We start from the raw sequence: 56196 nt of genomic DNA, 5'->3' as shown, positions 1-56196 counted from the left end.
GCACCTGCTGCCACACCTGCTCCATCGCCACGCGCTGGCTGGCCGGACCGGTCAGCTTAATTTCGATAATCGGCATCGACGAGCGATAGCCCATCACCACGCCTTCCGGCAGTGCCAGCGGCTCCAGCTCGGCGGCGATATCGCTCTCGCCGCGACCAAAGGTGGTCAGGCGCAAGCAGAGCGGCGGCTCTGGCAGCTCGAACTGCTGCTTCAGGCGCGGCAGGATCTGCTGCTCTACCATCACCTTAAATTCCGACGGCACGCCAGGCGTGAAAAAGATCCAGCAGCGATTCAGCCGCAGCGCAAAGCCGCAGGCGGTGCCAACCGGGTTGTCGAGCATCTCGGCATTGGCGGGGATCTCCGCCTGCTTGCGGTTGCTCGCCGCCATCACGCGCCCGCGACTGGCGAACCACGCCTCGATGTTATCCAGCCACGCCTGATGCAGCACCAGCTCGACGCCGCTCGCCTGCGCCGCCGCCAGCGCGCTGAGATCGTCGCTGGTTGGGCCGAGCCCGCCGTTAACGATCAGCACGTCAGCCACCTGACTGCGCGCCTGTAGCGTCTCCACCAGCGACGTCAGCGAATCACCCACCGTGCTGCGGCTGCTCATCGGCAGACCATGCTGAAACAGCACATCCGCCAGCCAGGCGGCGTTGGTATCGACGATTTGGCCGTGCAGCACCTCATCTCCTGTAGACAACATCTCGACTCTTATCACGTGTTCATCTCCTTTTGTCCGTCGATCTACTGTAGGAAGCGCGCTGCGTAAACTCAACACAATCCTGCGCTTTTCGCATTAAGGGAGAGAAGGCCTTACGGGGGTGGGAAAAAAGAGGGAAAAAACAAACGGCGGGAGAGCCCCGCCGTTTTCAGCGACGCGCCTTAGCGGCGCGCCAGCAGCAGACCGAGCACCAGACCGGCAGCAGCGCCGATACCGATACCCTGCCAGGGTTTCTCATGCACGTAATCGTCGGCGCGATAGGCGACGTTTTTCGCGCGGTAGTAGTAGCTGTCAGAGGCCTGGCTAACGCGGGATTTCACGTCTTCCAGCGCCTGCTCCGCTTTGGTTTTCAGCTCGATGTACTTCTGATCGGTCGGATCGCCCGATGACTTCAACACCTCTTCCAGGGTCTCCGTCAGCAGCGCCAAATCATCATCCAGATTGGTGTCGAAAGCTTCTGTCTCTTTAACCATCATTTCCTCCGTGTCATTTACAAAGCAGTCTCTTAACTATAGCGGCTAAATCGCCGTTTGCAGGGCGGTTCCACCAGGATTGTGCTGAGTTTCCCCTGGCGCGACCCGATGCGAAAGTCGCGAGGCGTCTTGATTAATCTGATAAATTTAAGGCGGACTGAATTTTTCACTTACCGGACTGTCGTACCCTGCTGTTATCTGCGCTTTTGGGTCGCCTATGCGCAGAGCAGGACAGTCACAACACACTCGAACGCTAAGGACTAATTTCTGGCATGAATCGAAGAATGTTTATGAAAGCGTCAATGGCCTTCTCCGCCGTCAGCGGCATGACAGGCCTGTCCACGCTGTTTGCGCAATCCGCCTGGGCAGAAGATGGCATTGCAGACGGTGCCGCCGTGCGCTTCGATTTCGAGGTGCTGAAAAAGAAAGCCGCCGCGCTGGCGAAACAGCCGTGGGGCGGCGCGCCGGGTGCGCTGCCAGAGACGCTGGCAACGCTGACGCCACAGGCGTACAACGAAATTCAGTACGACGCCGGTCACTCGCTGTGGAACAACATCCCGGATCGCCAGCTTGACGTGCAGTTCTTCCACGTCGGCATGGGCTTTAAGCGCCGCATCCGCATGTTCTCCGTCGACGCCGACAGCCGCGAGGCGCGTGAGATCCACTTCCGTCCGGAGCTGTTCAACTATAACAACGCGAAGGTCGATACCCAGCAGCTGGTGGGCAAAACCGATCTCGGCTTCGCCGGCTTTCGCGCCTTTAAAAAACCGGAGCTGGCGCGCCGCGATATCGTCTCCTTTCTCGGCGCCAGCTACTTCCGCGCCGTGGATGACACCTATCAGTACGGTCTCTCCGCACGCGGCGTGGCGGTCAACACCTTCAGCAACGGCAGCGAAGAGTTTCCTGACTTCACCGCCTTCTGGTTTGAAACGCCGAAAGCGGACGACACCACCTTTATCGCCTACGCCCTGCTGGATGGCGCCAGCATCACCGGCGCCTACAAGTTCACCATTCACTGCGAGGCGAACCGCGTGGTGATGGAGGTGGAGAACCACCTCTATGCGCGCAAAGCGATTCGCCAGCTCGGCATCGCGCCAATGACCAGCATGTTCAGCTGCGGCACCAACGAGCGCCGCATGTGCAACACCTATCATCCGCAGATCCACGACTCCGATCGGCTGGCGATGTGGAGCGGCAGCGGCGAGTGGATCGCGCGCCCGCTCAACAACCCGCAGAAGCTGCAGTTCAACGCCTATCAGGATGAGAACCCACGCGGCTTCGGTCTGCTGCAGCTTAACCATGATTTCAAAGATTATCAGGACGTGATCGGCTGGTATGACAAACGTCCCAGCCTGTGGGTCGAGCCAGTGGGCAAATGGGGCAAAGGCGCCATTAACCTGATGGAGATCCCGACCACCGGCGAGACGCTGGATAATATCGTCTGCTTCTGGCAGCCGGCCGAGCCGATCAAGGCGGGCAGCGAGTTCAGCTTCGCCTATAAGCTCTACTGGAGCGGTCTGCCGCCGGTGCGCAGCGGTCTGGCGCGCGTCGACGCCACCCGCACCGGTATTGGCGGTTTCCCGGAGGGCTGGGCGCCGGGCGAGCATTTCCCGGATACATGGTGCCGTCGTTTCGCCATCGATTTCGTCGGTGGCGATCTGAAAGCGGCCGCGCCGAAGGGCATCGAACCAGTGATCACCCTCTCCTCTGGCACCTTTAAGCAGGTGGAGATCCTCTACGTCGAGCCGATGAACGGCTATCGCATCCTGTTCGACTGGTATCCAGACAGCGACGCCACCACGCCGGTGGAGATGCGTCTGTTCCTGCGCACCAAAGATGAAACCCTGAGCGAAACCTGGCTCTATCAGTATTTCCCGCCGCCGCCGGATCAGCGCAAATATGTTGATGACCGCCAGATGACGGTGGGCTAAAAGAGAAACGGCGAGTTTTTTAGCTCGCCGTTTTACTATTTGCGCATATCAATATGCGGAATATTGTCTTCCAGATAGATCTCGCCGACCGCCTGAAAACCGAGGCGGCCATAAAAATCCTGCAGGTGCGCCTGCGCCGACAGATAAATCCCGCGTCCCGGCCAGTGCTGCTCGCAGCTGCGCAGCGCCTGCTCCATTAGCCGGTTGCCAAGATTCGCGCCCCGCGCGCTGGCAGAGACGATCACGCGTCCAATCGCCACCGGCGCGCTCGCGTCCGCTGGCGTCAGAATACGCGCGTAGGCCACCAGCTCGTCGCCGCGCATCCCCAGAATATGGCGGTTATCCGCCACCAGATCCTGACCGTCCACGTCCAGATAGGGACAGTTCTGCTCAACGATAAACACGTCGCAGCGCAGCGCCAGCAGCGCATAAAGCTGCGGCACGCTCAGCTCGCTGTGATGTTTGTCCTGCCAACTGATATCCATAGGCTCTCCTGAAGGCAAAAAAAATCAGGCCCGTGGGCCTGATTTCACAAGGGTCAATCGAGTTTACATCAGCGGCTGCGCCATCTGCACCAGCGTAATCAGCGGCTGCGGATAGACGCCGAGCAGCAGCACCAGAATCGCGGAGATCAGCACCACCACGCCGCCAGCGGTAAACGCCCAGTTGGCAGGCGTGTCGCGCGTATGCAGCTCCGGCGGGCTGAGATAGAGGCTCACGGTCACGCGCAGATAGTAGTAAAGACCGATGGCACTGCCGACAACCACGGCGGCCGTCAGCCACCACAGCTGTGCGTTAACGCCTGACGCGATAACGTAGAACTTGCCGATAAAACCAAGCGTCATCGGAATGCCGGCCAGCGACAGCATCATCACCGTCATCACCGCCGACAGCACCGGACGGTGCCAGAACAGGCCGCGATAGGAGTAGAGCGAATCGGCGTCCGGGCCGCGATACGGGCTGGACATCAGGCTGACCACGCCAAACGCGCCGAGGCTGCTGAACAGGTAGCCCGCCAGGTAAACGCCTGCGGTCTCCAGCGACAGCTCATGGGTTTTCACCGCAATCAGCGCCACCAGCAGATAACCGAGATGGGCAATCGAGGAGTAGCCCAGCAGACGCTTGATGTTGCTCTGCGAAATTGCCATCAGGTTGCCGAACAGAATCGACACGAAGGCGATCAGCCCCAGCACGGTGCGCACCGCCTCGCTGTCGGTCAGTGGCGCGTACATAAACAGACGCATGATCACGCCGAAAATGGCGATCTTGCTGGCGGTGGCGAGGAAGGTCGACACCGGCGCAGGCGCGCCCTGATAGACGTCCGGCGTCCAGAGATGGAACGGCACCAGCGACAGCTTAAAGCCAAGACCGATAATCATCATGCCCAGACCCACCAGCAAAAGCGGCTGCTGGATCATGGTGTCGTTCAGGCTCTCGCCCAGCTTCACAAAGCTCAGGCTGCCGGAATCGGCATAGATCAGCGCGATGCCGAACAGCAGGAACGACGAGGCGGCCGCCGACAGAATGGTATATTTCAGCGCCGCTTCCAGCGAGCGTTTCTGGCGGAAGGCGTAGCCGATCATGCCGAACAGCGGCAGCGACAGCAGCTCGACGCCGATAAACAGCGACGCCAGATGATTGGCGCTCGCCAGCACGATGCCGCCCAGCGTGGCGATCAGCACCAGCAGGTAGAACTCATCCTTGTTGTCCGGAAAACCAGCCAGCCAGGGATAGGCAAAGGTACAGGTTGCCAGACTCGCGAGGATCACCAGCGCGGTATAGAACACCGCGTAAGGGTCGACCCGCAGCAGCGGCGTCACGTCCATCGCGCCCGCCTGCGCCACAAACCAGAGCGAAACCAGCGCCAGGTTCAAACCGATGACCGTCAGCGTGGCGTTAACAAAGTGGTTGCGTCGCCAGGCAATGGACAGCATCACAACCACCACCGTCAATCCGACGATCAACAGCGGCAGCAACGCGATCAATTGTTGAAAAGTTATTGTCATGGCGAATTACGGCCTTGTAGTTGAAATTGAAGCGGTAAACCACTGCTGAATATTGCTCATCGCGGCATGGGAGGTATCCAGAATCGGCTGCGGGTAAACCCCCAGCAGCACCAGCAGGACCACCAGCACCATGATCATCGTGAACTCACGCGGCGACATGCCCGGCAGCGGATCTTTCGATTTCGCTTCGCCGTAATAGGCGCGCTGCATCATGATCAGCGAGTAAACCGAGGCGAACACCAGCCCAAAGGTGGCGATGACGATAATCACCGGCACCACCTGGAAACTGCCCGTCAGGATCATAAACTCGCCCGCGAAGTTGCCGGTGCCCGGCATCCCGAGGTTGGCTACCGCGAAAAAGAGCGACAGGCCAGGGATCCACTTAATGCGCGACCAGAGGCCGCCCATCTGACGCATATCACGCGTGTGCAGACGCTCATAGAGCTGGCCGCACAGAATAAACAGCGCCGCGGCGGAGAGGCCGTGGGCGATCATCTGCACCACCGCACCCTGGAACGCGAGCTGGCTGCCGGTGTAGATGGCAATCAGCACGAAGCCCATGTGCGAAATCGAGGTGTAGGCAATCAGGCGCTTGATGTCGGTCTGCGAGAAGGCCATCCACGCGCCGTAGAAGATACCGATAATGCCCAGCCACATGGCGATCGGCGCAAACTCTGCTGAGGCATTCGGAAACAGCGGCAGGCTGAAGCGCAGCAGGCCGTAGGCCGCGGTTTTCAGCAGGATGCCCGCCAGATCCACCGAGCCAGCGGTTGGGGCCTGGCTGTGCGCGTCAGGCAGCCAGCCGTGCAGCGGCACCACCGGCATTTTGACCGCGAAGGCGATAAAGAAGCCGAGCATCAGCAGATATTCCACCGTATGCGACATCGGCGTTTTCAGCAGCTGTTCGTAGTTGAACGTCCAGACGCCGGTAGCGTTGTAGTGCACAAACACCAGCGCCAGAATCGCAATCAGCATCACCAGCCCCGAGGACTGGGTATAGATGAAGAACTTGGTGGCGGCGGTGATACGAGTTTTACCGTCAGACGCCTTATGACCCCAGAGCGCGATGAGGAAGTACATCGGCACCAGCATCATTTCCCAGAAGAAGAAGAACAGGAACATGTCGATGGCGAGGAAGACGCCGATCACGCCGCCGAGGATCCACATCAGGTTAAGGTGGAAAAAGCCCTGATACTTCTCGATCTCGTTCCAGGAGCAGAGCACCGCCATCAGGCCGAGCAGGCCGGTCAGCACCACCATCAGCAGCGACAGGCCGTCCAGCGCCAGATGGAAACTGATGCCGAAGCGCGGGATCCAGGCCGCAGAGAACTCCGACTGCCACTGCGGCATACCCGCCGCCTGCGTCAGGGTATAGCCGCCCTGCAGCCAGAGCTGCAGCGAAAGCGCCAGCGTCAGGCCCATAGTGATCAGGGCTATCCAGCGCGGCGTTTTTGCGCCGAGACGCTCAGCCAGCCAGCAAAGTAAGCCGCCGACGAATGGAATGATTATTAGCCAAGGTAATAGCACTGGGTTTTCCCTTTTTTCTGCCTTTGTTCGGGCTATCTTGCGTGCCGCCTTGCAGCGGACTGCGCCGATAACACCCTCATATCAGGCAATTTTTAACATTCTTGACCAGGGGCGACTGCCGAGCCGCCCCGCTCATCAACCTTAAACCACCAGCATCAGCGCCAGCACTACCACAGCGCCAATGCTCATCGAGGCGACATACCAGCGCAGATAGCCGTTTTCGCTGACCACCAGGCCTTTATTGGCGATACGCGACACCAGTGCAGGCAGGTTCATCACGCCATTCAGCGGATCGCGCTGCAGCAGCCAGGCAATGCCGAGATAGGGTTTGACGAATACCTTGTCATACAGCCAGTCGAAGCCCCAGGCGGCGAACCACCAGGTGCCGAAGAAACGGCCCGGCGCGCTGTTGGCGACGCGGCTGACCAGCTGACGTTTGCCCAGCCAGAGTGCGGCGGCGATCAGGATGCCGACCACGGCGACCACGCCAGAGGCGATCTCCAGTCCGACCTTGCCTGCTTCGCCCGTTTCGCTGTGCGGCAACACGCCCGCCAGCGGCGGCGTAATCAGCGCGCCGACGAAGGTCGACAGCACCAGCAGCACAATCAGCGGCAGATGATGAGTAATGCCTTTGCCCGCGTGGGCGTGGATCTTCTCTTCGCCGTGGAACACGATGAAGATCATGCGGAAGGTATAGATGGATGTCAGGAAGGCGCCCACCAGACCCGCCGCCATCAGATTGATGTGGCCGTTCGCCAGCGCGCCGAACAGGATCTCATCTTTACTGTAGAAGCCTGCGGTAATCAGCGGCAGCGCAGCCAGCGCGGCGCCGCCCACCAGGAAGCAGGCGTAGACCAGCGGAATGCTTTTCCGCAGGCCACCCATCTTAAAGATGTTCTGCTCATGGTGGCAGGCGAGGATCACCGAACCCGATGAGAGGAACAGCAGCGCTTTAAAGAAGGCGTGGGTCATCAGGTGGAAAATCGCCGCATCCCACGCCTGCACGCCGAGCGCCAGGAACATGTAGCCGATCTGGCTCATGGTCGAATAGGCCAGCACGCGCTTGATATCGGTCTGCACCAGCGCGGCGAAGCCCGCCAGCACCAGGGTAATAGCGCCGACGATGCCCACCAGATGCAGCACGTCCGGGGTCAGCAGGAACAGGCCGTGGCTGCGGGCGATCAGGTAGACGCCCGCCGTCACCATGGTTGCCGCGTGGATCAGCGCCGACACCGGGGTCGGGCCCGCCATCGCGTCCGCCAGCCAGGTCTGCAGCGGCAGCTGCGCCGATTTACCGACCGCGCCGCCCAGCAGCATCAGCGTCGCCCACTGCAGCATATGGTTGTCCGCCGCAAAGTGCTGCGGCGCCAGTTCCATCATCTCGCGGAAGTTAAGCGTGCCCAGCTCGTTGTAGAGGATAAACAGCGCAAAGGCGAGGAAGACGTCGCCGACGCGGGTGATGATAAAGGCCTTCATCGCCGCTTTGCCGTTTTCCGGATTGCTGTAGTAGAAGCCGATCAGCAGATAGGAGCAGAGCCCAACCCCTTCCCAGCCGAGATACATCAGCATCAGGTTGTCGGCCAGCACCAGCACCACCATGCTCGCGATGAACAGGTTGGTGTAGGCGAAGAAGCGCGAGTAGCCCTCTTCGCCGCGCATATACCAGGAGGCAAACATATGGATCAGGAAGCCGACGCCGGTCACCACCGACAGCATGGTCAGCGACAGGCCGTCCAGCGTCAGGTTGACTTTGATGTCGAAGTTGCCGACCTGCATCCAGGTCCAGAGCGCCTGGGTAAAGGGCTGCTGGCCGTTGGCGAAAAAGTCGATGCCGACATAGAGCGTCACCAGCGCCGCCAGGCCCACCGAGCCCATGCCGATCGCGGCCGACAGGTTCTCCGACCAGCGACCACGGGAAAACGCCAACAGCAGAAAGCCGATTAGCGGAAAAAGGATTGTTAAGTAGAGAAGATTCATCCGCGCATCTCGCTCACAGTATCAATGTTCAGCGTCTGACGACGACGATAGAGCTGGAGCAGCAGCGCCAGGCCGATGCTGGCTTCCGCCGCCGCCAGGCTGATCGCCAGGATATACATCACCTGTCCGTCCGCCTGGCCCCAGTAGCTGCCCGCGACGACCAGCGCCAGCGCGGCCGCGTTAATCATAATTTCCAGGCCGATCAGCATAAACAGCAGGTTGCGGCGCAGCACCAGTGATGTCAGTCCAAGGACAAACAGCACGGCGGCCAGAATTAAGCCGTGTTGTAACGGGATCATGCGTGCTCCTCCTTATTGGCGTCACGATTGCTCAGCACTTCGCCCTGACGCTCTTCGCGTCCGACGTGGAACGCCACCACCAGGCCCGCCAGCAGCAGCATCGAGGCGAGTTCTACTGCCAGCACGTACGGCCCGAACAGGCTAATGCCGACCGCTTTGGCGTCGATCACCGTGCCGTCGATGCCCTGATCGTTGGCGGTCATAATGGCGTAGACCATCACCACCAGCAGCAGCAGCGACACGATGCCCGGCCCAATCCACAGCGACGGCTGCAGCCAGTCGCGCTCCTGCTTCACGGTGGCGTTGCCCAGGTTAAGCATCATCACCACGAAGACGAACAGCACCATAATGGCGCCGGCGTAGACGATGATCTCCAGCGCGCCGGCGAAGTAGGCGCCGAGCGAGAAAAAGACGCCCGCGACAGAGAGCAGCGACACGATCAGATACAGCAGCGCATGCACCGGATTGGTGTGGGTGATCACGCGCAGCGTCGTCAGCACCGCCACCAGTCCGCAAAGATAAAACGCAATTTCCATGCCGGGCTCCTTAAGGCAACAAGCCTTTGACGTCGATAGGTTTGGCTTCGTTTTCCGCGTCGCCCTTCTCTTTCCCTTCGATCGCCATGCCTGCCATGCGGTAGAAGTTGTACTCGGGGTATTTGCCCGGGCCGGAGATCAGCAGATCCTCTTTCTCATACACCAGATCCTGGCGCTTAAATTCGCCCAGTTCGAAATCGGGCGTCAGCTGGATCGCCGTGGTCGGACACGCCTCTTCGCACATCCCGCAGAAAATGCAGCGCGAGAAGTTGATGCGGAAGAACTCCGGATACCAGCGGCCATCTTTGGTTTCCGCTTTCTGCAGCGAGATACAGCTGACCGGGCAGGCGACCGCGCAGAGGTTACAGGCGACGCAGCGCTCTTCGCCGTCCGGATCGCGCGTCAGCACGATACGGCCGCGATAGCGCGGCGGCAGATAGACTGGCTCTTCCGGATACATCTGGGTTTCGCGCTTGGCGAAGGCGTGCATGCCGATCATCCAGATACTGCGCACTGTCGTGCCGAAGCCAACGACAATATCTTTTAAAGTCATCTCAAAAACCCCTTACTGCGCGTTGTACAGAATCACTGCGGCGGTCGCCAGCAGGTTCAACAGCGTCAACGGCAGACAGACCTTCCAGCCGAACGACAGCACCTGGTCATAGCGTGGACGCGGGAGCGCAGCACGAATCAGGATAAACATCACCATAAAGAACGCCGTTTTCAGGGCGAACCAGATGAACGGCGGCAGGAACGGACCCTGCCAGCCGCCGAAGAACAGCGTCACGATCAGCGCCGACACGGTGGTGATCGCCACATATTCGCCGACGAAGAACAGGCCGAACTTCATGCCGGCGTATTCGATGTGGTAGCCGTCCGCCAGCTCCTGCTCCGCTTCCGGCTGGTCGAAGGGATGACGGTGACACACCGCCACGCCTGCGATGCAGAAGGTGAGGAAGCCGAAGAACTGCGGGATGATGTTCCACAGATGCGCCTGGCTCTCGACGATAGCGGTCATGTTAAATGACCCCGCCTGCGCCACCACGCCCATCAGCGACAGACCGAGAAACACCTCGTAGCTCAGCGTCTGCGCAGAGGCGCGCATCGCGCCCAGCAGCGAGTATTTGTTGTTGCTCGACCAGCCGGCGAACAGCACCGCATAGACCGCCAGGCCCGCCATCATCAGGAAGAATAACAGCCCGATATTCAGGTCGGTCACCATCCAGCTCGGCGACACCGGCACGATGGCGAACGCCAGCAGCAGAGAGACGAACGCGATCACCGGCGCCAGAGTAAAGATAAAGCGGTCGGTAAAGGGCGGTACCCAGTCCTCTTTAAAGAACATCTTGATCATATCTGCCGCCAGCTGCAGCGAACCGCCCCAGCCCACGCGGTTCGGGCCGTAGCGGTTCTGCCACAGGCCGAGCAGGCGACGTTCGGCGAAACTCATAAAGGCGCCGCACGCCACCACCACCAGCAGAATGACGATCGCCTTCACCACGGTCAGAATGATGTCGATAACGTCCGGTGTTAACCAGCTCATTGCGCCGCCTCCTGCAGTTTGTCAATGTGCGCGCCCGCCAGGAACGGCGGCACGCCCGGCATGCCCAGCGGCAGGCCGATCTGTCCCGGCTGCAGCGCGCTGGAGAAGCGCACTGGCAGACGCAGGGTCTCGCCTGAACAGCTGAACTCCACCGCCGCGCCTTCGTTGACGCCCAGCTTCGCCGCGTCCTGCTGGCTGATCACCAGCATCGGCTGCGGCATGCGCTTCTGGAACACTGGCGAACGCTGAGTCATCTCTTCACTGCCGAACAGCTGGTAGTACGGCGCGACGCGCCACTGCTCGCCGCCGACAAAGGCAGTCGGCACATGGGTAAACCACGGCAGCGAGGCGTCGCCCGCGTCAAACAGACGCACGCCCGGATCGCCGTTGCGCAGCTTGCCGCCCACTTCAGCCTGGAATTTGTTCCACGCCTGCGGTGAGTTCCAGCCCGGCGCCCAGGCGAACGGGATCTGCGAACGCGGCGCGCTCGGCTGGTTGTTGCCTTCCATCGAGAAGGCGAACATGGTGTCTTTATCCTGCGGCTGACGCGGCTCGTGCACGCTGATATTGGCGCGCGCGGCGGTACGGCCGCTGGAGCGGATGGGCGAACGCGCCAGTTTCTGGCCGCGAATGCGGAAGCTGGCGTCCGGCGCCGCCTCTTTGATGCCTCTCAGCTGCGGCAGCTTCGCCACCACGGCGTCGATAACGTGATCGAGCTGCGTCCAGTCGATATGACGGCTTTCCAGCGCGCTGTGCAGCGAGTGCAGCCAGCGCCAGCTCTCCAGCATCACGATGCTGTGGTCGTAGTAGGCGGGATCGTAAACCTGGAAGAAGCGCTGCGCGCGGCCTTCGTGGTTGATCGAGGTGCCGTCGCTTTCGGCGAAGCTGGCAGTGGAGAGCACCAGTCCCGCTTTCTCCAGCGTGGCGGTGCGCTGATGATCGACCACAATCACGTTGGCGGCGTTCGCCAGCGCGGCGTCAACCTGCGCTTTCGGCGCGTGGCGGTAGAGATCGTTCTCCAGCACCACCACCGTGTCTGCCTCGCCGTTGCGCAGCTGTTCCAGTGCGCTGTCGAGCGTGTTGCCGCCCATTAGCCCCAGACCCATGCTGTTCGCCGCGCCGGCCAGCAGCGTAATGCCGACGTCGGCGCCGCGCGCCTTCAGCGCTTTGGCGACGTTGGCCGCTGCTTCAATCATCGCCGTGCTGCCCGAATGGGTGCCGGAGATAATCAGCGGTTTTTTCGCGCCGGCCAGCGCCTGCACGACGACATCCAGCTTGCCGTTCAGGCTGCGGTCGAAGTCGCTGACCGCAGGTGCGCTTTCATCCAGCGCGCTGGCGATAGCGAAGCCGAGACGCGCCTGATCTTCTACCGGCGCGCGATAGCTCCACGCGGCGATATCATCGAGACGAGTTTCGTCGACGTTGGTGACGAACAGCGGATGTTTGGCGTGCTGACCGATATTCATAATGGCGGCGATCTGCCAGTCGGCGACTTTCTGCGCCGCAGCCATGTCGCGCGCCTTGCCTTTGACCGCCTGGCGCACAGAGAGCGCCACGCGTGCGCCGACCTGGGTCAGATCCTCGCCCAGCACCAGCACCGCGTCGTAGCTTTCCATTTCGCGCAGCGACGGCGTGTAGATACCGCTTTCGCGCAGCACTTTAAGCATCAGCTCCAGACGCGCCTGCTCGCCCGCTGGCATGCCGGTGGAGAAGTTGTCTGCGCCGACCAGCTCGCGCAGCGCGAAGTTGCTCTCGACGCTGGCGCGCGGCGAGCCGATGCCGATGACGCGCTTCGCCTGGCGCAGCGTGTCGGCGGCGGCGTTGACCGCCTGCTCCGCATTAAGCTGCACCCAGTCGTTGCCGCGCAGCTGCATCGGATGACGCGGGCGATCGGCGCGGTTGACGTAGCCGTAGCCGAAACGGCCGCGATCGCACAGGAAGTAGTGGTTCACCGTGCCGTTGTAGCGGTTTTCGATGCGGCGCAGCTCGCCGTAGCGCTCACCGGGGCTGGTGTTGCAGCCGACGCTGCACTGCTGGCAGATGCTCGGCGCGAACTGCATGTCCCATTTACGGTTGTAGCGCTCGGAGTGGGTTTTGTCGGTAAAGACGCCGGTGGGGCAGATCTCCACCAGGTTGCCGGAGAATTCGCTCTCCAGCGTGCCCTCTTCCGGACGGCCGAAGTAGACGTTGTCGTGGGCACCGTAGACGCCCAGATCTTTGCCATCGGCGTAATCTTTGTAGTAGCGCACGCAGCGATAGCAGGCGATGCAGCGGTTCATCTCATGGGAGATAAACGGGCCGAGGTCCTGATTCTGGTGGGTACGCTTGGTAAAGCGGTAGCGGCGGAAGCTGTGGCCGGTCATCACCGTCATATCCTGCAGGTGACAGTTGCCGCCCTCTTCGCACACCGGGCAGTCGTGCGGGTGGTTGGTCATCAGCCACTCCACCACGCTTTCGCGAAACTCTTTCGCTTCGCCGTCGTCGATAGAGATAAAGGTGCCGTCGGAGGCCGGCGTCATGCAGGACATGACGAGACGGCCGCGGGTATCTTCGGCATTCTGGAATTGCTTCACCGCGCACTGGCGGCAAGCCCCAACGCTTCCCAGCGCTGGATGCCAGCAAAAATAAGGAATATCAAGGCCCAGAGAGAGACACGCCTGCAGCAGGTTGTCCGCTCCGTTCACATCATATTCTTTACCGTCTACATGGATTGTAGCCATAGTGAACATGCTTCCGTAAGGCTCGTCGAGGACGAGCGTTAATCATATTCTTGCCCCGGGGATCCGGGGCAGCGGCGCAGGGCCGTTTCCGTATGCTGCGGCGAATTACCAGCGCGCTTTCAGCAGGTTGGGCTGAATACCGCTGATTGCGCGGGTATTGCCGAAGACCTGCGGCGCCATGCCGGCTTCAAACTCTTCACGGAAATATTTAATCGCGCTCTGCAGCGGCTCAACCGCGCCAGGCGCATGGGCGCAGAAGGTCTTGCCCGGACCGAGCTGGCGGCAAAGCTGCAGCAGGGTTTCGATATCGCCCGGCTGTCCTTTGCCCTGCTCCAGCGCGCGCAGGATCTTCACGCTCCACGGCAGGCCGTCACGGCATGGCGTACACCAGCCGCAGGATTCGCGCGCGAAGAACTCTTCCAGGTTGCGCACCAGCGACACCATGTTGATCTCATGGTCGACCGCCATCGCCAGCGCGGTGCCGAGACGGCTGCCCGCCTTGCCGATGCTGGCGAACTCCATCGGCAGATCGAGGTGCTGTTCGGTAAGGAAGTCGGTGCCCGCGCCACCCGGCTGCCAGGCTTTAAAGCGCAGACCGTCGCGCATGCCGCCGGCGTAATCTTCCAGAATCTCGCGCGCGGTAATGCCGAACGGCAGTTCCCACACGCCGGGATTTTTCACGCGGCCGGAGAAGCCCATCATCTTGGTGCCGGCGTCTTCGCTTTTCGACAGGCCTTTGTACCACTCGACGCCGTTGGCGAGGATCGCCGGGACGTTAGAGAGCGTTTCCACGTTGTTAACGCAGGTCGGCTTGCCCCAGGCGCCGGCGCTCGCCGGGAAAGGCGGCTTAGAGCGCGGGTTGGCGCGACGCCCTTCCAGCGAGTTAATCAGCGCCGTCTCTTCGCCGCAGATATAGCGGCCCGCGCCGGTGTGCACGATCAGCTCGAAGTCGAAGCCGGTGCCGAGAATATTTTTACCGAGGAAGCCCGCTTCGGTCGCTTCCGCGATGGCACGACGCAGGTTCACCGCCGCTTCGATATACTCGCCGCGCAGGAAGATGTAGCCGCGATAGGCCTTCAGGGCGAAGGCGCTGATCAGCATACCTTCCACCAGCTGATGCGGCATCTGCTCCATCAGCAGGCGGTCTTTATAGGTGCCCGGCTCCATCTCATCGGCGTTGCACAGCAGGTAGCGGATGTTCATGGATTCGTCTTTCGGCATCAGGCTCCACTTCAGACCTGTGGAGAAGCCCGCGCCGCCGCGCCCTTTCAGGCCGGAATCTTTTACCGCCGCGACGATTTCGTCCGGCGCCATGCCGTTGAGCGCCTTTTCCGCGCCGGCATAGCCGTTTTTACTGCGGTACTCTTCGAACCACACCGGCTGCTGGTCGTCGCGCATGCGCCAGGTCAGCGGATGCGTTTCCGCAGTACGAATGATCTGCTTGATGGTCATTGATACTGCTCCAGTAGCGAGGCGATGCCTTCCGGCGTCAGATGAACGTGGGTATCTTCATCCACCATCATGGTCGGCCCTTTGTCGCAGTTGCCCAGACAGCAGGTCGGCAGCAGCGTAAAGCGGCCGTCCGCCGTGGTCTGGCCCGGTTTGATGTTCAGGTTCTGCTCCAGCGCCGCCTGGATGCCCTGATAGCCGGTGATGTGACACACCACGCTGTCGCAGTAGCGAATAACGTGACGGCCGACCGGCTGACGGAAAATCTGGCTGTAGAACGTGGCGACGCCTTCGACGTCGCTGGCCGGAATGCCCAGCACCTCGGCAATGGCGTTGATGGCGCCGTCCGGCACCCAGCCGCGCTGCTTCTGCACGATCTTCAGCGCTTCAATCGACGCCGCGCGCGCATCTTCATAGTGGTGTTTTTCGTGCTCGATGGCGTGATGCTCTTCCGCGCTCAGCACGAAGACCTCGGTTGGGTCGATCGTATGAATGGCAATTTTTTGATCGTGCATAATTAGCGGTCCACGTCTGACATAACAAAATCGATACTACCGAGGTAAACGATCAGGTCGGATACCAGGCTGCCGCGGATCACCGACGGGATCTGCTGCAGGTGCGGGAAGCTCGGCGTGCGCACGCGGGTGCGGTAGCTCATGGTGCTGCCGTCGCTGGTCAGGTAGTAGCTGTTGATCCCTTTGGTCGCTTCAATCATCTGGAAGGATTCGTTGGCCGGCATCACCGGGCCCCAGGAAACCTGCAGGAAGTGGGTGATCAGCGTTTCGATGTGCTGCAGCGTCCGCTCTTTCGGCGGCGGCGTGGTCAGCGGGTGATCGGCTTTAAACGGACCCTCTGGCATATTGTTCAGGCACTGCTCAAGAATACGCAGCGACTGCCACATCTCTTCCATCTTCAGCTGAACGCGGGTGTAGGCGTCGCTGATGCCGGCGCCGACCGGGATCTCGAAGTCGAAGTTTTCATAGCCTGAGTAGGGACGCCATTTGCGCACGTCGAAATCCAGGCCGGTGGCGCGCAGCGCGGCGCCGGTGGTGCCCCAGGCCAGCGCTTCGTCCATGTTGTAGGCGGCGACGCCTTTGGAACGGCCAACCAGCACGCTGTTGCGCAGCGCGGCTTTGTCATACTCTTTCAGACGCTTCGGCATCCAGTCGAGGAAGTCGCGCAGCAGGCGCTCCCAGCCCTTCGGCAGATCGTGCGCCACGCCGCCGATGCGGAACCAGGCCGGGTGCATACGGAAGCCGGTGATGGCTTCAACCACGTCATAAATCTTCTGGCGATCGGTAAAGGCGAAGAACACCGGCGTCATCGCGCCGACATCCTGAATAAAGGTCGAGATATAGAGCAGATGGCTGTTGATGCGGAACAGCTCGGAGAGCATCACGCGGATCACGTTGACGCGGTCCGGCACCACGATGCCGGCCAGCTTTTCCACCGCCAGCACGTAAGGCATTTCGTTGACGCAGCCGCCAAGATACTCCACGCGGTCGGTATAGGGAATGTAGCTGTGCCAGGACTGGCGCTCGCCCATCTTTTCCGCGCCGCGATGGTGGTAGCCGATATCCGGCACACAGTCGACGATCTCTTCGCCGTCCAGCTGCAGGATAATGCGGAACGCACCGTGCGCCGACGGGTGGTTCGGCCCCAGGTTGAGGAACATAAAATCCTCGCTGGTGGTGCTGCGCTTCATGCCCCAGTCTTCCGGCTTGAAGGTCAGCGCTTCCATCTCCAGATCTTCTTTCTGTTTGGTCAGCGTAAAGGGATCGAACTCGGTGGCGCGCGCCGGGTAGTCTTTACGCAGCGGATGCCCTTCCCAGGTTTGCGGCATCATGATGCGCGTCAGGTGCGGGTGACCGTCGAACGTGACGCCGAACATCTCCCAGGTTTCGCGCTCGTACCAGTTGGCGTTGGGGAAGATTTTGGTCAGCGTCGGCAGATGCATGTCGTTCTCAGACAGCGCCACCTTGAGCATAATGTCGCGGTTACGCTCGATCGACAGGAAATGGTAGAACACCGAGAAATCCGCAGCGGGCAAACCGGCGCGATGGGTGCGCAAGCGCTCGTCCATGCCATGCAGGTCATAGAGCATAATGTACGGCTTCGGCAGCTTGCGCAGGAAGGTCACGATGTCCGGCAGCTGTTCGCGCTTGACCCATACCACGGGAATACCAGTGCGGGTCGGCTGAACGGTAAAGGCATCCGGCCCAAAACGGTTACGCAGCTCGCCGATCACCGGGTCATCCAGGTGATCCCGGGTTTGCCATGCAGGCTGAGCGAGATCGTGCGTGGTTAAATCTGTCATACGTTACTCACCATTCCGGCCTGTCGCCAGGCACTCAAAAGAAGGCGTCAGGATGGGGCCGCGCATTAAATTGTGATGTTTTGCTGCGGGCCTGGAATCCATCCATGTACGGTGTTCTTACACTTCGTCAGGGGTGCGAAGATTGGTGACGGCGATGCGCTCGCCGCGTTTTCTTTCGCGTTCCGACTGCATATTGGCGCGATAAACGCCCTGATCGCCCACCACCCACGACAGCGGGCGGCGCTCTTTGCCAATTGACTCGCGCAGCAGCAGCAGCGCCTGCATATAGGCTTCCGGGCGCGGCGGGCAGCCGGGAATATAGACATCGACCGGCAGGAACTTGTCAACGCCCTGCACCACGGAATAGATGTCGTACATGCCGCCGGAGTTGGCACAGGCACCCATGGAGATCACCCACTTCGGCTCCAGCATCTGGTCATACAGACGCTGGATCACCGGCGCCATTTTGGTAAAGGGCGTACCGGCGATCACCATAAAGTCCGCCTGACGCGGCGAGGCGCGCATAACTTCCGCACCGAAACGCGCCACGTCATGCACAGCGGTGAAAGAGGTGGTCATCTCTACGTAGCAGCAGGAGAGACCGAAGTTATAGGGCCACAGGGAGTTCTTGCGGCCCCAGTTCACCATGTCGTGCAGCGCATGCTCGAGCTTGCCCATGTAGACGCTGCGATGAACGTGCTGCTCCAGGGGATCGGCAACGATCTCCTGTTTTTGCAGCGGGTAACGGTCGTTATCGCCGCCGTTCGGGTCTATGCGGGTGAGCGTATAGTCCATCAGATTGCCTCGCTTTTACTGCTTATGAGGGTTGGTGTGACCGATCGGGTTGGATTTGACCACCACGCGACGGCGTGCAGGCGCCCAGTCCAGCGCGCCAATACGCACCAGATAGACCAGCCCCGCCAGGAGCACCAAAATGAAAATTGCGGCTTCCACAAAGCCGACCCAGCCGCTTTCGCGGATAGAGGTCGCCCATGCGTATAAAAAGAGCGCTTCTACGTCGAAGATGACGAAGAACATTGCGACGAGGTAGAACTTCGCCGACAGGCGGATATGGGTGTCGCCGACGGATTCGATGCCGGATTCGAACGGGGTCTCTTTATGACGCGCGCGAGCGCGGCCGCCTAAGAGCCATCCTCCGGTGAGCATAAAGGCGCAAAGGCCGAAAGCGATGATGACAAATATGATAAACGCCCAGTGATGAGCGACGACTTCGGTGGCTGTTGACATACTCTTTGCTTACTCATCAAAAGTGGCGATGGCATCCTGCGCGGGTCACTTGCAGCAAACGCACCACATCGATTCAAGGGAAGGACAAAAAAACCTGATAAATTATGCTGTCTTTATCAATTAGGCAGCAATTTTATGGGGTTTTTTACTCCTTTCTATAACCTTTTGTCAACTTTGACAAAAGTATCCAAACATTATTTTACACGCGCATCAAAATTTTAACATATGATGCGCGCGATACCAGCTAAATCGCTTCAGTCTGTAAGGTCTTTTAGAGTGTAGCGGGATTTCAAATGCATGGATCGTGCATTTATCCAACGTATTCTGGCAGGCTTTGCGGGGTTTTCCTTCCCCTTCACAGGGGTATTTTTTTGATCTGGAACACAAAACCGGCCTTTTTGTCCTTTTTTTCGGCAAATGTTACACCATTTCGGAACAGTGCTTTCATTCAGGAGGATCAAAAATTTCATTTACAGAAAAAATTGAAACGGCGTTTTATCAGGCAGGATGGCAGGCAGAAAAAGCAGAGAAAAAAGGCGGGCAGCGGCTGTTTAGCCACATAAAAAAAGCCCTTCGATGCAAATGCATAACAAAGGGCTTTTTTATTACAGTTTTAACAATCAGAGAACGGGTCGAAAAAGCGCCCTTATTGTTAACCCTGGTTTACTCTTCATCATCCAGCAGCAGCGTCCCATCCGGGTTGGCACTCAGATTGTAGGGATCGTTGGTGGACTGCATGGCGTTGAAAATCGCCAGCGCCAGCTCGTTGTCGCTGTCAGGATTGCGGCACAGCAGATACTGCGTGTCCGGCAGCACCGGCAACCCTTCCGCCGCGCCCATGACGCGCAGCTCCGGGCTCATCATCTCTACCGGACGCGCGGTCACGCCCAGCCCCGCTTTCACCGCGGCGCGAACTGCCGCCAGCGTTGAGGCGACGTAGGAGATACGCCACGGGATGCCCGCTTCGTTGAGGTGATCGATCGCCATATCGCGGTACGGGCTCGGTTCATCCAGCAGCACCAGCGGAATCGCTTCCCCGCGCTGAAAAATATAATCCGCCGCGCAGTACCATAGGGTCGGCGAGGTGCGCAGCACCTGATGGGTAAAGCTGCCTGGGCTGGAGGTGGTGACGACCAGATCGACTTCGCCCTGGTTGAGCATCTCCATCATAAATGGGTTACGCTTGACGCGGACGTCGATCGCCAGCTTCGGGTAAACCGAAGTAACGCGGTTAAGCAGGAACGGCAGAATGGTGTCGGAGGTGTCATCCGAGGCGCCGATGGTCAGCACGCCCTGGATATTGCTGTACATCAGCGATGTGCAGGCCTCGTCGTTGAAACGCAGGATTTTCCTGGCGTAACCTAACAGCTGGATACCGTGCTCGGTTAATAATTTATTACGTCCATGTCTGGCAAACAGCTCTTTACCTACCAATTGCTCCAGACGCTGCATCTGCTGGCTGACGGCAGACTGGGTACGGCACACGGCGGCAGCGGCGGCCGCAAAAGTGTTCAGGTCCGCAACAGCAACAAACGTTCTCAGCAGATCGAGGTCGAGATTCAGTATCGGACGATTTGCATTAGTCATGTTTTCTTCACTTATAAGATTTTTAAAAAACTACTACCCTGGTGTTATTACGCGACTTATCAAAGTGATAAGCGGTAATGATGCTCATTGCCGGTCCTGTGTGAGACCGTCAAAGAAATTCGTGTCAGACAGAGACCGACATACGTGCATCCCGGCACAGCGGGAAGGCAGCGTTGAGTAGACAGAAACAACTTCTGGGCCGACAGCGCGGGAGCGCAAATGCAGGAAGCTGCGTTGTTGTCTAGCGTTCCGTCCTATGCAGACGGAAAAAGCCAGCTAGCGAATTATGGATTGCGTAGCGGCTAAATGCGATAAATAATAAATTATACTTAATCATTTTTAACTTCAAAATGGAAATGATTTTGTGAAAACCATCGTAATTTTTGACCAGATCGCATTTCATGGTCATCATGGCACATCCCGGCATAATTTTTAACCGCCCGCTTTCTGAAAGTCGAGATATAGTGCGAAGATACGCCTGAAATACCTTTTATCTGGTCAGAAGTGGCCCTTCTGCGCAGGGAACTTTTCTGGCTTGCCGCAGCGCCGCGCGCCCCCCGGCTGGCCTTGCTGCTTCCGGCTTGGCTTATCCGCTGGTCAACCAGCGCGCTTTTTTGCCCATTCATGTAAAATAGCTTAACTATTTCACTATTCATCTACCCGCCGTTTCTCCTTTATCCCGAATAAAAATTTGTTGATTGCGGCGCGGGCAAACGGACAGCGCGCTTTACAGCGGAAACGGCCCATTGTAGCGGAAAATATCGCTCATTCATTACAAGTCAGTTTTTGTAACCAGCTAATGACAAAGAAATTATGCATTGCGCTATGCATCCGGCAAAAAGATAACAAACACGCCAAAACCTGCCGCTGCCCTTCTTTTGTCACGATGAGGAGAGTACATTGTGCTGGTTTGATTTCTGCGGCAGTAAAAGGATTCTGCCCATTAAGGCGGTTAAAAATGACTTTTCAAATTGATAAATCCGGCAAGCTGGAAAACGTCTGTTACGACATTCGCGGGCCGGTACTTAAAGAGGCTAAACGTCTCGAAGAAGAAGGCAACAAAGTTCTCAAGCTCAATATCGGCAATCCGGCGCCGTTCGGTTTCGAAGCGCCGGATGAGATCCTGGTGGATGTGATCCGCAACCTGCCCAGCGCGCAGGGCTACTGCGACTCAAAAGGGCTCTACTCCGCGCGTAAAGCGATTATGCAGCACTATCAGGCACGGGAGATGCGCGACGTCACGGTTGAAGATATCTATATCGGCAACGGCGTCTCCGAGCTGATCGTGCAGGCGATGCAGGCGCTGCTGAACAGCGGCGACGAGATGCTGGTGCCGGCGCCGGACTATCCGCTGTGGACGGCGGCGGTGTCGCTCTCCAGCGGCAAAGCGGTGCACTACCTGTGCGACGAATCCGCCGGCTGGTTCCCGGATCTCGACGACATCCGCAGCAAGATCACACCGCGCACGCGCGGCATCGTGATCATTAACCCGAACAACCCGACCGGCGCGGTCTACAGCAAAGAGCTGCTGCTGGAGATCGTTGAGATCGCGCGCCAGCATAACCTGATCATCTTCGCCGACGAGATCTACGACAAGATCCTTTACGACGAGGCGCAGCACCATTCGATCGCCGCGCTGGCGCCCGATCTGCTGACCGTGACCTTTAACGGCCTCTCCAAAACCTACCGCGTGGCGGGTTTTCGTCAGGGCTGGATGGTGCTAAACGGGCCGAAAAAGCATGCGAAAGGCTATATCGAAGGGCTGGAGATGCTCGCCTCAATGCGTCTGTGCGCCAACGTGCCGGCGCAGCATGCGATCCAGACCGCGCTGGGCGGCTATCAGAGCATCAGCGAATTTATCGCGCCGGGCGGCCGCCTCTATGAACAGCGCCAGCGCGCCTGGGAGCTGATCAACGACATTCCCGGCGTCAGCTGCGTGAAGCCGAACGGCGCGCTCTATATGTTCCCGCGTATCGATGCGAAGAAGTTCAATATTCACGACGACCAGAAAATGGTGCTGGACTTCCTGCTGCAGCAAAAAGTGCTGCTGGTTCAGGGCACCGCCTTTAACTGGCCGTGGCCGGATCATGTGCGCATCGTTACCCTGCCGCGCGTCGACGATCTGGAGATGGCGATCGGCAAGTTCGACCGGTTCCTGCAAGGCTATCGCCAGTAAAACCGGCCGCGTATACTAGCAGCATTTGGGGAAGCGCGACGCTTCCCCCGTTGCTGACAGGATAACGCATGACCCGAAGCCACTTTTTCGCCCATCTCTCCCGCCTTAAACTGATCAACCGCTGGCCGCTGATGCGCAACGTGCGCACCGAAAACGTCTCCGAGCACAGCCTGCAGGTCGCGATGGTGGCGCATGCACTCGCCGTGATTAAAAACAAAAAGTTCGACGGCCATCTCAACGCCGACCGCATTGCGATGCTGGCGCTCTATCACGATGCCAGTGAAGTGCTGACCGGGGATCTGCCGACGCCGGTGAAGTACTACAACGCCCAGATCGCCCATGAGTATAAAAAGATCGAGAAAATCGCTCAGCAGAAGCTGATTGAGATGCTGCCGGAAGAGCTGCAGGAGGAGTACCGTCCGCTGCTTGACGAACATCAGCACAGCGAAGCGGAGCAGTCGGTGGTGAAGCAGGCAGACGCGCTCTGCGCCTACCTGAAGTGTCTGGAAGAGCTCTCCGCCGGCAACAACGAATTTTTACTGGCAAAAGCGCGGCTGGAGAAAACCCTGCAGCAGCGACGCTCGCCAGAGATGGACTACTTCGTCGAGGTATTTATTCCCAGCTTCAGCCTGTCGCTGGATGAGATCTCGCAGGATTCGCCGCTGTAACGGCGCCTACGCCTTAAGGCTGAGCCTAAAGCCGCCTTCCGCCTGCGGCGTCACCTGCAACGCCGCCAGCGAGCGCAGCTGAAACAGCGTCTCCTGCAGGCGCGGCGTCTCCGCTGACGCGTTAAGGGCGATCACCGCACAGCGGGCGTCGAGGCCGGAGAGGATGCCGGCGGGCGCATCCTCTACCACCACGCACTGCTGCGGCGCCAGGCCCAGCTTCGCCGCGCCGAGCAGATAGGGATCTGGCGCCGGCTTGCCCTTCTCCACCTGTTCGGCGGTAATAAACACCGTCGGCAGCGGCAGCCCGGCTGCCTTATGGCGTGCGTGCGCCACCGGCACCGAGCCTGAGGTCACGATAGCCCAGGGGATCTGCTGCGTATCCAGCGCCGTCAGCAGCGCGTGCGCGCCAGGCAGCGCACGCACGCCCGCCGTGTCCTGCGCCTCGTCTTGCTCTAACGCGCGAAACTCCGCCTGAATAGCGGCTTCCGGCTGGCCTGGCATAAAATGGCGCAGCGAGGTAATCGCCTGCTTGCCGTGAATAAACTGCAGGATCTCCTCTGCCGCAATGCCGTGCCGCGCGCCCCAGCTGCTCCAGGCGCGCTCAACCGCCGGCAGCGAATCCACCAGCGTCCCGTCCAGATCAAATAAAAAACCGCTATAGGTCACAGCTCACTCCCGTCAGGCGTTGATAATCTGCGCGATTTCCGTCGCGCTGAGATGATATTGACGCGGACAAGTGTGCCATACCGCCAGCATGCGTTGGTATTTTTCCCACATCGGCGTCTGCGCGTTAAAACCGTGGGTGCCGGAGTCGAAGTGGGTGTAGCGCCCTTCGATATTGACCATAAAGCGGACGTAGCCGAGATAGCGCGCTTCGGTGGCGGCGTCGAAACCGAGAAAGGCGAGGCGTCGCTCCTCCAGCGTGGCGTTATCACCGAGGTTTGACCAGGAGACGTGCAGCGCATGGTGCATCTCCATAATGTCGATAATGGTGCGGCAGGTCTCTTCCGTCAGTTCGCCAAACTCCCTGTCCAGCTCGCGCATCTGCAGTCCGTAGCCGCGCTCGATAATGGTCTGATAGCGGCGATAGCGCTCGGCGTTATCCGGCTCCAGCATTGCCATGATTTTGTACTGGTTAGAGAGAATAAGACGCTGCGCGTGGGTCATTTCCATCATAGGCTCCAGGGCCGACAGGCCGTGCAAGAAGGTGACGGAAAATAGTGACATAAGGCGAGTGATGCGGGTATGCCCGCATCACTTTTCTTTGATGTAGACCCGGGTGAGCGACAAATTCTCTCAGCGGGAAAAGGCGGACGATCAAAGATCGTCGAGGAAGGTGCGATCCAGCTGTTTAAAGGCGCGCTTAAGCAGATCGGCCAGCGCCTGATAGGTCGGTTTGCCTTCAACCGGCGCAATCGCCTGACCCGCTTCCTCCAGCCGGGCGCGCACCTCGTGGAACCAGTGCAGCAGGGTGGGCGGCAGCGGCGTGACCGAACGTTTGCCGAGCCACCACAGGCCCTGCATCGGCAGGCTACAGGCGAAGAGCGCGGTAGCCACTGCCGGGCCGAGCTGTCCGCCGAGCGCGATTTGCCAGCTCAGGGTAAACACCGCCAGCGGCGGCATAAAGCGAATCGCAAAGCGCGTCACGCTCGACACGCGGTTTTCAGGAAAGATCGGCGCGAGGCGTTTGTCATTCGGCCAGGTCTTCATATAGTGCTGGCCGTTTTGAAAAATACGGAACCAGCCAGTATTGCCAGAATCATTCGCCATGGCGGACCTCAACTAAAACTGCAAAAATTAAAATATTTTTATAGCTACACAACTTTACGTGACATCCTTCAAAAATTTTTGTCTTTAAAGGGGACTCTCGCTATCCTGACGCAGCCTGAATACCGTACTGGAAGCGAGTAAAGAGGTAAACGACAAACGCAGCGACCCACTATCGCTCAGCAAATTTCAAAAATTTGCGTAAAATTACCGAAATTTTTTTGCGGAGACGCAACATTTTGTCTACCGCAACGGAGTTATGATTAAACTCCCCGCTTTCATGGGCTACGCTGATAGTCTGATTGCCTTTTTTTTAGCCACTTTTAACAAACAGGTACTTCCATGTCGAGTAAGTTAGTACTGGTTCTGAACTGCGGCAGCTCTTCACTGAAGTTCGCCATCCTGAATGCCGCCAGCGGCGAAGAATTCCTTTCCGGCCTGGCGGAGTGCTTCCATCTTCCTGAAGCGCGTATCAAATGGAAACTGGACGGTGAAAAACATGAAGCGCCTCTTGGCGCCGGCGCCGCGCACAGCGAAGCCCTGAATTTCATTGTTAAAACTATTCTGGCACAAAAACCAGAGCTTTCGGCACAAATTGCTGCAATTGGTCATCGCATCGTCCACGGCGGCGAGCAGCTGACGGAATCGGTCATTATTACCGACGCCGTGGTGCAGGGTATCAAAGACAACGCCTCGTTCGCGCCGCTCCACAATCCGGCGCACCTGATCGGCATCGAAGAGGCGATGAAAAACTTCCCGCATCTTTCCGATAAGAATGTGGCGGTTTTCGACACCGCTTTCCATCAGACGATGCCGGAAGAGTCTTATCTCTACGCCCTGCCCTACAAACTCTATAAAGAGCACGGCGTGCGCCGTTACGGCGCGCACGGCACCAGCCACTACTATGTGACGCACGAAGCGGCCAACATGCTTAATAAGCCGGTTGACGAGCTGAACATCATTACCTGCCACCTCGGCAACGGCGCGTCGGTTGCGGCTATCCGCAACGGCAAATGCGTCGATACCTCTATGGGGCTGACGCCGCTGGAAGGTCTGGTGATGGGCACCCGCAGCGGCGACATCGATCCGGCGATCATTTTCTATCTGCACGACACGCTGGGCATGAGCGTCGACGCCATCAATAAGCTGCTGACCAAAGAGTCGGGCCTGCTGGGCCTGACCGAGGTCACCAGCGACTGCCGCTACGTCGAAGACAACTACGAAACCAAAGCGGACGCGAAGCGTGCCATGGATGTCTTTTGCCATCGTCTGGCAAAATATATCGGCAGCTACAGCGCCATGATGGAAGGCCGTCTGGACGCGGTGATCTTCACCGGCGGCATCGGCGAAAACGCGGCGATGGTGCGCGAGCTGTCGCTGAAAAAGCTCGGCCTGCTCGGCTTTGAGGTCGATCACGAACGCAACCTGGCGGCGCGCTTCAGCAAGTCCGGCTTTATCAACAAAGAGGGCACGCGCCCTGCCATTGTCATTCCGACCAACGAAGAGCTGGTGATCGCCCAGGATGCGGCGCGTCTGACCGCCTGATGTTTCCTTCACCGTCAGCTCCGGCTGACGGTGTCGTTTTTGACACTCCCTAAAGCGAGGTTGAAACGTGTCACGTACAATTATGCTTATTCCTACCGGCACCAGCGTCGGCCTGACCAGCGTCAGCCTTGGCGTGATCCGTGCCATGGAGCGCAAAGGCGTTCGTCTCAGCGTCTTTAAGCCGATCGCGCAGCCGCGCGCTGGCGGCGATACGCCGGACCAGACCACGATGATCATTCGTAAGAACTCCTCTATTCCCGCCGCCGACCCGTTGAAAATGTCGCGTGTGGAGTCGCTGCTGGGCGCGAACCAGCAGGACGTGCTGATGGAAGAGATCATCGCCCGCTACCACGAAAACACCAAAGATGCGGAAGTGGTGCTGGTAGAAGGCCTGGTGCCGACGCGCAAGCATCAGTTCGCCAACGCGCTCAACTATGAGATCGCCAAAACGCTTAACGCCGAGATCGTATTTGTGATGGCGCTCGGCAACGACTCGCCCGCCCAGCTGAAAGAGCGTATCGAACTGACGCAGAGCAGCTTCGGCGGCGGCCGCAACAAAAACATTACCGGCGTTATCATCAACAAGCTGAACGCGCCGGTAGATGAGCAGGGCCGCACGCGCCCGGATCTGTCGGAAATTTTTGACGATTCAACCAAGGCGAGCGTCGCCAATATCGATCCGAAACAGCTGTTCGCCGACAGTCCGCTGCCGGTGCTGGGCTGCGTGCCCTGGAGCTTCGACCTGATCGCCACGCGCGCCATCGATATGTGCCGCCACCTCAACGCTGAGGTGATCAACGAAGGCGAGATCGCTACGCGCCGCGTCAAGTCCGTTACCTTCTGCGCGCGCAGCCTGCCGCATATGCTGGAGCACTTCCGCCCAGGTTCGCTGCTGGTGACCTCGGCGGACCGTCCTGACGTGCTGGTGGCGGCCTGCCTCGCCGCGATGAACGGCGTTGAGATTGGCGCCATTCTGCTGACCGGCGGCTACGAGATCGACAACCGCATCGCGAAGCTGTGCGAGCGCGCCTTCCAGACCGGCCTGCCGGTGTTTATGGTGAAAACCAACACCTGGCAGACCTCGCTCAGCCTGCAGAGCTTCAACCTTGAAGTGCCGAGCGACGACACCCAGCGTGTGGAAAAGGTGCAGGAGTATGTGGCCAGCTATATCAACGCCGACTGGATTGAGTCGCTGACCGCCACCTCCGAGCGCAGCCGCCGCCTGTCGCCGCCCGCCTTCCGCTATCAGCTTACCGAGCTGGCGCGCAAAGCGGGCAAACGCATCGTGCTGCCGGAAGGCGACGAGCCGCGTACCGTTAAAGCCGCCGCTATCTGCGCCGAACGCGGCATCGCCACCTGCGTGCTGCTGGGCAACCCGGATGAGATCCAGCGCGTTGCCGCCGCACAGGGCGTCGAGCTGGGCAAAGGCATTGAGATCGTCGACCCGGAAGTGGTGCGTGATAACTATGTGCCGCGCCTGGTCGAGCTGCGTAAGAATAAAGGCATGACGGAAGTGGTGGCGCAGGAGCAGCTGGAAGATAACGTGGTGCTCGGCACCATGATGCTGGAAAGCGGCGAAGTCGACGGCCTGGTGTCGGGTGCCGTGCACACCACCGCCAACACCATCCGTCCGCCTCTGCAGCTGATCAAGACCGCGCCGAACAGCTCGCTGGTCTCCTCGGTGTTCTTTATGCTGCTGCCGGAGCAGGTGCTGGTGTATGGCGACTGCGCCATTAACCCGGACCCGACCGCCGAACAGCTGGCGGAAATTGCCATTCAGTCGGCGGACTCCGCCCACGCCTTCGGTATCGAGCCGCGCGTGGCGATGATCTCCTACTCCACCGGCACCTCTGGCGCAGGCAGCGACGTGGAGAAAGTACGCGAAGCGACGCGTATCGCGCAGGAGAAACGCCCCGATCTGGTGATCGACGGCCCGCTGCAGTATGACGCGGCGATTATGGAAGATGTGGCCAAATCCAAAGCGCCCAATTCAGCGGTCGCCGGTCGCGCCACGGTGTTTATCTTCCCGGATCTCAACACCGGCAACACCACCTACAAGGCGGTGCAGCGCTCAGCGGATCTGATCTCAATCGGTCCAATGCTGCAGGGCATGCGCAAGCCGGTTAACGACCTGTCGCGCGGCGCGCTGGTGGACGATATCGTCTATACCATCGCTCTGACCGCGATCCAGTCGCAGCAGGCGGAAGGCTAGGCCTTCTGGGTTTACATCCTGACGAACAAGAGCATGCACGCGCATGCTCTTTTTTTTTACCGCGTCGCCTGGTGCCGAATCTTGCTCGCGTCTGAACAGCACAAGCATCACCGGCCGCAAAAACAAAAAAACGCCCAGACGGGCGTTTTTTCAACCAACTATTTTAAGCGTCGCCGTTGCGCGTCAGCCACAGCGAGAGCGCCTTCAGCGAATCATCGGTAAACTCATCGCAGCGCGCGGTGATCTCATCCGGCGTCATCCAGAACACCTCGTCCACCTCTTCTTCCTGCATGGCGAACGGGCCGTGATAAACGCAGCTAAACAGACCGCCCCAGACGCGGACATGCTCATCTTCGAAGTAGAACTTGCCGTGCTCGGCGAAAGGCACATCGGCAATGCCCAGCTCCTCTTCCGCCTCGCGGCGCGCCGACTCCAGCAGATCTTCTCCGCTCTGCACCACGCCGCCTGCGGTGGCGTCCAGCATACCGGGCATGAAGTCTTTCGTCTCAGTGCGACGCTGCACCAGGATTTTGCCTGCGCCGTCATGCACCACGATATAGGTTGCGCGATGACGCATTCGCTGCGCACGCATCTGCGCGCGCGTCGCCTGCGCGATCACCTCATTCTCTTCATTGACGATATCGACCCACTCGATGCCGTCGCCCGCGGTTTGATCCACCATCCGGAAACCCTTTTCTGTTCTGGCGTGCCGTGCGACACGCGCCTGATTGCCACGTCGTTGTTATAGTGTGCTGTAAGGTAATCACTTCCGCTCGTCTGAGCAAGCGGCGCAACCTATCGTTGTTTGCCGCTTTCCGCCAGCCAGAGCTGCACCGAGGCGCGCTGCCACTGAAATTCAGCATAATCCCTGAGCTTCTCCGGCAGCGCGTCGCCGTGCAGCGCCAGACGGTTCAGCATCACCGCCAGATCGGTATCAGCGATGGACCACTCGCCAAACAGGTTTTGCTGGCCATCGGGCAGCAGTTGCAGGCTGGCGGCCACCAGCTTCTCCGCCGCCTGCTGCGCCGCCGGGGTCAGCGGCGGAAAACGCTCGCCGGCAAACAGCACCTCCGTTGGCCGCTCCTGACGGATCGGCAGCAGATCGCTGCGCAGCCACGCCTGCAGCTCGCGCGCGCGCGCGCGCTTTTCGCGGTCGCGTGGGTAAAGACGCTCAAACTCCGGCGCCGGAAAACGCTCTTCCAGGTATTCGGCGATCGCCGAAGATTCGCTCAGGGTAAATTCGTCAACCTGCAGCGTCGGCACGCGGCAGGTCCGCGACAGCGCGCGATAGTCGCTACCAAACTGCTGATGTTGTGAGAGATCGACGCGTTTCAGCTGAAAGGGCACCCCTTTCTCCGTGAGCGCGACGTAAACCGACAGGGCGTAAGGACTAAAAAATGATGAATCAGACCACAGAGTGATGGACGGGTAATTCATCTGCTACCTCAACAGGCTTATCCGGGTAGCCTGATATTTACCGACTTTTTTTCAGCAAAGCAATCTCCCGCTGGTCCGATGTTCTCAAAGCGCGACGCAGGCCGGCAGCGTGCGGCCGCGCTTCTTCTATGCTGAAACAGTGCGTAGCAGAAAAATGATAAGGAGACGCGACATGCACATTCTGATGACCGGCGGCACCGGGCTGATCGGCCGCCATCTTATTCCACGCCTGCTGCTGCTCGGGCATCAGGTCAGCGTGGTGACGCGCGACGTCGCCGCCGCGCGCGAAAAGCTCGACGCGCGCGTCGCCCTCTGGTCGGGACTGGCGCAGCAGCAGAACCTTGACGGCGTCGATGCGGTGATCAACCTCGCCGGCGAACCCATCGCCGACAAACGCTGGAGCGAACAGCAAAAACAGCTGCTGTGCGAAAGCCGCTGGCAGATCACCGAACGCCTCGCCTCGCTAATCAACGCCAGCGCGCATCCGCCGCGCGTGCTGATATCCGGCTCGGCGACCGGCTACTATGGGGATACCGGCGACCTGGTGCTGACCGAAGAGGACAGCGGTCAGGATGAATTTACCCACCAGCTCTGCGCGCGCTGGGAACAGCTGGCGCTTAGCGCACAGAGCGAGCGCACCCGCGTCTGTTTGCTGCGCACCGGCGTGGTGCTGGCCAGCGAAGGCGGCGCGTTGGGCAAGATGAAGCTGCCGTTCAGGCTCGGCGTCGGCGGCCCCATCGGCAGCGGCAAACAGTATCTGCCGTGGATCCATATCGACGATATGGTCAACGCTATCCTCTGGCTGCTTGATAACGACGCGCTAAGCGGCCCGTTCAATATGGTGTCGCCCTACGCGGTGCGCAACGAGCAGTTCGCCGCCACGCTGGGCCACGTGATGCACCGTCCCGCCTTTATGCGCACGCCCGCCAGCGCCATCAGGCTGATGATGGGTGAATCGGCGGTGCTGGTGCTGGGCGGACAGCATGTGCTGCCGAAACGGCTGGAGGCGGCCGGCTTCGGCTTTCGCTGGTATGACCTACAGGAGGCGCTGCAGGATGTGGTGGGCAAACCGGCGGACAAAGGTGCAGCCTGACCGCCGGTTCCGCGCCGCCTCTTCAGTCGAGGAGGCGGCGTTTACTTCAGCGAACCTTTAAGAAACTGCTGCAGGCGCGGGCTTTTCGGGTTGCCAAACAGCACGTCCGGCGGCCCTTCTTCCTCAATCTTGCCCTGATGCAGAAAGATTACATGGCTGGAGACGTGGCGCGCGAATTCCATCTCATGGGTCACCACCACCATGGTTTTGCCCTCTTCCGCCAGCTTCTGCATGATACGCAGCACTTCGCCCACCAGCTCGGGATCGAGCGCCGAGGTCGGCTCATCGAACAGCAGCACTTCCGGCTCCATCGCCAGCGCGCGCGCGATCGAGACGCGCTGCTGCTGACCGCCAGAGAGATGCACCGGATATTTCGCCTGCGCGCGCTCGTCGATGCCAACCTTGTTGAGATAGTTGATGGCGCGGGCGCGAGCGTCTGCTTTGCTCAGCCCCAGCACCTGAATCGGCGCCTCCATCACATTCTCCAGCACCGTCATATGGCTCCAGAGGTTGAAATGCTGGAACACCATGGTGAGGCGCGTGCGCAGCGAGCGCAGCTGCTCTTTGTCGGCGACCTTGAGCTGCCCGTCGGTGTCGCGCACCAGATTGATCGGTTCGCTGGTGACGGAAATGGTGCCTTCGCTCGGCTTTTCGAGAAAGTTAATGCAGCGCAGGAAGGTGCTTTTGCCAGAGCCGGAGGAGCCGATAATGCTGATCACATCGCCCGCATTGGCCTGTAAAGAGACGCCTTTTAATACTTCATGGTCACCGTAACGCTTGTGCAGTTCGGTCACGCTTAATTTGTTTTCAGCCATAGTTCTACTCAATGCGATGACGAAGGTTTGATGTGTGCGAGAAAGCGACGTTCCGCCAGACGGAACAGGCTAATCAACACATAGGAGATAATCAGATAGAGCACCGCCGCAATGCCGAACGCGGTAAAGGGCTGATAGGTCGCGGAGTTGATGTCGCGCGCGATTTTCAGCAGATCCGGCACCGTGGCGGTAAAGGCGAGCGCCGTAGAGTGCAGCATCAGGATCACCTCGTTGCTGTAGGCAGGCAGCGCGGTGCGCAGCGCGGACGGCAAAATAATGCAGCGGTAGAGCTTAAAGGTGGAGAAGCCGTAGGCGCGCGCCGCCTCGATCTCGCCGTGCGGTACGGCGCGGATTGCCCCGGCGAAAATCTCCGTGGTATAGGCGCAGGTGTTAAGGGTAAACGCCAGCAGCGTACAGTTAAGGCCGCTGCGGAAAAAGGCGTTCAGCAGCTCGGAGCCTTTCACCACTTCCAGCGTATACATGCCGGAGTAGAACACCAGCAGCTGGACGTAGAGCGGCGTGCCGCGAAACACATAGGTAAACAGCCAGACCGGGGTGCTGACGAAACGGTTCGGCGACACGCGTGCGATAGCCAGCAGCACCGCCAGACAGCCGCCGATTACCACCGACAGGATCAGCAGCCACAGGGTGATGGCGACGCCGGTAAAGCGATAGCCGTCGGTCCAGAGCAGGGATTTCCAGTACTCCTGAATAATATCGATCATAGCTCTGCCCTTTTTACGCCCACCGAGTAGCGGCGGTTCAGCCACCACAGCACGCCGTTCGACAGCGTGGTAAAGATTAAATAGATCGCGCCAGCGACAATGGCGAAGTAGAACGGCTGCCAGGTGCTTTTGCCCGCCAGCTGTGTCGCTTTAACCACATCTTCCAGCCCGAGCAGCGACACCAGCGCGGTGGCTTTCAGGATCACCTGCCAGTTATTGCCGATGCCCGGCAGCGCGTAGCGCATCATGCCGGGAAACAGAATGCGGCGAAACACCTGCGAGCCGGTGAAGCCGAACGCCGTGGCGGCCTCGATCTGCCCTTTCGGCACCGCCAGAAACGCGCCGCGAAAGGTTTCGGTAAAGTAGGCGCCGTAGATAAAGCCGAGCGTAATGATACCGGCCACCATCGGGTCGATATCGAACTGGGCGAGTCCCAGCGCGTCGGTGAGTGAGTTAAGGGCGATCTGCAAACCGTAGAAGATCAGCAGCATCAGCACCAGGTCAGGCACGCCGCGGATCAGCGTGGTGTAGCCTTCAAACAGCATCGCCAGCGGGCGGCTGCGGGAGAGTTTTGCGCCCGCGCCAATCAGGCCGAGCACCACCGCCAGCACCACTGAACTGAGCGCCAGCTCCAGCGTCACCAGGGTGCCTTTGAGAATAACCTCAGAATAGCCGTACAGCATGTAATCAATCCCGTCGTGGAGAAAAAATCAATGTTCTGCCCGCTGGCGTACCAGCGAGCAGTCCTGATCGGTTCAGCGTGTAACCATCAGGTAAAGGTCGACAGGGTTAGTCACCGTACACATTGAAATCAAAATACTTTTTCGCAATCTTATCGTAGGTGCCGTCTTTGCGCATCGCTTCGAACGCTTTATCGATCGCCGCTTTTAGCTCGCTGTCGTCTTTGCGCAGTCCCATACCGGTGCCGACGCCAAAGATTTTATCGTCTTTCACCGCCGGACCGGCAAAGGCGTAGTTCTTGCCGACCGGCTGCTTCAGGAAGCCTTCGCTCGCCTGCACTTCATCCTGAAACGCGGCGTCGATACGGCCCGCGTTCAGATCCTGATAGACCAGGTCCTGGTTCGCGTAAGGCGTAACGTTCACCCCTTTCGGGCGCCAGTTCTCGTTGGCGTAGGTTTCCTGCGTGGTGCCCTGCAGCAGGCCGATATTTTTGCCCTTCAGCGATTCAATAGTCGGCTGGATCGGCGAGCCTTTCGGCGCCACCAGACGCGCGTTGGCCGCATAGAGCTTGTCGGAGAAGGCGATCTCTTCCTGACGCTTGGCGGTAATCGAGAGCGAGGAGATGATGGCGTCGATTTTCTTCGCCTTCAGCGACGGGATCAGCGCGTCGAAGTCGCTCTCGACATAGGTGCATTTGCTGTTAATGCGTTTACAGATTTCGTTGGCAAGATCGATATCGAAGCCCACTAACTGTCCTTGCGCGTTTTTCGATTCAAACGGCGGGTAAGTCGGGTCAGTCCCAATGCGAATCGACGACGGCACCGCGGCGAAGACGCTGGCGGCGCTGGTCAGGCCCAGCATGAGAGAAAGAGCCAGAACTCGCTTTTTCATAGATAACCCTCAGTGAAGTGCTTTTTGTTATGGGTGCGTGATGTGTTTGCGCTTGTTAAGCCACATATTTCTTGCATATTTCATGCCAGCAATGCAAGCCATTCGCGCGCCCGGCGCGCCGCCAGCGAGGCGGTTCGGCCGAGTTTGTGAGGGGAATATATCAGCGATGTCAGAGAGAAAAAGCGACCTTGTTAACTTTTGGTGCACCAAATGCACGAAGAGTGATCGCCCGCGCGAATTCGCACTTAAAAAGTGCAAATAAAGGCGCTTATGCACCATTCCAGCGCGTAAACAGATCCTGCGGCAGCGTGATGTCAAACTGATCGACCACCCGGTTAACCGTTTGATCCACCAGCTCCATTATCGACTGCGGCCGATGATAGAAGGCGGGCACCGGCGGCATAATCACCGCACCCAGCTCGGCGGCGGTGGTCATCATGCGCAGGTGACCAATGTGCAGCGGGGTTTCGCGCACGCCCAGCACCAGCTTGCGCTGCTCTTTCAGCACCACGTCGGCGGCGCGCGTCAGCAGGCTGTCGCTGTAGCTGTGCACGATGCCGGAAAGGGTTTTCATCGAACAGGGCAGGATCGCCATGCCGAGAGTTTTAAACGAGCCTGACGAGATGCTGGCGGCGATATCGCGCACGTCATGCACCACATCCGCCAGCGCCTGCACGTCGCGCAGGCTGTAGTCGGTCTCCAGGCTCAGGGTTTGACGCGCCGCCGGACTCATCACCAGATGGGTTTCCACCTCGCTGACCTGCTGCAGCACCTGCAGCAGCCGCACGCCGTAAATCGCGCCGCTTGCGCCCGAGATGCCAATGATGAGTCGTTTCATACTTCTTCCTTGCCTGTTCAGTGAGGCGCCATGATAACCCGCTGCAGATTGCGAAAACAAACGGGGCAGATTTCTCCGCCCCGTTAGCACATTTATTATCGCTGAAAACGCGCTTAGCCTTCGTTATGCAGCTCGAGGTTCTCGACTTCATTCTGACGCTGCAGTGCTTTGGCGTCGTCGTTACGCAGCGACTGGAGGTACTCCAGATACTGCTGATCGACATCTTTCGTCACGTAGACGCCGTTAAACACCGAGCATTCGAACTGGGCGATATCGGGGTTCTCTTCGCGCACCGCTTCAATCAGGTCGTTGAGATCCTGGAAAATCAGCGCGTCAGCTTTGATCAGCTGGCAGATCTCATCCACTTCACGACCGTGGGCGATCAGCTCGGTGGCGCTCGGCATATCGATGCCGTAGACGTTCGGGAAGCGAATCTCCGGCGCGGCGGACGCCAGATAGACGCGTTTCGCGCCCGCTTCGCGCGCCATCTCGATAATCTGCTCCGAGGTGGTGCCGCGCACGATAGAGTCATCCACCAGCAGCACGTTCTTGTCGCGGAACTCAGCGCGGTTAGCGTTGAGCTTGCGGCGAACGGCGCTGCGGCGCAGCTGCTGGCCCGGCATGATAAAGGTGCGGCCGACGTAGCGGTTTTTCACAAAGCCCTGGCGATAGGGTTTGTTGAGAATGCGCGCAATCTCCAGCGCGATATCGGTAGAGGTTTCCGGGATCGGGATCACCACGTCGATATCGAGATCTTCCCATTCGCGGGCGATCTTCTCGCCCAGCTTGGTGCCCATGCGCACGCGCGCGCTGTAGACAGAGATCTTGTCGAGGAACGAGTCCGGGCGCGCAAAGTAGACGTACTCGAACAGGCAGGGATTGCTTTTCGGGTTCTCGGCGCACTGGCGGGTAAACAGCTGGCCCGCTTCGGTAATGTAGACGCCCTCGCCCGGCGCAACGTCGCGCAGGAACTCAAAGCCCAGCGTATCGAGCGCCACGCTCTCAGAGGCGACCATATACTCGACGCGGCTGTCCGGCAGCACGCGCTTGCCCAGCACCAGCGGACGAATGCCGTTGGGGTCGCGGAAGGCGACCATGCCGTGGCCGATGATCATGGCAACCACGGCGTATGCGCCGCGCACCTGCTGATGCACCGCCGCCACCGCAGCGAAAATGTTGTCTGCTTCCAGCGGGTCATGCTGAAAACGATCCAGCTCCTGCGCGAAGATATTGAGCAGGATTTCAGAATCAGACGTGGTGTTGACGTGACGGCGGCCCTTTTCGAACAGGTGCTTGCGCAGGTCGTGCGCGTTGGTCAGGTTGCCGTTATGGGCCAGCGTAATACCGTACGGCGAGTTAACGTAGAACGGCTGCGCTTCAGAGGCGCTGGAGCTGCCTGCGGTCGGGTAGCGAACGTGGCCGATCCCCATGTTGCCCTGCAGACGCTGCATGTGGCGCGCTTCGAACACATCGCTGACGAGGCCGTTCGCCTTACGCAGACGGAAGCACTTCAGCGCATCGATGGTACAAATGCCTGCGGCATCCTGCCCGCGGTGCTGAAGCACCGTTAACGCATCATAGATCGACTGGTTGACCGGCATAAACCCGGTGATACCAACAATACCGCACATGTTGTCATTTCCTCATTAGCCGCACTCCCGGTGGTGTCACCGGGGTAAAAAACTCGACGTGCTTTTCAGGTAGTCAAAAAACCATCTGATGATAGAACTGAACTGGGGAATGAGCTGGGACTGCTGCCAGTCCGGGCTTTTTGAAAAGCCGGTGAATGTGTCGAGGAAAAAAAGCATCGCGCTGACGATCAGCACGCCGCGTAGCGCCCCGAAACAGACCCCCAACACCCTGTCGGTTCCCGACAGGCCGGTCTTTTCCACCAGCGAGCCGATCACATAGTTGACTATCGCGCCGACAATCAGCGTCGCGACGAACAGCACCGCGATGGCGATGCCGTTACGCACCAGTTCGTCGTCAAAACCTGTAAACCAGACTGCAAGGTAGGCGTAGTAGTGACTGGCGACAAAAGACGCGCATCCCCAGGTAACGAGAGATAAGGCTTCGCGGACAAACCCTCGAATCAGGCTGACCAGAGCCGAAAAACCAACTACCGCAATTATGACGTAATCAATCCAGACCATGAACTCTTCCAGCGCCAGTGCGTCTGCACCCCTGCATCCAGTTCGGGGCGCATTCTAACAGAAAAAGAAAACGTTTGCGTAGCGCTTTTCCCTTTCTGTTTCCATAAAAAGGGCGATGAAAAAAACTTTCCTCGCCCGACTCAGATTCAACGTTAAAAACCATTGAATTAAAACAAATTTTTATTTTATCTGTGCGTTTAGCGCCTTGTGCGGCGCCGCCTTTTTATGCTATCGGCGGCGCCAATCAATGGCCTAATGCGCGCTGTAGGGTTTCACCACCCCGCCCAGTCCAGAGACGCTCTGCAGCTCGGCAAGCGAGCCTTGCAGTTTGGCTTTCGACGCGTCCGGCCCGACGTAGATACGGGTAATTTGTCCCTGCACCGGCGTCGACGGCACGGTAAAGGCGCGATAGCCCGACAGGCGCAGCTTCGCCACGATTTCGCTGACCTTCGCCGCGTTTTTCAGCGCGCCGAGCTGCACCACGTAGGCCTGACCGGCCGGCGCGCTCTGCTCTGCGGGCTTCGGCGTTTCCGCCGGCTTAGACTCAACCGGCTTTGGCTGTTCGACCGGCTTAGACTCAACCGGCTTTGGCTGCTCAACCGGCTTCAGCTGGGCTTTCGGCTGCTCGACCGGCTTCGCTTTCGGCTGTTCCACCGGTTTCGCTTTCGGCTGCTCGGTCTGGCGCGGCTTCGCCGGCGCACTCTGATGCACCGGCGGCGGCGTCACCACGCTCGGCTCGCTGCTGCTCTGCGGCGTGGCGTTGCCCTGTTCGGCGACCGGATTGCTGGCCGTGCTGGCGGTGTTGCTCACCGCGCTGCCCGCACCCTGCGGCGGCTGCGCAGGCAACGGCTGCGTCACCGGCGGCACCATCTCGCTGTCCTGCTGATCGTCGGGCTTCGGCACCAGCGGGATCGCCGCGAACTCCTCTTTATAGTGTTTCTTTTTGCCGTCCAGCAGGCCCGGCAGCACAATCACGCCCACCGCCACCAGAATAATGGTGCCGACCAGGCGGTTCTGAAACTTACTCGCCACGACCTTTCTCCATCTCTGTCGATTCCATGACCTGCGCCACGGTGTGGAAAGATCCACACACCAGCACGATATCCTGCGCGTCCGCCTCGCGACGCGCCGCCTGCCAGGCGCTCTCTACGTCGGCAAACGCTGTCGCCGCCTCAGCGGGCAGATGCGCCATCAGCTCGTCGGCGCTGGCGCCGCGCGGACCGTCGAGCGGCGCGCAGTACCAGCGGTCGATCTGCGGCGCCAGCGCCGCCAGGGTACCGGCGATATCTTTATCATGCAGCATGCCGACCACCGCGCGCACGCGGCCGCGCGTCGGCAGCTGCGCCAGACGCGAGACGAGATAGTTCGCGGCGTGGGGATTATGCGCCACGTCGAGGATCACGCGCGGTGATTCGCTGACCGTCTGAAAGCGGCCCGGCAGGATCGCCAGCGGCAAATAGTGCCGGATAATCGCTTCGCTGACGCCCAGACCGGAGGCGCGCAGCGCCGCCAGCGCGGTGGCTGCGTTCGGCAGCGGCAGCGGCGGCAGCGGCAGATCGTTCAGCTCGCCCTGCGCGTCGCGGAATGCCCAGCTTTCCGCCTGCTGGCTGTAGCGCCAGTCGTGGTCGCGCCGCAGCAGCAGCGCGCCCTTCTCCGCCGCCACCGCGGCGATGCTGGCGGGCATCTCCGGCTCGCCCACCACGGCGGGCTTGCCGCCGCGGAACACGCCCGCTTTCTCGCGGCCGATGCTTTCGCGGTCCGGGCCGAGCCAGTCGGTGTGATCCAGCGCGATGCTAGTTACCACCGCCACGTCGGCGTCGACGATATTGGTGGCGTCGAGGCGGCCGCCCAGCCCCACTTCAAGGATCACCACGTCCAGCTGCGCCTGCTGAAACAGGTTCAGCGCGGAGAGCGTGCCGAATTCAAAATAGGTCAGGGAAACGTCGCCGCGCCCGGCTTCGATTTTGGCGAAGCTGGCGCTGTGCAACGCAGGGTCCAGCTCCTGGCCCTGCACGCGCACGCGTTCGGTGTAGCGCACCAGATGCGGCGAACTGTAAACGCCAACGCGATAGCCCGCCGCCATCAGCAGGGTTTCCAGCGTGCGGCAGGTGGTGCCTTTGCCGTTGGTGCCGGCGACGGTAAAGACGAAGGGCGCGGGTTTCAGCAGGTCGAGGCGCTGCGCGACGCAGCGAATGCGATCCAGCCCCAGCTCGATGGTCTGCGCGTGCAGATGCTCAAGATAATAAAGCCACGTGGCCAAAGGCGACGTGGCTTGAGGAAGGTGAAGAGTATCCATATGTCCCGTTTAACAGATTTTGACCCGGTTCAGCCGGGTCGACGGTGCATTGGTGAAAGGCGCGGCGCGCGCGCCTCTCTCTCCTGTCAGGCCTCGTTGCTTTCCGGCTCTTCCGCAGGCGCGGTCGGTTCGCCATCGTGCAGCGGCGCGGGAAGATTCATCATCTTCGCCAGCAGGCTCGCCAGTTTATAACGCATTTCCGGGCGACGAATGATCATATCGATCGCGCCCTTCTCAATCAGGAACTCGCTGCGCTGGAAGCCCGGCGGCAGCTTTTCGCGCACCGTCTGCTCGATAACGCGCGGGCCGGCAAAGCCGATCAGCGCCTTCGGCTCGGCGACGTTGAGGTCGCCCAGCATGGCGAAGCTGGCGGAGACGCCGCCCATGGTCGGATCGGTCAGCACGGAGATATAGGGCAGACCGCGCTCCTGCATTTTCGCCAGCGCAGCGCTGGTTTTCGCCATCTGCATCAGCGACATCAGCGCTTCCTGCATACGGGCGCCGCCGCTGGCGGAGAAGCAGATCAGCGGGCAGTTATCTTCCAGCGCCTGCTCGACCGCACGCACGAAACGCGCGCCGACTACAGAGCCCATCGAGCCGCCCATAAACGCGAACTCAAACGCGGCCGCCACGACCGGCATGCCGTGCAGCTGGCCTTTCATCACGATCAGCGCATCTTTTTCATCGGTCGCTTTCTGCGCGGCAACGAGGCGATCCTTGTATTTCTTGGAGTCGCGGAACTTCAGGATATCCTTCGGCTCCAGCTCGCTGCCCAGCTCGGTCTGCGTGCCCTGGTCGAGCAGGCTGTTGAGGCGCTCGCGGGCGTGCATGCGCATGTGATGGTCGCACTTCGGGCAGACCTCAAGATTACGCTCCAGCTCGGCGCGGTACAGAACCTGACCGCAGCTGTCGCACTTGGTCCAGACCCCTTCCGGGATGCTGGCACGACGTGCAGGCGTAACGTTGCTTTTATTAAGAATGCGTTCAATCCAGCTCATTGAAGACCTTTTTGTTTAAAACTGACCTGGTCCAGTCATCTTATTTGCCGCTGAAAACCGCTTCAGCAGACATGAAATGTCGCTCATTAAACCACAACCGATTCTGACTGTGGATAAAAATCTGGTCTAACCGCGACGCGACCGAACCCTTACCGCTGTTTTTGCTGCTTCGCCTGACGGCGATGACGCCACACCTCGATCACGCCGGGCAGCACCGACACCACAATAATGCCGACGATCAGCAGCTTAAGATTTTCCTGCACCACCGGCAGGTCGCCGAACAGGTAGCCCGCGTAGGAGAACAGCAGCACCCACGCCAGCGCGCCGGCGACGTTGAACAGCGCGAAATGACGATAGGACATATGCCCCATGCCGGCGACGAAAGGCGCGAAGGTGCGCACAATCGGCACGAATCGCGCGAGGATAATGGTTTTGCCGCCGTGGCGATCGTAAAACGCATGGGTTTTATCGAGATAGCTGCGGCGGAAGAGGCGCGAGTTGGGGTTGCTGAACAGCCGCTCGCCGAACAGGCGGCCGATCGTGTAGTTCACCGCGTCGCCCAGTACCGCCGCCACTACCAGCAGCGCCGCCATCAGGTGGACATTGAGATCGTTGCCCGGCAGCGCCGCCAGCGCGCCCGCGACAAACAGCAGCGAGTCGCCCGGCAGAAAAGGCGTCACCACCAGGCCGGTTTCACAAAACAGGATCAGGAACAGAATGGCGTAAATCCAGATGCCGTACTGCGCCACCAGCTCGGCCAGGTGCACATCAATATGCAGAATAAAATCAACCAAAAAATGGACGAACTCCATAACGCCTCTCTGAAAATAGCCGACTAGTTTAATCCACCAGGAACAACGGTCCCATAGGCGGTTCGGGTAACGCAAAATGCGATGGGTAATCCACCGCCACTAAATAGAGCCCTTCCGCTCTGGCCGTCGCCGCCGCCAGCGTGCGATCTTTCGCCGCCAGCAGGGTCGCCATCCAGTTTTCCGGCTGGTTGCCGCAGCCGATCTCCATCAGGCTGCCGACGATATTGCGCACCATGTGATGCACAAAGGCGTTGGCCTTGATATCGACGATCACAAAGGCGCCCTGCCGCGTGACGTTGAGATGCATCAGGTTGCGCCACGGCGTGCGCGACTGGCACTGCACGGCGCGAAACGAGGTGAAGTCGTTTTCGCCCAGCAGGCACTGCCCGGCGCGATGCATCTTCTCGGCATCCAGCGGATGATAAAAATGGGTGACGCCGCGGCCGAGGATCGCCGGACGCAGCCGCTGGTTGTAGATCAGGTAGCGGTAGCGCCGCGCCGTGGCGCTGAAGCGTGCATGAAATTCATCCGGCACCGCCTTCACCCAGCGCACCGCAATATCTTCCGGCAGGTTGGCGTTGACGCCCAGCGTCCAGGCACCGTCGGCGCGCGACGAGGTGGTTTCGAAATGCACCACCTGGCCGGTGCCGTGCACGCCGGCGTCGGTGCGACCGGCGCAGAACACGCTGACGTCGTGGTTCGCCACTTTTGACAGCGCTTTCTCCAGCTTCTCCTGCACGCTGCGCACTTCCTGCTGACGCTGCCAGCCGTAGTAGCGGCTGCCGTCATACTCAATACCGAGCGCCAGTTTAAAGCGCTGACCTTCAGGCAACATTAATAGAGATACTCCTGCACCAGCTTCTCAGCGGTTTTGACCGCCATCAGCGCGCCGCCGAAGCGGATGTTGTCCGCGACCGACCAGAACTGCAGCAGTTCAGGGATGCCGTAATCGTTGCGCACGCAGCCGATGCTGAGCTGCTCATTGCCGGAGGCGTCGCCGACCTGCGTCGGGTAGTTATCTTCGTCGCTCAGGTTGATATCGGCGGCCTGCGCCAGCTCGGCGCGCGCCTCCTCCGCCGACAGCGGACGCAGGCTCTCTACATGCACAATCTGCGCGTTGCCGTAGAAAACCGGCGCCTGCACGCTGCTGACCGCAATCGGCAGTCCGTCGTCCTGCAGCACTTTGCGCACCTGATCCACCAGACGTCGCTCGCTGGCGACGCTACCTTCCGCGTCCGCCAGCTGCGGCAGCAGGTTGAACGCCAGCTGACGGCCGAAGAAGTGGTCGTCCGCCGGCACGCCGTTAAGCAGCCGCGCGCTCTCGCCCGCCAGGCCATCTACCGCGCTTTTGCCGTGGCTGGAGGCGGAGATCAGGTTTGTGACCTGCAAACGGCCCAGGCCCGCCGCGTCCACCAGCGGTTTGATGGCGCTGAGCAGCTGACTGGTCAGGCTGTCGGCGACGCTCACCAGGTTGCGGTTGCGGTAGTTGGCCAGCACGTGCGGGTTGACGTCCGGCACTACCAGCGGCACATCCGGCGACAGCGCGAAGGCGTCGCTGCTGTCGATCACCAGACAGCCGGCGTTGGCGGCGTCGTCGGCATAGCGCGCCGAGGCGTCGCGACCGGCGACGAAAAAGGCGAGCTGCGCCTGCGACCAGTCGAAATCCGCCGCGTTTTCCACGCGCACCGAGCGCCCCTCGAAACGCAGCGTCTCGCCAGCGCTGTTTTCGCTCGCCAGCAGATACAATTCACCAACCGGGAACTGGCGTTCCGCCAGCAGTTCCAGTACAGCGTTCCCTACTGCGCCTGTCGCGCCCAGTAGCGCAATATTCCAGCCGTCAGACATGTTGGTTTACTCCAGACAATGACATAAAAACAGAAGGCGGTGATATTCACCGCCCAGGTTTCGGAATTATCCCCCGCCGCGTCCGGCGCGGCGAGAAGATTAATTTAGCTGTTGTTGAGATGCGCGCAAAAGCCGAGCGCATTCAACAGGCTGGCGGTTTCTGCGTCGTGGCAGATCACCTCCAGCGAAGACCACTCGCGGCGCTCTTCATAGGTTTTGCGCAACCGGTCGAATTCGCCCGGTTTCGCCGCCACTTTACGCAGCGGCGCGTCATCGCGGCGCACATCATACACCAGATGCGCCAGACGTTTCAGCGTTGCCTGATCGAGCGGGCCGTTGAGCGTGACGCTGCTGAATTCCGGCGTCGGCAGCAGCTCGCTGAGCGGCACCTGCTGCGGCTCACCGAGAAAGTCGCACCAGGCCTCGAACACCTGCGTGGTGCCGCGCGCCTTGCCCTCCAGCGTGTAGCCGGCGATATGGGCGGTGCCGATATCCACGCGATCCAGCAGATCGAGCGACAGCGCCGGCTCTGGCTCCCAGACGTCGAGCACCACGCTGAGGTCGCGCCGCATCTTCAGCACCTCCAGCAGCGCGGCGTTATCCACCACCGGCCCGCGGCAGGCGTTGATCAGGATGGCGTTGGGCTTCAGCGCCATCAGCAGCGCCGCGTCGGCCAGATGCCAGCTTTTGTACGGCCCCTCTTTAAACAGCGGCGTATGGAAGGTGAGGATATCCGCCTCCGCCACCAGCGCGTCGAGCGAGCGGAAGTCGCCTGCGTCGCCGCGATCGGCGCGCGGCGGATCGCACAGCAGGGTTTTCACGCCCCAGGCTTCCAGCCGCTTCTGCAGCCGTCCGCCGACGTTGCCAACGCCGACGATGCCGACGGTGCGGTCGCGCAGCGCGAAGCCGTCGCGCTCTGCCAGCAGCAGCAGCGCGGAGAAGACATACTCCACCACCGCGATGGCGTTACAGCCCGGCGCGGCGGAGAAGGCGATGCCTGCCTGCTGCAGCCAGGCTTCATCAATATGGTCAGTGCCCGCCGTGGCGGTGCCGACGAACTTCACCGGCTTGCCGGCCAGCAGCGCCTCGTCTACCTGCGTCACCGAGCGCACCATCAGGCCGTCGGCATCCTCCAGTTCCTGCTGCGGCAGCGGACGTCCCGGCACCGCCAGCACCTGGCCGGTCCGGCTGAACAGTTCGCGCGCATAGGGCATATTTTCATCGACAAGAATCTTCACCACGGCTTTCCTGCTGGTTGCATTATTGAGAGGGCTATTGTGGCACAAACGCGTCTTTTAACCCAGGCGCGCGCGGTAGCGATCCGGCGTGGTGCCCGCCTGCTGCTGGAACATCACGATCAGCGCCGAGGCGGAGCTGTAGCCGAGGTCGTGGGCGATCGCCTGCACGCTTTTGCCCTGCCCCAGCTGGGCGACGGCGTGCAGAAAGCGCAGCCGCTGGCGCCACTCGCCGAACGACATATGCAGATCGTTTCGGCAGCGCCGCGCCAGCGTGCGTTCAGTGGTGAAGACGCGCGCCGCCCAGGCCGCCAGCGTGGTGTTGTCGCCGGGATCCGCCTCCAGCGCCTGCAGCACCGGCGCGAGAAATTTGTCGCGCGAGCCCGGCAGATAGCTCTCCTGCACCGGCGCCAGCCGCAGCCGATCGCGCAGCACCTCGCACAGCCGCCACTGCTCCGGCGTCTCTGGCTGCTCCAGCCCGTCGCGGGCGAAGGCGTCCATAATCGCATGGACGATAGCGTCGACGTTGAGCAGGCACGCCCGCTGCGGCAGGCCATCGCACAGCGCGGCGGCGAGGTTAAAGGTGCGGAACTGCGCCTGCTGGTGGTTGTAGCTGGCGTGCCGCTGGCGCGGCGGGATCCAGACCGGCATGGTGGCGGGCGTCAATAGCCGTTCGCCTTCGACGTTCATCTCCAGCACGTGACGCGTCACAAAGATCACCTGCCCCCACGCGTGAGCGTGCGGCAGATATTCGGTTTTTGCGTTGGTTTGTTCATAGCGCATAAAGTAGCGCAGCTGCAGCGCATCCTGCGGCGGTTGATATTCGACCTGTAAATTCATTCTGTCCGGTCAGCAAAGGATTTTTGTCCGATTTTAACTATCTCCTTAAAATCGGTCAAAAGTACACTGGGCGCACACTTTTTCAGGAGTTCACCATGAATTTACTTTTTCCGCTGCTGGCGGTGCTGATCTGGTCAGTGAATACCATCGTCAGCAAGCTCTCCGCCGGCAGCATCGATCCTGCCGCGATCTCGTTCTACCGCTGGCTGCTGGCGCTGGTGGTGTTAACGCCTTTCGCGCTGCCGGGCGTCCTGCGCCATCGCCAGATTATCCGGGCGAATCTGTGGCGGCTGCTGATCCTCGGCCTGCTCGGCATGGTGCTCTATCAGAGCCTGGCCTACTACGCTGCGCACAGCGTCTCGGCGGTGATGATGGGCATTCTCGGCGCCACCATTCCGCTGCTGACCATTCTGCTTAGCCTGGTGGTGCTGCGGCTGGCGCCGACGCGCGGCATTCTTATCGGCGGCGTGCTGTCGTTCGCCGGGCTGGTGTGGCTGGTAAGCGAGGGGCATCCCGCTCAGCTGCTGCAGCAGCGCCTTGGCCAGGGCGAGCTGATGATGCTGGCCGCGTCGACTTCTTACGCGCTCTACGGCGTGCTGACCCGCCGCTGGGCGATCCCGCTACCCAACTGGCAGAGCCTTTATGTGCAGATCGTCTTCGGCGTCCTGCTGCTGCTGCCCGGCTTTCTGCGCGCGCCCGATGTGGCGCTCAACGCGCAGAATATTCCGCTGGTGCTGTTTGCCGGGCTGTTCGCCTCGATTATCGCGCCCTTTTTGTGGATCCTCGGCGTGCAGCGCCTGGGCGCCAGCACCACCAGCCTGTTTATGAACTTTGTTCCCGTTTTTACCGCCGTTATCGCGGTGCTGTTTCTCCATGAGCAGCTGCACGCTTATCACTGGATCGGCGGCGCCATGACGCTGGTGGGGGTGCTCCTCGCCCAGCGTCTGAAAACCCCGCTCAGGACGCCTCGGCCCCTGGCTGAATAAACCGTGGCCCCCGTGGGATTTCCCGGGGGCTTTTGCTATCATGGCGCATCTTTTTTCCGGCGCACCCCACGCTGTCTTGTTTTCAAGGATTCCGCCATGCAACCTCTTAGCGGCCCCGGTGCGCCGATGGGCGATCGCTCCTCTGTCACGCCGTCGACCGGCGCGCCCCGCCCCGGCGCGACGCCTGGCGATCAGCCTCTTTCTCCGGCCCAGCGCACCACGCTGGAACGCCTGATCGTGCGCATTATGTCGCTCAGCACGCTTAAAGCGCCTGAACTCTGGGCGGGCGTGAAGCGCGAAGCGGGGGTAAAAAGCGAGGCGGAGCTGCAGTCGCGCCACTTTCCGGCGGCAGAGCACTATCTGAACGGCCGCCTGACGCAGGCGGAGAACGGCCGCGCCACGCGCCAGCTGCTTACCCAGCTCACCGATCTGCTGCCGCAGGGCAACAACCGCCAGGCGGTGAGCGATTTTATCCGCCAGCAGTTTGGCCAGACGGTGCTGAGTTCGCTGACGCAGGATCAGCTACGTCAGGTGCTGACTATGCTGCAAAACGGTCAAATGGCGATCCCGCAGCCGCAGCAGTCGCGCATTACCGACCGCACGCTGCTGCCTGCCGAGCATCAGACGCTGAATCAGCAGATCGCGCGCCTGGCCGCCGCCACCGGCGAGCCGACCGGCAAAATCTGGACCTCAGCGCTAAAGCTGGCGAACCTCACCAGCGGCGATCCCATCCCGTCGCGCCATTTCCCGCTGCTGACGCAATATCTGCAGGTGCGCCTGACCCTGAGCCAGCACAGCGCGCCGACGCTGCAGGTGCTGGAAGCGTCGCTGAAGCAGCCGCTCGATCGCAGCGAACGTCAGCAGCTGGAGGATTACAGCCAGCAGCGCTTCCAGGCGACGCCGCAGACGGTGCTGACGCCGACGCAGACTCAGGATCTGCTCAACTACCTTTTTGCGCGCCGCGCCGAAAAAACCCAGGAGCAGCCGCTGGCCGACAGCGCGCTGCGCCCGCAGCCGATCTGGGCGCCGGTGCTCGAGGTGTTGCCGCCGTCACTGGCGCAGCGTCCGGCGCTGGCGGCGGTGCTGCTGCTGTTCGTCGTCGTCCTGCTGCTGTGGCTGGTGCTGTAAGTTAACCGCCGCGTCGGGCAAAGCGCCAGACGATCGCGATCCCCAGCAGTGCGCAGCAGGCGCCAGCCAGGTAGACCGAGCCGTAGCCCAGTGCGGTGGCAATAAGCCCGGCCAGCGGCCCGCTGGCGCCGTAGGCGACATCCTGAAAGGCCGAAAAACCGCCGAGCGCCGTGCCGCGCACCTGCGGCGAGACGCGCTTCACCACTTCGACGCCCAGCGCCGGGAAAATCAGCGAACAGCCGCAGCCGGTCAGGGCGGCGCCGATTAGCGCCATCCCGCTGCTGGCGGCAAACGCCAGCAGCAGTAGCCCCGCCGCCTCAACCAGCAGAGAGATCAGCGCAACGCGAATACCACCGTGACGATCCGGCGCGCCGCCGAAGAGCAGCCGCACCAGCACGAAGGCGACGCCAAACGCCGTCAGGGTAAAGCCCGCGTTGCCCCACTGCTGCGCGGCGAAGTAAAGCGAGGTAAAGGTGCCAATCACCGCAAAGCCGACACCCTGCAGCGCCAGCGCAAGGCCCGGCTGGAAAATAGTGCGGATCACGCTGAACAGCGAAGGCCGCTCGCCGCCCATCACCGGCACCGGCCGAATGGCGCTGTTGAGCGCCAGCGCCACCAGCGGCAGCGCCGTCGCCACCGCGCCCAGCAGCGCGAAGCCGCCGTGCTGATGCAGCAGCAGACCGAGCGGCGCGCCGGCCGCCAGCGCGCCATAGATCGCCATGCCGTTCCACGACATCACCAGCCCGGAGCGCTTCGCACCGACCAGCCCCAGCCCCCACGTCAGATTGCCGGTTAGCAGCAGGCTTTCGCCGAAGCCGAGCAGCAGACGCCCCAGCGCCAGCAGCGCGAATTTACTCAGCGCCGGAACCGGCAGCAGCGCGGCGGCGAGGTAGGCAACGCCCACCAGCATAATCGCCAGCATTCCCTGCTGCGTGGTGCGCTTCGCCCCGTGTCGATCGGCGCGGCGACCGGCAAAGCCACGCGTCAGCAGCGTGGCGAAAAACTGGATGCCGACCGCCACGCCGACCATGACGTTGTTCATGCCGAGTTCCTGATGCACGTAGAGCGGGATCACCGGCAGCGCCAGTCCGGCGGTAAGGTAGGTAATAAAAACGGCCAGCGAGGAACAGGCGAGCGGCAAAGTGGAGGCGGCCTGCGGTTCAGATGCGGTGGTGGTCATAACAGATATAGCTCCCTGATGGAAAATGCGTCTGCTCCGGATCCACCAAAGAAAAAGGGCCGGTCAGACCGGCCCTTTATAGAACATTTTTAGCGATTACGCCTGCAGCTTACGCATCGTCAGGGTGGCGTTGGTGCCGCCGAAGCCGAAGCTGTTGGACATCACGGTGGTCAGCGCTTTCTCGGTCGGCTTAGTGACGATATTCATGCCTTCCGCCGCCGGGTCCGGCGTTTCGATGTTGATGCTCGGCGCGATAAAGCCGTGCTCCAGCATCAGCAGGGTGTAGATCGCTTCCTGCACGCCCGCTGCGCCCAGCGAGTGGCCGGTCATCGCTTTGGTGGCGGAGATCGCCGGGGTGTTGTCGCCGAAGACTTCACGGATAGCGCCCAGCTCTTTCACGTCGCCGACCGGCGTGGAGGTGCCGTGGCTGTTGAGGTAGTCGATCGGCGTATCGACGCCGTGCATCGCCATCTTCATGCAGCGCACTGCGCCTTCGCCCGATGGCGCAACCATGTCTGCACCGTCAGAGGTGGCGCCGTAGCCGACGATTTCGGCGTAGATATGCGCGCCGCGCGCCAGCGCGTGCTCCAGCTCTTCCACTACCACCATGCCGCCGCCGCCGGCGATAACAAAGCCGTCGCGCTCGCTGTCATAGGTGCGGGACGCTTTTTCCGGCGCGTCGTTGTATTTGGTGGAGAGTGCGCCCATGGCGTCGAACTCACACGCCATTTCCCAGCACAGCTCTTCGCCGCCGCCGGCAAAGACGATATCCTGTTTGCCCAGCTGGATCTGCTCAACCGCGTTGCCGATGCAGTGCGCGGAGGTGGCGCAGGCGGAGCTGATAGAGTAGTTGACGCCGTGGATTTTAAACGGCGTGGCGAGGCAGGCGGAAACGCCAGAGGCCATCGCTTTGGTCACCACGTAGGGGCCGACCGCTTTCAGGCCGCGCGGGCTGCGCATGGCGTCAGCGCCAAACACCTGGAAGCGCGGCGAGCCGCCGCCGGAGCCAGCGATCAGACCCACACGCGGGTTGCTCTGATACTGCTCGTCGGTCAGACCGGAATCTTTGATCGCCTCTTCCATGGAGAGGTAAGCATAAATGGACGCATCACTCATAAAACGCACAATTTTGCGATCGATAAGGCCGGTGGTATCCAGTTTGACGTTACCCCAGACGTGACTACGCATACCGGAATCCTTCATCTCCTGAGAGAAGGTGATGCCGGAACGGCCTTCACGCAGAGAAGCCAGCACTTCCTGCTGGTTATTACCAATGCTGGAAACAATCCCCAGGCCAGTAATCACTGCACGTTTCATTCAGTTGTCCTCATTCCACTTCTTTTGGATTGACGTGCACTCTAGCTTACACTTGTACGCCGAACAAGTCCGATCAGCCATTTCCTTTTGTAAATTTGCGTCATGTGACACTGGTCGCTAAAATCGCGCCACTGCCTGAAAAACGAGCCTTTGCCGTGAAATTATCCCCGGTCGAACATGCCCAGCTAAGCTGGAATGAACAGGGTACACCTGTTTCCCGAGCCTTTGACGACGTCTATTTTTCCAATGACAACGGTCTGGAAGAGACGCGTTACGTCTTCCTCGGCGGCAACGATCTGCCTGAACGCTTCGCGCATCATCCGCGCGATCTCTTTATCGCGGCGGAGAGCGGCTTCGGCACCGGGCTTAATTTTCTCACGCTGTGGCAGGCGTTCGACGCCTTTCAGCAGGCCGAACCGGACGCCGCGCTGCAGCGCCTGCATTTCATCAGCTTCGAGAAGTTTCCCCTGACGCAGGCCGACCTGATCGCGGCGCATCAGCGCTGGCCGGAACTGCAGCCCTGGGCTGAAAAGCTACAGCGCCAGTGGCCCGTCGCCCTGCCCGGCTGCCAGCGCCTGCTGTTGGACGGCGGCCGCGTCACGCTCGATCTCTGGCTGGGAGATATTAATACGCTTATCGACACCTTTGATGACAGTCTGCATCGTCAGGTGGACGCCTGGTTCCTCGACGGCTTCGCGCCGGCGAAAAATCCCGATATGTGGACGCCGCGCCTGTTCGCAGCCATGGCGCGGCTGGCGCGGCCCGGCGCCAGCTTCGCCACTTTCACCGCCGCCGGTTTCGTGCGTCGCGGATTGCAGGAGGCGGGCTTCGAGGTGACGCGCCGTAAAGGCTTTGGCCCCAAGCGCGAGATGCTGTGCGGCGTGCTGGCACAGGCGCCCAGTCTGCCTGCCGCCCAGCCCTGGTATGCGCGCCCCGCCGCGCAGGAAAAGGAAACGGCGATTATCGGCGGCGGCGTGGCGAGCGCGGTGCTGGCGCTCGCCCTGCTGCGACGCGGCTGGCGCGTCACGCTCTACTGCGCCGACGAGGCGCCCGCCCTGGGCGCATCGGGCAACCGCCAGGGCGCGCTCTATCCGCTGCTGAATCAGCACGACCCGGCGCTGGCGCGCTTCTTCCCCGCCGCCTTCAGCTTTGCGCGGCGGCTCTATGACGCCGCGCCGGTGGACTTCGAACACCACTGGAGCGGCGTGTTGCAGCTCGGCTGGGATGAGAAAAGCGCCGATAAAATCGCCCAGATGCTGGCGATGGATCTGCCGGACGCCATCGCGCGCGGCGTCAGCGCCGACGAGGCAGAAGCGCTGGCGCAGGTCGAACTCGGCGTTGGCGGCATCTTCTATCCGCTCGGCGGCTGGCTCTCGCCCGCCGAACTCACCGCCGCGCTGCTGGCGTACGGCGAGTCCCTGGGGCTGCGCATCCACTGGCTGCAGCGCCTGACGCAGCTGTCGCCGGCGGAGCGCGGCTGGACGCTGCGCTTCGCCGACGGCAACGCGGCGAGGCATCAAAACGTGGCGCTGGCCACCGGGCATCAGATCGGTGCGCTGCCGCAAAGCGCGCAGCTGCCGGCCTATGCGGTGTCCGGTCAGGTGAGCCACGTGCCCAGTACGCCCGGCCTGAACGCGCTGCAGACCGTGCTCTGCTACGACGGCTATCTGACGCCGGTCAGCCCGCAGTTCGGCACCCACTGCATCGGCGCCAGCTACCATCGCGGCGAGACCGATACCGCTTACCGGGAAGCGGATCAGCAGCAGAACCGCACGCGGCTGATCCACTCGCTGCCCGGCTGCGGCTGGACGGAAAAGGTCGACGTCAGCGCGGGCGACGCGCGCATCGGCGTGCGCTGCGCCACGCGCGACCATCTGCCGATGGCGGGCGCGCTGCCCGACTATGAGGCGACGCTGGCGCACTATCAGGATCTGCCCACGCAGCGCGCGCGCGGTGAGGCGATCGTCGACGCACCTTACCATTCAGGACTCTTTGTATTAGGCGCGCTGGGATCGCGCGGGCTGTGCAGCGCCCCGCTCGCCGCCGAAGTGCTGGCGGCGCAGATGAGCGGCGAACCGCAGCCGCTGGATGGCGCGACGCTGGCCGCGCTCAGCCCAAACCGCTACTGGGTGAGAAAGCTGCTGAAAGGGAAAAAGGCGGGGAAATAGCGTCGAGGCGGCGTGATGCCGCCCCGTGGGCTCAGGCGGTCTGACGCGCCTGCAGGAACAGGTTGTCCCACATGCCGACCACCAGCACCTGATCGCGCGGCGACAGCTCGCCGGCGGCAATGGCGTTTTGCAGGCTATTGGCGACCTGGGTCTGCAACGCTTCCGGCGTGTGCTCGCCTGACTGTTCGATTTCCGCGACCGCGAGCGTCAGGTGACCGCGCAGATAGCCGCTGGCAAACAGCTCGTCATCGCTGGCGTGATCGACCATATCGTCAATCAGGGCCAGAATACGCGCTTCAAATTCTGCGATCATGGTAATTCCTCTTTAATAATGTCTGCACTCATCACAGATCGTCTGGCCAGGGAAACTGTGCTGACGTCAGTGCAGGCGTGCCATAAAAATCCGCCAGAGCGGTGATAAAACGCGCGGGGCGCGCAGGAATGCCGTTTTCCAGATACGAAACCACCTGAGCATGGACCTTACGCTGAAACGCGACGCGATCCGGCTCACAATCCCCGTCGAGATTGTCACAGCTGACGTTGAACGGAAAGCCCGCCGCGACGCAGAACATCCACTCCAGCGCCTGCGGCTTGATCTCCACCGATTCGAACTGGCTCTGCGTCTGGGCGTCGCGTCCGTCCGGGCAGTACCAGTAGCCGAAATCTACCAGCTTGCGCCGCGCCTCGCCGGCAATGCACCAGTGCGAAATCTCGTGCAGCGCGCTGGCGTAGAAGCCGTGCGCGAACACCACGCGGTTCCACGGCGACTGCTCATCTGCCGGAAGATAGATGGGTTCGTCGTCGCCTTTAATTAGACGGGTCTGAAACTCGTCGCGAAAGCAGCTATCGAAAATCGTAATCAGTTGTTGGTAATGGTGCGTCGTATTCATGGTGTCATCGTAAAAACGGCGTCATTATCGCGGCGCCGAGAAAGAATGTATTACAGCGCGGCGATCCACGCCAGCAGCGCGCTGCCGTGAGCGTCCCACAGCAGCTTCGCGCTCATTACCGCAGAAACGATCACCACCATCGGGCGGATCAGTTTCTGTCCGCGGCTCAGGACCAGCCGCGCCCCGAGCCGCGCGCCGCAGAAGGCGCCGAGCAGCATAATAAAGCCGGTTCCCCAGATCACCTTGCCGCCGAACATAAAGAACAGCAGGCTGGCGAAATTGGAGGTGAAATTCAGAATTTTGGCATGGGCGGTGGCCTTGGCGAGATTGAAGCCGCACAGCGTGACGAAGGCGAGCGCGTAGAAGGATCCGGCACCCGGCCCGAAAAAGCCGTCGTAAAAGCCGACGCAGCCGCCGCCGATCAGCGCGTAAGGCAGGCCAAAGAGACGGCGCGCGCGATCCTCTTCGCCAAGGCGCGGCATCAGCAGAAACCACAGGCCGATGGCGATCAGCAGCAGCGGCAGCACCTGGCGCAGCGCGTCGGCGTTGAGGTGCTGGATCAAAATCGTGCCGAGCACCGCGCCGAGAAAAGTCATGGCGATATTGAGCCGCTGCTCGCGCAGATTGACCGCGCCGCGCCGCACAAAGTAGAGACTGGCGGAGAAGGAGCCGCCCACCGACTGCAGCTTGTTGGTGGCGAGCGCCTGCGCGGGTGATAAGCCGGCGGCCAGCAGCGCGGGCACGGTAAGCAGCCCGCCGCCGCCGGCGATGGAGTCAATAAAGGCCGCCAGCACGGCGACCAGGAACAACACCCCGACGACCATCGGGCTGACGACGAACCACTCCATGGAGATCCCTTATAACAGATGTTTATCCAGCAGCGCCTGACACGCCTGCGGCGGCGGCGGCGGCTCGCGCTTCACCGGCGCGCCGCCCGGTTTTTTCGGCAGGAACCAGCTCTCCAGCTCGGCGCCGCAGCCGTCGCCCGGCGGCGGCGCAGGCTGATCTTCGCAGCCGATGCTGTTAGCCGGACAGCGCAAACGCACGTGCATATGGGCGCGATGCGCGAACCACGGGCGCACCTTGCGCAGCCAGTCGCGATCGGCGCCCGCGTCGGCGCAAAGCTGCTTTTTAATCGCCGGATTGACGAAGATACGCGTGACATCGTTATCTTTCGCCGCCAGTTTGATCAGGCTGCTGATCTCCGGCTGCCAGTGGCGCGCCACCACGCTTTTGTCGTCCGCCGTCACCAGATCGAGCGGCTGCGGCTTCAGCAGCTGCTGCGCACTCCAGCGCGTTTTCGGCAGCTGCAGCCAGATATCGACGTCGAGTCCGGTTTGATGGCTGGCGTGGCCGCTGCTGAAGCGCCCGCCCGCCGCCATGCCCATATCGCCAATCAGCACGTTGCCGAGCTGCAGGCTGTGCGCCTGGGTGCTGAGTCGCTGAATAAACTGAATCAGATCGGGATGGCCGAAGTAGCGCCGCTGATCCTGCCGCATCACCTGATAGTCAGGCGCGTTGAGCGGCAGCGCCTGCGCGCCGACGATGCAGCCGTTGGCGAAGGAGCCGATAGACTGCGCGCTGCCCGGGATCGGCTGCTGAATACGCTGCCACGGCGTCGCCGCCAGGCTGGTGGCGCTGATCAGCAGCGCCGAAAGAGCGATAAACAGACGTTTCATGGCATCACCAGCGCGGCACGCTGCTGTTGACGTCGCCATTCTGTGCGCGCTGGCGCAGCAGATGGTCCATCAGCACGATCGCCATCATCGCTTCGGCGATCGGCACGGCGCGAATACCCACGCAGGGATCGTGGCGTCCTTTGGTGATCATCTCCACCTCTTCGCCGCTGCGGGTGATGGTGTTGCCCGGCACGGTGATGCTGGAGGTCGGCTTCATCGCCAGGTTGGCGCTGATGGTCTGGCCGCTGCTGATACCGCCAAGGATGCCGCCCGCATGGTTGCTCTGAAAACCGCTGGCGCGGATCTCGTCGCGATGCTGGCTGCCGCGCTGATTCACCACCGCGAAGCCGTCGCCGATCTCCACCCCTTTCACCGCGTTGATGCTCATCAGCGCGTGCGCCAGGTCGGCGTCGAGGCGATCGAACACCGGCTCACCCAAGCCCGGCGGCACGTTTTCCGCCATCACCGTGACCTTCGCGCCGATAGAATCGCCCTCTTTCTTCAGGGCACGCATCAGCTCGTCCAGCGCCTCCAGCTTGCTGGCGTCCGGACAGAAGAAGGGATTATCCTCTACGATGCTCCAGTCCTTCAGCTCGCACGCCACGTCGCCAATTTGCGCCAGATAGCCGCGCACCACCACGCCATGCTTCATCTGCAGATATTTTTTCGCGATGGCGCCCGCCGCGACGCGCATCGCGGTTTCGCGTGCCGACGAGCGGCCGCCGCCGCGATAGTCGCGCAGGCCATACTTCTGTTCGTAGGTGTAGTCAGCGTGGCCGGGACGAAACAGATCTTTGATCGCGCCGTAGTCCTGCGAGCGCTGGTCGGTGTTTTCAATCAGCAGGCCGATCGAGGTGCCGGTGGTGACGCCCTCGAACACGCCGGACAAAATTTTCACCTGATCCGGCTCGCGGCGCTGCGTGGTGTAGCGCGAAGTGCCGGGACGGCGGCGGTCGAGGTCGTGCTGAATATCCGCTTCGGTCAGCGGGATGCCCGGCGGCACGCCGTCAACGATGCAGCCCAGCGCGATGCCGTGCGACTCGCCAAACGTGGTGACGCGAAAAAATTGTCCGATGCTGTTTCCGGCCATGGTGGTTCCTTGTTACGAAGCGTTCGCTCAGTCTTTATAAATAGAGAAGTGATGTTGTGCGTCGACGATCTGCTGGCGCGTCAGCATAAAGACGCCGTCGCCGCCGTTGTCGAACTCCAGCCAGGTAAAGGGCACGTCGGGATACTGCTCGATCATATGCACCATGCTGTTGCCCACTTCGCAGATCAGCACGCCGTTGTCGCTCAGGTAGTTGGGGGCGCAGGCAAGAATGCGGCGCACCAGCTTCAGGCCGTCGCTGCCCGCCGCCAGCCCCAGCTCTGGCTCATGGCGATACTCGTTCGGCAGATCCGCCATATCTTCTGCATCCACGTAGGGCGGATTGGTGACGATCAGATCGTATTTCACCGGCGGCAGCTCACGGAACAGATCGGCGCGG

Annotated in this window: 56 protein-coding genes (2 of these 56 cut by a window edge); 10 read left to right on the top strand and 46 right to left on the bottom strand. The window is 60.8% G+C overall.

The genetic code is table 11. The annotated features are described in order from the left end of the window. Positions 1-718, bottom strand: partial view of a nicotinamide mononucleotide deamidase-related protein YfaY gene (locus MC269_RS05730; protein WP_239954379.1) — the 5' portion only. It extends 479 nt beyond the left edge of the window; 718 of the gene's 1197 nt are visible here — the first part of the coding sequence; its start codon is at positions 716-718; the stop codon falls past the left edge of the window. A 164-nt stretch (positions 719-882) separates the two neighbouring features. Beyond that, complete coding sequence (gene elaB / locus MC269_RS05725; RefSeq protein ID WP_033750444.1) at positions 883-1194, bottom strand: stress response protein ElaB; 312 nt, start codon at positions 1192-1194, stop codon at positions 883-885. Positions 1195-1466: 272 nt separating this feature from the next. Between elaB and MC269_RS05720 the strand changes: the two genes are divergently transcribed. Then, positions 1467-3125 (top strand): glucan biosynthesis protein D, encoded by a 1659-nt coding sequence (locus tag MC269_RS05720; protein WP_239954377.1) that lies wholly within the window; start codon positions 1467-1469, stop codon positions 3123-3125. A 35-nt stretch (positions 3126-3160) separates the two neighbouring features. On the opposite strand, the gene MC269_RS05715 is transcribed toward MC269_RS05720, so the two are convergent. The 14 genes from MC269_RS05715 to MC269_RS05650 all read right to left on the bottom strand — a co-directional run bounded on the left by MC269_RS05715 (position 3161) and on the right by MC269_RS05650 (position 18747). Beyond that, positions 3161-3610 (bottom strand): GNAT family N-acetyltransferase, encoded by a 450-nt coding sequence (locus tag MC269_RS05715; protein ID WP_239954376.1) that lies wholly within the window; start codon positions 3608-3610, stop codon positions 3161-3163. Positions 3611-3673: 63 nt separating this feature from the next. Beyond that, positions 3674-5131, bottom strand: a complete 1458-nt coding sequence (gene nuoN / locus MC269_RS05710) for an NADH-quinone oxidoreductase subunit NuoN (protein WP_081140398.1) — start codon at positions 5129-5131, stop codon at positions 3674-3676. A 6-nt stretch (positions 5132-5137) separates the two neighbouring features. Continuing rightward, complete coding sequence (nuoM, locus tag MC269_RS05705) at positions 5138-6658, bottom strand: NADH-quinone oxidoreductase subunit M (RefSeq protein ID WP_081140397.1); 1521 nt, start codon at positions 6656-6658, stop codon at positions 5138-5140. Positions 6659-6799: 141 nt separating this feature from the next. Next, positions 6800-8635, bottom strand: coding sequence for an NADH-quinone oxidoreductase subunit L (gene nuoL, locus MC269_RS05700; RefSeq protein ID WP_081140396.1), 1836 nt, complete (start codon positions 8633-8635; stop codon positions 6800-6802). Beyond that, on the bottom strand, positions 8632-8934 hold the full coding sequence (gene nuoK, locus MC269_RS05695) for an NADH-quinone oxidoreductase subunit NuoK (protein ID WP_013509877.1): 303 nt from the start codon (positions 8932-8934) through the stop codon (positions 8632-8634). The genes nuoL and nuoK overlap by 4 nt, the downstream gene beginning before the upstream one ends. Continuing rightward, on the bottom strand, positions 8931-9470 hold the full coding sequence (nuoJ, locus tag MC269_RS05690) for an NADH-quinone oxidoreductase subunit J (RefSeq protein WP_081140395.1): 540 nt from the start codon (positions 9468-9470) through the stop codon (positions 8931-8933). Before nuoJ ends, nuoK begins: the two co-directional genes overlap by 4 nt. Positions 9471-9480: 10 nt before the next feature. Then, entirely contained in the window at positions 9481-10023 is a 543-nt protein-coding gene (nuoI, locus tag MC269_RS05685; RefSeq protein ID WP_033750468.1) for an NADH-quinone oxidoreductase subunit NuoI, read from the bottom strand. Positions 10024-10035: 12 nt separating this feature from the next. Then, entirely contained in the window at positions 10036-11013 is a 978-nt protein-coding gene (nuoH, locus tag MC269_RS05680; protein ID WP_033750471.1) for an NADH-quinone oxidoreductase subunit NuoH, read from the bottom strand. After that, positions 11010-13733 carry an NADH-quinone oxidoreductase subunit NuoG gene (gene nuoG, locus MC269_RS05675; RefSeq protein ID WP_239954375.1) on the bottom strand — a complete coding sequence of 908 codons (2724 nt, stop codon included), beginning with the start codon at positions 13731-13733 and terminating at the stop codon, positions 11010-11012. Before nuoG ends, nuoH begins: the two co-directional genes overlap by 4 nt. 105 nt (positions 13734-13838) lie before the next feature. Beyond that, the gene (nuoF, locus tag MC269_RS05670; RefSeq protein ID WP_239955074.1) at positions 13839-15179 is read right to left on the bottom strand and encodes an NADH-quinone oxidoreductase subunit NuoF; all 1341 of its coding nucleotides are present in this window, start codon (positions 15177-15179) and stop codon (positions 13839-13841) included. 2 nt (positions 15180-15181) lie between these two features. Beyond that, positions 15182-15697: an NADH-quinone oxidoreductase subunit NuoE gene (gene nuoE, locus MC269_RS05665; RefSeq protein WP_081140392.1), complete on the bottom strand. Its 516-nt coding sequence runs from the start codon at positions 15695-15697 to the stop codon at positions 15182-15184. Positions 15698-15699: 2 nt separating this feature from the next. Further along, on the bottom strand, positions 15700-17499 hold the full coding sequence (gene nuoC / locus MC269_RS05660) for an NADH-quinone oxidoreductase subunit C/D (protein WP_239954374.1): 1800 nt from the start codon (positions 17497-17499) through the stop codon (positions 15700-15702). A 117-nt stretch (positions 17500-17616) separates the two neighbouring features. After that, positions 17617-18294, bottom strand: coding sequence for an NADH-quinone oxidoreductase subunit B family protein (locus MC269_RS05655; protein ID WP_081140389.1), 678 nt, complete (start codon positions 18292-18294; stop codon positions 17617-17619). 15 nt (positions 18295-18309) lie between these two features. Continuing rightward, the gene (locus tag MC269_RS05650) at positions 18310-18747 is read right to left on the bottom strand and encodes an NADH-quinone oxidoreductase subunit A (protein ID WP_081140387.1); all 438 of its coding nucleotides are present in this window, start codon (positions 18745-18747) and stop codon (positions 18310-18312) included. Positions 18748-19051: 304 nt separating this feature from the next. Here MC269_RS05650 and MC269_RS05645 point away from each other — a divergent pair, with 304 nt between their 5' ends. Beyond that, the gene (locus MC269_RS05645) at positions 19052-19465 is read left to right on the top strand and encodes a hypothetical protein (protein ID WP_239954373.1); all 414 of its coding nucleotides are present in this window, start codon (positions 19052-19054) and stop codon (positions 19463-19465) included. On the opposite strand, the gene lrhA is transcribed toward MC269_RS05645, so the two are convergent. After that, the gene (gene lrhA / locus MC269_RS05640) at positions 19411-20334 is read right to left on the bottom strand and encodes a transcriptional regulator LrhA (protein ID WP_033791641.1); all 924 of its coding nucleotides are present in this window, start codon (positions 20332-20334) and stop codon (positions 19411-19413) included. The two genes, MC269_RS05645 and lrhA, sit on opposite strands and share 55 nt — an antisense overlap. A gap of 329 nt (positions 20335-20663) precedes the next feature. Next, positions 20664-20990: a hypothetical protein gene (locus MC269_RS05635; protein WP_239954372.1), complete on the bottom strand. Its 327-nt coding sequence runs from the start codon at positions 20988-20990 to the stop codon at positions 20664-20666. Between the two features lie 302 nt (positions 20991-21292). On the opposite strand from MC269_RS05635, the gene MC269_RS05630 reads away from it, so the two are divergent. Further along, positions 21293-22510: a pyridoxal phosphate-dependent aminotransferase gene (locus MC269_RS05630; RefSeq protein ID WP_239954371.1), complete on the top strand. Its 1218-nt coding sequence runs from the start codon at positions 21293-21295 to the stop codon at positions 22508-22510. A gap of 68 nt (positions 22511-22578) precedes the next feature. Then, entirely contained in the window at positions 22579-23178 is a 600-nt protein-coding gene (gene yfbR, locus MC269_RS05625; protein WP_081140383.1) for a 5'-deoxynucleotidase, read from the top strand. A 6-nt stretch (positions 23179-23184) separates the two neighbouring features. Here yfbR and MC269_RS05620 read toward each other — a convergent pair whose 3' ends face one another. The 3 genes from MC269_RS05620 to yfbV form a co-directional block, all read right to left on the bottom strand. Further along, positions 23185-23844 (bottom strand): sugar phosphatase, encoded by a 660-nt coding sequence (locus tag MC269_RS05620; protein WP_239954370.1) that lies wholly within the window; start codon positions 23842-23844, stop codon positions 23185-23187. A gap of 12 nt (positions 23845-23856) precedes the next feature. Continuing rightward, positions 23857-24351 (bottom strand): YfbU family protein, encoded by a 495-nt coding sequence (locus MC269_RS05615; protein WP_239955072.1) that lies wholly within the window; start codon positions 24349-24351, stop codon positions 23857-23859. A gap of 144 nt (positions 24352-24495) precedes the next feature. Next, positions 24496-24948, bottom strand: coding sequence for a terminus macrodomain insulation protein YfbV (gene yfbV, locus MC269_RS05610; protein ID WP_033750506.1), 453 nt, complete (start codon positions 24946-24948; stop codon positions 24496-24498). 339 nt (positions 24949-25287) lie between these two features. On the opposite strand from yfbV, the gene ackA reads away from it, so the two are divergent. Continuing rightward, positions 25288-26490 carry an acetate kinase gene (gene ackA / locus MC269_RS05605; RefSeq protein ID WP_239954368.1) on the top strand — a complete coding sequence of 401 codons (1203 nt, stop codon included), beginning with the start codon at positions 25288-25290 and terminating at the stop codon, positions 26488-26490. Positions 26491-26557: 67 nt separating this feature from the next. Next, on the top strand, positions 26558-28702 hold the full coding sequence (gene pta / locus MC269_RS05600) for a phosphate acetyltransferase (protein WP_239954366.1): 2145 nt from the start codon (positions 26558-26560) through the stop codon (positions 28700-28702). A 163-nt stretch (positions 28703-28865) separates the two neighbouring features. Here the strand turns inward: pta and yfcD are convergent, their stop codons facing one another. After that, the gene (yfcD, locus tag MC269_RS05595) at positions 28866-29384 is read right to left on the bottom strand and encodes an NUDIX hydrolase YfcD (protein WP_081140373.1); all 519 of its coding nucleotides are present in this window, start codon (positions 29382-29384) and stop codon (positions 28866-28868) included. A gap of 113 nt (positions 29385-29497) precedes the next feature. After that, positions 29498-30139: a glutathione transferase gene (yfcF, locus tag MC269_RS05590; protein WP_239954364.1), complete on the bottom strand. Its 642-nt coding sequence runs from the start codon at positions 30137-30139 to the stop codon at positions 29498-29500. 172 nt (positions 30140-30311) lie between these two features. On the opposite strand from yfcF, the gene MC269_RS05585 reads away from it, so the two are divergent. Then, a complete protein-coding gene (locus MC269_RS05585) occupies positions 30312-31232 on the top strand; it encodes a TIGR01777 family oxidoreductase (RefSeq protein ID WP_239954362.1) in 921 nt (306 codons plus the stop codon). A 41-nt stretch (positions 31233-31273) separates the two neighbouring features. On the opposite strand, the gene hisP is transcribed toward MC269_RS05585, so the two are convergent. From hisP to MC269_RS05510, 15 genes are all read right to left on the bottom strand, one after another. Next, the gene (hisP, locus tag MC269_RS05580; protein WP_081140367.1) at positions 31274-32047 is read right to left on the bottom strand and encodes a histidine ABC transporter ATP-binding protein HisP; all 774 of its coding nucleotides are present in this window, start codon (positions 32045-32047) and stop codon (positions 31274-31276) included. An 8-nt stretch (positions 32048-32055) separates the two neighbouring features. Then, positions 32056-32772 (bottom strand): ABC transporter permease, encoded by a 717-nt coding sequence (locus MC269_RS05575; protein ID WP_033750535.1) that lies wholly within the window; start codon positions 32770-32772, stop codon positions 32056-32058. Next, entirely contained in the window at positions 32769-33455 is a 687-nt protein-coding gene (locus tag MC269_RS05570) for a histidine ABC transporter permease HisQ (RefSeq protein WP_081140365.1), read from the bottom strand. The genes MC269_RS05575 and MC269_RS05570 overlap by 4 nt, the downstream gene beginning before the upstream one ends. A 106-nt stretch (positions 33456-33561) precedes the next feature. Next, positions 33562-34344, bottom strand: a complete 783-nt coding sequence (gene argT, locus MC269_RS05565) for a lysine/arginine/ornithine ABC transporter substrate-binding protein ArgT (RefSeq protein ID WP_081140363.1) — start codon at positions 34342-34344, stop codon at positions 33562-33564. Between the two features lie 268 nt (positions 34345-34612). Continuing rightward, positions 34613-35182 (bottom strand): UbiX family flavin prenyltransferase, encoded by a 570-nt coding sequence (locus MC269_RS05560; protein ID WP_081140361.1) that lies wholly within the window; start codon positions 35180-35182, stop codon positions 34613-34615. Between the two features lie 113 nt (positions 35183-35295). Next, positions 35296-36813 carry an amidophosphoribosyltransferase gene (purF, locus tag MC269_RS05555; protein WP_081140360.1) on the bottom strand — a complete coding sequence of 506 codons (1518 nt, stop codon included), beginning with the start codon at positions 36811-36813 and terminating at the stop codon, positions 35296-35298. Between the two features lie 36 nt (positions 36814-36849). Further along, on the bottom strand, positions 36850-37335 hold the full coding sequence (gene cvpA / locus MC269_RS05550; protein WP_239954360.1) for a colicin V production protein: 486 nt from the start codon (positions 37333-37335) through the stop codon (positions 36850-36852). A gap of 252 nt (positions 37336-37587) precedes the next feature. Next, positions 37588-38367 (bottom strand): cell division protein DedD, encoded by a 780-nt coding sequence (gene dedD / locus MC269_RS05545; RefSeq protein WP_239954359.1) that lies wholly within the window; start codon positions 38365-38367, stop codon positions 37588-37590. Next, positions 38357-39631, bottom strand: a complete 1275-nt coding sequence (gene folC, locus MC269_RS05540) for a bifunctional tetrahydrofolate synthase/dihydrofolate synthase (protein WP_239954357.1) — start codon at positions 39629-39631, stop codon at positions 38357-38359. The genes dedD and folC overlap by 11 nt, the downstream gene beginning before the upstream one ends. A gap of 86 nt (positions 39632-39717) precedes the next feature. Further along, positions 39718-40629 carry an acetyl-CoA carboxylase, carboxyltransferase subunit beta gene (accD, locus tag MC269_RS05535; protein ID WP_081140353.1) on the bottom strand — a complete coding sequence of 304 codons (912 nt, stop codon included), beginning with the start codon at positions 40627-40629 and terminating at the stop codon, positions 39718-39720. 149 nt (positions 40630-40778) lie between these two features. After that, positions 40779-41441, bottom strand: a complete 663-nt coding sequence (locus tag MC269_RS05530; protein WP_081140351.1) for a DedA family protein — start codon at positions 41439-41441, stop codon at positions 40779-40781. A gap of 28 nt (positions 41442-41469) precedes the next feature. Continuing rightward, positions 41470-42276 carry a tRNA pseudouridine(38-40) synthase TruA gene (gene truA / locus MC269_RS05525; RefSeq protein WP_371824359.1) on the bottom strand — a complete coding sequence of 269 codons (807 nt, stop codon included), beginning with the start codon at positions 42274-42276 and terminating at the stop codon, positions 41470-41472. Beyond that, positions 42276-43286, bottom strand: coding sequence for an aspartate-semialdehyde dehydrogenase (locus tag MC269_RS05520; RefSeq protein ID WP_239954355.1), 1011 nt, complete (start codon positions 43284-43286; stop codon positions 42276-42278). Before MC269_RS05520 ends, truA begins: the two co-directional genes overlap by 1 nt. A gap of 104 nt (positions 43287-43390) precedes the next feature. Further along, the gene (pdxB, locus tag MC269_RS05515; RefSeq protein WP_239954354.1) at positions 43391-44524 is read right to left on the bottom strand and encodes a 4-phosphoerythronate dehydrogenase PdxB; all 1134 of its coding nucleotides are present in this window, start codon (positions 44522-44524) and stop codon (positions 43391-43393) included. A gap of 57 nt (positions 44525-44581) precedes the next feature. Continuing rightward, the gene (locus MC269_RS05510) at positions 44582-45361 is read right to left on the bottom strand and encodes a helix-turn-helix domain-containing protein (protein ID WP_239954352.1); all 780 of its coding nucleotides are present in this window, start codon (positions 45359-45361) and stop codon (positions 44582-44584) included. A gap of 95 nt (positions 45362-45456) precedes the next feature. On the opposite strand from MC269_RS05510, the gene MC269_RS05505 reads away from it, so the two are divergent. Together MC269_RS05505 and flk are read left to right on the top strand one after the other, a co-directional pair. Further along, positions 45457-46347 carry a DMT family transporter gene (locus tag MC269_RS05505; RefSeq protein ID WP_239954351.1) on the top strand — a complete coding sequence of 297 codons (891 nt, stop codon included), beginning with the start codon at positions 45457-45459 and terminating at the stop codon, positions 46345-46347. A 96-nt stretch (positions 46348-46443) separates the two neighbouring features. Next, on the top strand, positions 46444-47475 hold the full coding sequence (gene flk, locus MC269_RS05500) for a flagella biosynthesis regulator Flk (protein ID WP_239954350.1): 1032 nt from the start codon (positions 46444-46446) through the stop codon (positions 47473-47475). Position 47476: 1 nt separating this feature from the next. Here the strand turns inward: flk and MC269_RS05495 are convergent, their stop codons facing one another. Further along, positions 47477-48655, bottom strand: a complete 1179-nt coding sequence (locus MC269_RS05495) for an arabinose transporter (RefSeq protein WP_239954349.1) — start codon at positions 48653-48655, stop codon at positions 47477-47479. Positions 48656-48751: 96 nt separating this feature from the next. After that, the gene (gene fabB, locus MC269_RS05490) at positions 48752-49972 is read right to left on the bottom strand and encodes a beta-ketoacyl-ACP synthase I (RefSeq protein WP_081140337.1); all 1221 of its coding nucleotides are present in this window, start codon (positions 49970-49972) and stop codon (positions 48752-48754) included. A 155-nt stretch (positions 49973-50127) separates the two neighbouring features. Between fabB and mnmC the strand changes: the two genes are divergently transcribed. After that, the gene (mnmC, locus tag MC269_RS05485) at positions 50128-52140 is read left to right on the top strand and encodes a bifunctional tRNA (5-methylaminomethyl-2-thiouridine)(34)-methyltransferase MnmD/FAD-dependent 5-carboxymethylaminomethyl-2-thiouridine(34) oxidoreductase MnmC (protein ID WP_239954348.1); all 2013 of its coding nucleotides are present in this window, start codon (positions 50128-50130) and stop codon (positions 52138-52140) included. A 31-nt stretch (positions 52141-52171) separates the two neighbouring features. On the opposite strand, the gene MC269_RS05480 is transcribed toward mnmC, so the two are convergent. The 6 genes in view from MC269_RS05480 to prmB are tightly spaced (at most 50 nt apart) and all read right to left on the bottom strand, a layout consistent with a single transcriptional unit that may run on beyond the window. Then, positions 52172-52453, bottom strand: coding sequence for a YfcL family protein (locus MC269_RS05480; protein ID WP_081140335.1), 282 nt, complete (start codon positions 52451-52453; stop codon positions 52172-52174). A gap of 31 nt (positions 52454-52484) precedes the next feature. Continuing rightward, positions 52485-53030, bottom strand: a complete 546-nt coding sequence (locus MC269_RS05475; RefSeq protein WP_239954347.1) for an elongation factor P hydroxylase — start codon at positions 53028-53030, stop codon at positions 52485-52487. A 50-nt stretch (positions 53031-53080) separates the two neighbouring features. Continuing rightward, complete coding sequence (locus MC269_RS05470; protein WP_081140330.1) at positions 53081-53878, bottom strand: sulfite exporter TauE/SafE family protein; 798 nt, start codon at positions 53876-53878, stop codon at positions 53081-53083. A gap of 9 nt (positions 53879-53887) precedes the next feature. Next, on the bottom strand, positions 53888-54709 hold the full coding sequence (gene mepA / locus MC269_RS05465; protein ID WP_239954346.1) for a penicillin-insensitive murein endopeptidase: 822 nt from the start codon (positions 54707-54709) through the stop codon (positions 53888-53890). A 4-nt stretch (positions 54710-54713) separates the two neighbouring features. Beyond that, positions 54714-55799 carry a chorismate synthase gene (gene aroC / locus MC269_RS05460; RefSeq protein ID WP_239954345.1) on the bottom strand — a complete coding sequence of 362 codons (1086 nt, stop codon included), beginning with the start codon at positions 55797-55799 and terminating at the stop codon, positions 54714-54716. 27 nt (positions 55800-55826) lie between these two features. Continuing rightward, positions 55827-56196 carry the end of a 50S ribosomal protein L3 N(5)-glutamine methyltransferase gene (prmB, locus tag MC269_RS05455; protein WP_239954344.1) on the bottom strand. 563 nt of this gene lie beyond the right edge of the window, so only the last 370 of its 933 coding nucleotides appear in the window; its start codon lies off the right edge, out of view — the gene reads right to left on this strand; its stop codon occupies positions 55827-55829.

Source organism: Pantoea sp. Z09 (genome assembly GCF_022394795.1).
GTDB lineage: Bacteria > Pseudomonadota > Gammaproteobacteria > Enterobacterales > Enterobacteriaceae > Pantoea > Pantoea latae.
This window is presented reverse-complemented; position numbering and strand designations above follow the sequence as displayed.

Bases quoted from the DNA above. Each gene is read 5' to 3' on its own strand.
- elaB (WP_033750444.1), bottom strand. From the start codon at position 1,194: ATGGTTAAAGAGACAGAAGCTTTCGACACCAATCTGGATGATGATTTG.
- fabB (WP_081140337.1), bottom strand. From the start codon at position 49,972: ATGAAACGTGCAGTGATTACTGGCCTGGGGATTGTTTCCAGCATTGGT.
- MC269_RS05615 (WP_239955072.1), bottom strand. From the start codon at position 24,351: ATGGAAATGACCCACGCGCAGCGTCTTATTCTCTCTAACCAGTACAAA.
- aroC (WP_239954345.1), bottom strand. From the start codon at position 55,799: ATGGCCGGAAACAGCATCGGACAATTTTTTCGCGTCACCACGTTTGGC.
- MC269_RS05505 (WP_239954351.1), top strand. From the start codon at position 45,457: ATGAATTTACTTTTTCCGCTGCTGGCGGTGCTGATCTGGTCAGTGAAT.
- MC269_RS05470 (WP_081140330.1), bottom strand. From the start codon at position 53,878: ATGGAGTGGTTCGTCGTCAGCCCGATGGTCGTCGGGGTGTTGTTCCTG.
- purF (WP_081140360.1), bottom strand. From the start codon at position 36,813: ATGTGCGGTATTGTTGGTATCACCGGGTTTATGCCGGTCAACCAGTCG.
- MC269_RS05635 (WP_239954372.1), bottom strand. From the start codon at position 20,990: ATGAATAGTGAAATAGTTAAGCTATTTTACATGAATGGGCAAAAAAGC.
- nuoN (WP_081140398.1), bottom strand. From the start codon at position 5,131: ATGACAATAACTTTTCAACAATTGATCGCGTTGCTGCCGCTGTTGATC.
- yfcF (WP_239954364.1), bottom strand. From the start codon at position 30,139: ATGAATTACCCGTCCATCACTCTGTGGTCTGATTCATCATTTTTTAGT.
- MC269_RS05530 (WP_081140351.1), bottom strand. From the start codon at position 41,441: ATGGAGTTCGTCCATTTTTTGGTTGATTTTATTCTGCATATTGATGTG.
- cvpA (WP_239954360.1), bottom strand. From the start codon at position 37,335: ATGGTCTGGATTGATTACGTCATAATTGCGGTAGTTGGTTTTTCGGCT.
- lrhA (WP_033791641.1), bottom strand. From the start codon at position 20,334: ATGACTAATGCAAATCGTCCGATACTGAATCTCGACCTCGATCTGCTG.
- nuoI (WP_033750468.1), bottom strand. From the start codon at position 10,023: ATGACTTTAAAAGATATTGTCGTTGGCTTCGGCACGACAGTGCGCAGT.
- ackA (WP_239954368.1), top strand. From the start codon at position 25,288: ATGTCGAGTAAGTTAGTACTGGTTCTGAACTGCGGCAGCTCTTCACTG.
- nuoJ (WP_081140395.1), bottom strand. From the start codon at position 9,470: ATGGAAATTGCGTTTTATCTTTGCGGACTGGTGGCGGTGCTGACGACG.
- folC (WP_239954357.1), bottom strand. From the start codon at position 39,631: ATGGATACTCTTCACCTTCCTCAAGCCACGTCGCCTTTGGCCACGTGG.
- MC269_RS05520 (WP_239954355.1), bottom strand. From the start codon at position 43,286: ATGTCTGACGGCTGGAATATTGCGCTACTGGGCGCGACAGGCGCAGTA.
- nuoG (WP_239954375.1), bottom strand. From the start codon at position 13,733: ATGGCTACAATCCATGTAGACGGTAAAGAATATGATGTGAACGGAGCG.
- MC269_RS05510 (WP_239954352.1), bottom strand. From the start codon at position 45,361: ATGAATTTACAGGTCGAATATCAACCGCCGCAGGATGCGCTGCAGCTG.
- mepA (WP_239954346.1), bottom strand. From the start codon at position 54,709: ATGAAACGTCTGTTTATCGCTCTTTCGGCGCTGCTGATCAGCGCCACC.
- nuoL (WP_081140396.1), bottom strand. From the start codon at position 8,635: ATGAATCTTCTCTACTTAACAATCCTTTTTCCGCTAATCGGCTTTCTG.
- yfbV (WP_033750506.1), bottom strand. From the start codon at position 24,948: ATGGCGAATGATTCTGGCAATACTGGCTGGTTCCGTATTTTTCAAAAC.
- MC269_RS05575 (WP_033750535.1), bottom strand. From the start codon at position 32,772: ATGATCGATATTATTCAGGAGTACTGGAAATCCCTGCTCTGGACCGAC.
- nuoK (WP_013509877.1), bottom strand. From the start codon at position 8,934: ATGATCCCGTTACAACACGGCTTAATTCTGGCCGCCGTGCTGTTTGTC.
- MC269_RS05715 (WP_239954376.1), bottom strand. From the start codon at position 3,610: ATGGATATCAGTTGGCAGGACAAACATCACAGCGAGCTGAGCGTGCCG.
- MC269_RS05630 (WP_239954371.1), top strand. From the start codon at position 21,293: ATGACTTTTCAAATTGATAAATCCGGCAAGCTGGAAAACGTCTGTTAC.
- nuoC (WP_239954374.1), bottom strand. From the start codon at position 17,499: ATGACAGATTTAACCACGCACGATCTCGCTCAGCCTGCATGGCAAACC.
- MC269_RS05560 (WP_081140361.1), bottom strand. From the start codon at position 35,182: ATGAAACGACTCATCATTGGCATCTCGGGCGCAAGCGGCGCGATTTAC.
- nuoH (WP_033750471.1), bottom strand. From the start codon at position 11,013: ATGAGCTGGTTAACACCGGACGTTATCGACATCATTCTGACCGTGGTG.
- accD (WP_081140353.1), bottom strand. From the start codon at position 40,629: ATGAGCTGGATTGAACGCATTCTTAATAAAAGCAACGTTACGCCTGCA.
- MC269_RS05585 (WP_239954362.1), top strand. From the start codon at position 30,312: ATGCACATTCTGATGACCGGCGGCACCGGGCTGATCGGCCGCCATCTT.
- MC269_RS05570 (WP_081140365.1), bottom strand. From the start codon at position 33,455: ATGCTGTACGGCTATTCTGAGGTTATTCTCAAAGGCACCCTGGTGACG.
- argT (WP_081140363.1), bottom strand. From the start codon at position 34,344: ATGAAAAAGCGAGTTCTGGCTCTTTCTCTCATGCTGGGCCTGACCAGC.
- MC269_RS05495 (WP_239954349.1), bottom strand. From the start codon at position 48,655: ATGACCACCACCGCATCTGAACCGCAGGCCGCCTCCACTTTGCCGCTC.
- flk (WP_239954350.1), top strand. From the start codon at position 46,444: ATGCAACCTCTTAGCGGCCCCGGTGCGCCGATGGGCGATCGCTCCTCT.
- MC269_RS05655 (WP_081140389.1), bottom strand. From the start codon at position 18,294: ATGGACTATACGCTCACCCGCATAGACCCGAACGGCGGCGATAACGAC.
- yfcD (WP_081140373.1), bottom strand. From the start codon at position 29,384: ATGGTGGATCAAACCGCGGGCGACGGCATCGAGTGGGTCGATATCGTC.
- MC269_RS05650 (WP_081140387.1), bottom strand. From the start codon at position 18,747: ATGTCAACAGCCACCGAAGTCGTCGCTCATCACTGGGCGTTTATCATA.
- truA (WP_371824359.1), bottom strand. From the start codon at position 42,276: ATGTTGCCTGAAGGTCAGCGCTTTAAACTGGCGCTCGGTATTGAGTAT.
- MC269_RS05720 (WP_239954377.1), top strand. From the start codon at position 1,467: ATGAATCGAAGAATGTTTATGAAAGCGTCAATGGCCTTCTCCGCCGTC.
- hisP (WP_081140367.1), bottom strand. From the start codon at position 32,047: ATGGCTGAAAACAAATTAAGCGTGACCGAACTGCACAAGCGTTACGGT.
- MC269_RS05480 (WP_081140335.1), bottom strand. From the start codon at position 52,453: ATGATCGCAGAATTTGAAGCGCGTATTCTGGCCCTGATTGACGATATG.
- nuoE (WP_081140392.1), bottom strand. From the start codon at position 15,697: ATGCACGATCAAAAAATTGCCATTCATACGATCGACCCAACCGAGGTC.
- MC269_RS05475 (WP_239954347.1), bottom strand. From the start codon at position 53,030: ATGAATACGACGCACCATTACCAACAACTGATTACGATTTTCGATAGC.
- yfbR (WP_081140383.1), top strand. From the start codon at position 22,579: ATGACCCGAAGCCACTTTTTCGCCCATCTCTCCCGCCTTAAACTGATC.